The organism is Anaeromicrobium sp., from assembly GCF_025210435.1.
Taxonomy (GTDB): Bacteria; Bacillota; Clostridia; order Peptostreptococcales; family Thermotaleaceae; genus Anaeromicrobium.
In genome coordinates this window covers 1-42680 of sequence record NZ_JAOART010000084.1, presented here as the reverse complement: position 1 = coordinate 42680, position 42680 = coordinate 1, and the positions used below count along the sequence as shown (strand labels likewise).

The 42680-nt window shown below is 31.6% G+C and carries 44 protein-coding genes, 1 other RNA gene and 1 other annotated feature; of the genes, 42 read left to right on the top strand and 3 right to left on the bottom strand.

The genetic code is table 11. From position 1 onward, the window contains the following. The first annotated feature begins 482 nt into the window (after positions 1–482). From dnaJ to rpoD, 30 genes are all read left to right on the top strand, one after another. Positions 483–1610: a molecular chaperone DnaJ gene (dnaJ, locus tag N4A57_RS10105; RefSeq protein ID WP_293657869.1), complete on the top strand. Its 1128-nt coding sequence runs from the start codon at positions 483–485 to the stop codon at positions 1608–1610. Between the two features lie 176 nt (positions 1611–1786). Next, a complete protein-coding gene (prmA, locus tag N4A57_RS10100) occupies positions 1787–2734 on the top strand; it encodes a 50S ribosomal protein L11 methyltransferase (protein ID WP_293657868.1) in 948 nt (315 codons plus the stop codon). Then, a complete protein-coding gene (locus N4A57_RS10095) occupies positions 2721–3491 on the top strand; it encodes a 16S rRNA (uracil(1498)-N(3))-methyltransferase (protein ID WP_330671499.1) in 771 nt (256 codons plus the stop codon). Before prmA ends, N4A57_RS10095 begins: the two co-directional genes overlap by 14 nt. After that, positions 3492–4799 (top strand): tRNA (N(6)-L-threonylcarbamoyladenosine(37)-C(2))-methylthiotransferase MtaB, encoded by a 1308-nt coding sequence (gene mtaB / locus N4A57_RS10090; RefSeq protein WP_293657867.1) that lies wholly within the window; start codon positions 3492–3494, stop codon positions 4797–4799. 72 nt (positions 4800–4871) lie between these two features. Then, a complete protein-coding gene (locus N4A57_RS10085) occupies positions 4872–5216 on the top strand; it encodes a histidine triad nucleotide-binding protein (protein ID WP_293657866.1) in 345 nt (114 codons plus the stop codon). Positions 5217–5337: 121 nt separating this feature from the next. Next, entirely contained in the window at positions 5338–5520 is a 183-nt protein-coding gene (gene rpsU / locus N4A57_RS10080; protein WP_293657865.1) for a 30S ribosomal protein S21, read from the top strand. A gap of 20 nt (positions 5521–5540) precedes the next feature. Next, on the top strand, positions 5541–5981 hold the full coding sequence (locus tag N4A57_RS10075) for a GatB/YqeY domain-containing protein (protein WP_293657864.1): 441 nt from the start codon (positions 5541–5543) through the stop codon (positions 5979–5981). 104 nt (positions 5982–6085) lie between these two features. Beyond that, positions 6086–7393, top strand: a complete 1308-nt coding sequence (locus tag N4A57_RS10070; RefSeq protein ID WP_293657863.1) for an NfeD family protein — start codon at positions 6086–6088, stop codon at positions 7391–7393. A 1-nt stretch (position 7394) separates the two neighbouring features. Further along, on the top strand, positions 7395–8372 hold the full coding sequence (gene floA, locus N4A57_RS10065) for a flotillin-like protein FloA (protein WP_293657862.1): 978 nt from the start codon (positions 7395–7397) through the stop codon (positions 8370–8372). A 27-nt stretch (positions 8373–8399) separates the two neighbouring features. Next, positions 8400–8783 carry a hypothetical protein gene (locus tag N4A57_RS10060; RefSeq protein WP_293657861.1) on the top strand — a complete coding sequence of 128 codons (384 nt, stop codon included), beginning with the start codon at positions 8400–8402 and terminating at the stop codon, positions 8781–8783. A gap of 118 nt (positions 8784–8901) precedes the next feature. Next, the gene (gene yqfC / locus N4A57_RS10055; RefSeq protein WP_293657860.1) at positions 8902–9180 is read left to right on the top strand and encodes a sporulation protein YqfC; all 279 of its coding nucleotides are present in this window, start codon (positions 8902–8904) and stop codon (positions 9178–9180) included. A 13-nt stretch (positions 9181–9193) separates the two neighbouring features. After that, positions 9194–10414, top strand: a complete 1221-nt coding sequence (gene yqfD / locus N4A57_RS10050; protein ID WP_293657859.1) for a sporulation protein YqfD — start codon at positions 9194–9196, stop codon at positions 10412–10414. Between the two features lie 19 nt (positions 10415–10433). Further along, on the top strand, positions 10434–11399 hold the full coding sequence (locus N4A57_RS10045) for a PhoH family protein (RefSeq protein ID WP_293657858.1): 966 nt from the start codon (positions 10434–10436) through the stop codon (positions 11397–11399). Between the two features lie 11 nt (positions 11400–11410). Further along, complete coding sequence (locus N4A57_RS10040) at positions 11411–13495, top strand: HD family phosphohydrolase (protein WP_293657857.1); 2085 nt, start codon at positions 11411–11413, stop codon at positions 13493–13495. A 5-nt stretch (positions 13496–13500) separates the two neighbouring features. Continuing rightward, positions 13501–13956, top strand: coding sequence for an rRNA maturation RNase YbeY (gene ybeY / locus N4A57_RS10035; protein WP_293657856.1), 456 nt, complete (start codon positions 13501–13503; stop codon positions 13954–13956). 12 nt (positions 13957–13968) lie between these two features. Then, on the top strand, positions 13969–14688 hold the full coding sequence (locus tag N4A57_RS10030; RefSeq protein ID WP_293657855.1) for a diacylglycerol kinase: 720 nt from the start codon (positions 13969–13971) through the stop codon (positions 14686–14688). Between the two features lie 147 nt (positions 14689–14835). Next, complete coding sequence (locus tag N4A57_RS10025; RefSeq protein WP_293657854.1) at positions 14836–15465, top strand: DUF502 domain-containing protein; 630 nt, start codon at positions 14836–14838, stop codon at positions 15463–15465. 17 nt (positions 15466–15482) lie between these two features. Further along, positions 15483–16538: a DUF3048 domain-containing protein gene (locus N4A57_RS10020; RefSeq protein WP_293657853.1), complete on the top strand. Its 1056-nt coding sequence runs from the start codon at positions 15483–15485 to the stop codon at positions 16536–16538. A 16-nt stretch (positions 16539–16554) separates the two neighbouring features. Then, positions 16555–16950, top strand: coding sequence for a cytidine deaminase (locus tag N4A57_RS10015; RefSeq protein ID WP_293657852.1), 396 nt, complete (start codon positions 16555–16557; stop codon positions 16948–16950). Between the two features lie 18 nt (positions 16951–16968). Then, positions 16969–17856 (top strand): GTPase Era, encoded by an 888-nt coding sequence (era, locus tag N4A57_RS10010; RefSeq protein WP_293657851.1) that lies wholly within the window; start codon positions 16969–16971, stop codon positions 17854–17856. 326 nt (positions 17857–18182) lie between these two features. Further along, the gene (locus tag N4A57_RS10005) at positions 18183–18311 is read left to right on the top strand and encodes a YqzL family protein (protein ID WP_293657850.1); all 129 of its coding nucleotides are present in this window, start codon (positions 18183–18185) and stop codon (positions 18309–18311) included. A 17-nt stretch (positions 18312–18328) separates the two neighbouring features. After that, complete coding sequence (recO, locus tag N4A57_RS10000) at positions 18329–19084, top strand: DNA repair protein RecO (RefSeq protein ID WP_293657849.1); 756 nt, start codon at positions 18329–18331, stop codon at positions 19082–19084. Between the two features lie 16 nt (positions 19085–19100). Continuing rightward, positions 19101–19625 carry a DUF4342 domain-containing protein gene (locus N4A57_RS09995; RefSeq protein ID WP_293657848.1) on the top strand — a complete coding sequence of 175 codons (525 nt, stop codon included), beginning with the start codon at positions 19101–19103 and terminating at the stop codon, positions 19623–19625. A 44-nt stretch (positions 19626–19669) separates the two neighbouring features. Next, positions 19670–19846 (top strand) — a binding site (T-box leader). A gap of 60 nt (positions 19847–19906) precedes the next feature. After that, positions 19907–21295 carry a glycine--tRNA ligase gene (locus N4A57_RS09990; protein WP_293657847.1) on the top strand — a complete coding sequence of 463 codons (1389 nt, stop codon included), beginning with the start codon at positions 19907–19909 and terminating at the stop codon, positions 21293–21295. A gap of 147 nt (positions 21296–21442) precedes the next feature. After that, positions 21443–22090, top strand: coding sequence for a helix-turn-helix transcriptional regulator (locus N4A57_RS09985; RefSeq protein ID WP_293657846.1), 648 nt, complete (start codon positions 21443–21445; stop codon positions 22088–22090). Positions 22091–22092: 2 nt separating this feature from the next. Next, the gene (locus tag N4A57_RS09980; protein ID WP_293657845.1) at positions 22093–22905 is read left to right on the top strand and encodes a pyruvate, water dikinase regulatory protein; all 813 of its coding nucleotides are present in this window, start codon (positions 22093–22095) and stop codon (positions 22903–22905) included. A 39-nt stretch (positions 22906–22944) separates the two neighbouring features. Continuing rightward, positions 22945–25530 (top strand): pyruvate, phosphate dikinase, encoded by a 2586-nt coding sequence (ppdK, locus tag N4A57_RS09975; RefSeq protein ID WP_293657844.1) that lies wholly within the window; start codon positions 22945–22947, stop codon positions 25528–25530. A gap of 147 nt (positions 25531–25677) precedes the next feature. After that, complete coding sequence (locus N4A57_RS09970; RefSeq protein WP_293657843.1) at positions 25678–26685, top strand: deoxyguanosinetriphosphate triphosphohydrolase; 1008 nt, start codon at positions 25678–25680, stop codon at positions 26683–26685. Positions 26686–27238: 553 nt separating this feature from the next. Beyond that, entirely contained in the window at positions 27239–29062 is a 1824-nt protein-coding gene (dnaG, locus tag N4A57_RS09965) for a DNA primase (protein WP_293657842.1), read from the top strand. 27 nt (positions 29063–29089) lie between these two features. Continuing rightward, on the top strand, positions 29090–30178 hold the full coding sequence (gene rpoD / locus N4A57_RS09960; protein ID WP_293657841.1) for an RNA polymerase sigma factor RpoD: 1089 nt from the start codon (positions 29090–29092) through the stop codon (positions 30176–30178). A gap of 141 nt (positions 30179–30319) precedes the next feature. On the opposite strand, the gene N4A57_RS09955 is transcribed toward rpoD, so the two are convergent. Beyond that, the gene (locus N4A57_RS09955) at positions 30320–30502 is read right to left on the bottom strand and encodes a hypothetical protein (protein ID WP_293657840.1); all 183 of its coding nucleotides are present in this window, start codon (positions 30500–30502) and stop codon (positions 30320–30322) included. A gap of 92 nt (positions 30503–30594) precedes the next feature. Between N4A57_RS09955 and N4A57_RS09950 the strand changes: the two genes are divergently transcribed. The 4 genes from N4A57_RS09950 (at position 30595) to rnpB (ending at position 33554) form a co-directional block, all read left to right on the top strand. Beyond that, positions 30595–31290 carry a tRNA (adenine(22)-N(1))-methyltransferase gene (locus tag N4A57_RS09950; RefSeq protein ID WP_293657839.1) on the top strand — a complete coding sequence of 232 codons (696 nt, stop codon included), beginning with the start codon at positions 30595–30597 and terminating at the stop codon, positions 31288–31290. Beyond that, positions 31275–32381, top strand: a complete 1107-nt coding sequence (locus tag N4A57_RS09945; RefSeq protein WP_293657838.1) for a Nif3-like dinuclear metal center hexameric protein — start codon at positions 31275–31277, stop codon at positions 32379–32381. Before N4A57_RS09950 ends, N4A57_RS09945 begins: the two co-directional genes overlap by 16 nt. A 50-nt stretch (positions 32382–32431) precedes the next feature. After that, the gene (locus N4A57_RS09940; RefSeq protein ID WP_293657837.1) at positions 32432–33136 is read left to right on the top strand and encodes a zinc ribbon domain-containing protein; all 705 of its coding nucleotides are present in this window, start codon (positions 32432–32434) and stop codon (positions 33134–33136) included. 74 nt (positions 33137–33210) lie between these two features. Beyond that, an RNA gene (rnpB, locus tag N4A57_RS09935) (RNase P RNA component class A) lies at positions 33211–33554 on the top strand. Positions 33555–33611: 57 nt separating this feature from the next. Here rnpB and N4A57_RS09930 read toward each other — a convergent pair. After that, positions 33612–33842 (bottom strand): hypothetical protein, encoded by a 231-nt coding sequence (locus N4A57_RS09930; protein WP_293657836.1) that lies wholly within the window; start codon positions 33840–33842, stop codon positions 33612–33614. 341 nt (positions 33843–34183) lie between these two features. Here N4A57_RS09930 and N4A57_RS09925 point away from each other — a divergent pair, with 341 nt between their 5' ends. Next, positions 34184–35200 (top strand): LacI family DNA-binding transcriptional regulator, encoded by a 1017-nt coding sequence (locus tag N4A57_RS09925; RefSeq protein WP_293657835.1) that lies wholly within the window; start codon positions 34184–34186, stop codon positions 35198–35200. A 23-nt stretch (positions 35201–35223) separates the two neighbouring features. Here N4A57_RS09925 and N4A57_RS09920 read toward each other — a convergent pair whose 3' ends face one another. Further along, entirely contained in the window at positions 35224–36165 is a 942-nt protein-coding gene (locus tag N4A57_RS09920) for a hypothetical protein (protein WP_293657834.1), read from the bottom strand. 158 nt (positions 36166–36323) lie between these two features. Here N4A57_RS09920 and N4A57_RS09915 point away from each other — a divergent pair, with 158 nt between their 5' ends. The 7 genes from N4A57_RS09915 to N4A57_RS09885 all read left to right on the top strand — a co-directional run bounded on the left by N4A57_RS09915 (position 36324) and on the right by N4A57_RS09885 (position 42544). Continuing rightward, complete coding sequence (locus N4A57_RS09915; protein WP_293657833.1) at positions 36324–37592, top strand: hypothetical protein; 1269 nt, start codon at positions 36324–36326, stop codon at positions 37590–37592. 139 nt (positions 37593–37731) lie between these two features. After that, a complete protein-coding gene (locus N4A57_RS09910; protein ID WP_293657832.1) occupies positions 37732–38325 on the top strand; it encodes a hypothetical protein in 594 nt (197 codons plus the stop codon). A 143-nt stretch (positions 38326–38468) separates the two neighbouring features. Continuing rightward, the gene (locus N4A57_RS09905) at positions 38469–39086 is read left to right on the top strand and encodes a tetratricopeptide repeat protein (protein ID WP_293657831.1); all 618 of its coding nucleotides are present in this window, start codon (positions 38469–38471) and stop codon (positions 39084–39086) included. Between the two features lie 233 nt (positions 39087–39319). Then, positions 39320–40795 (top strand): SMI1/KNR4 family protein, encoded by a 1476-nt coding sequence (locus N4A57_RS09900; protein ID WP_293657830.1) that lies wholly within the window; start codon positions 39320–39322, stop codon positions 40793–40795. A gap of 93 nt (positions 40796–40888) precedes the next feature. Then, positions 40889–41167, top strand: a complete 279-nt coding sequence (locus N4A57_RS09895; RefSeq protein ID WP_293657829.1) for a hypothetical protein — start codon at positions 40889–40891, stop codon at positions 41165–41167. Positions 41168–41338: 171 nt separating this feature from the next. Then, positions 41339–42046, top strand: a complete 708-nt coding sequence (locus N4A57_RS09890) for a hypothetical protein (RefSeq protein WP_293657828.1) — start codon at positions 41339–41341, stop codon at positions 42044–42046. Between the two features lie 102 nt (positions 42047–42148). Further along, on the top strand, positions 42149–42544 hold the full coding sequence (locus tag N4A57_RS09885) for a phage integrase SAM-like domain-containing protein (RefSeq protein WP_293657827.1): 396 nt from the start codon (positions 42149–42151) through the stop codon (positions 42542–42544). The last annotated feature ends 136 nt before the right edge of the window (positions 42545–42680 follow it).

Here is a 42680-nt window from a genome sequence, read left to right as displayed (position 1 = left end):
TGTCACAAGCGAAAGTGTGAATCTTCGTATATAGGTTCATGTGTCATGTTGGAGTAGCATAGGATGTTGTGACGTTCCAGGGTTCCAAAGATTTTCAATATATTTTCCCTTATAGGCAAGTTACTGTATAAAACAAATTTAAAACCAAGAAATCTATATAGATTTCTTGATTACAAAATTGCTTTATGCGGGCCTATTTCAGGAAAATATATTGAACATTTTTTCCACCCAAGTCCTTGTCACAAGCGAAAGTTTGAATTTTCGTAGATAGGTTCATGACTCATGTTTGAGTAGCATATGCTGTTGTGACGTTCCAGGGTTCCAAAAATTTTCAATATATTTACCTTCGTAGGCAAGTTATTTTATAAAAAAGCTTAGTGATGATAAATTTATAAAATAGTTGCAATGATAATGTATTTTGAATATAATTGATATAGCTTGTGATTTCTCGCAAGACCCAATTAGAAAGGCGGTGAGAATTAGTGGCAAAAAGAGACTATTATGAAGTTTTAGGAACAGATAAAAATGTAGATGAAAAAGAATTAAAAAGAGCATATAGAAAACTTGCTATGAAATATCACCCGGATAAGAACCCAGGGGATAAGGAAGCAGAAGAAAAATTTAAAGAAATCAACGAAGCCTACGAAGTTCTTAGTGATAGTGAAAAAAAGGCTAGATACGATCAATTTGGCCATGCAGGTGTTGATGGTCAAGGTGGATTCGGATCAGGTGGATTCGGAGCAGGTGGATTTGACGATATATTTAGTGATATTTTTGACATGTTTGGAGGCGGGTTTTCTTCATCTAGAAGAAGAAACGGACCTAAAAAGGGTGCTGACTTAAGATACGAACTTAATATTACCTTTGAAGAAGCAGCCTTTGGAGCTAAAAAAGAAGTAAATATAAAGAGGCATGAAAGTTGTAAAAAATGTGGTGGTACAGGAGCAAAGGAAGGAACAGCTAAAAAGACATGTTCTACTTGTAATGGAACTGGAGAAGTTAGATATGCACAAAGGACACCTCTAGGCCAGTTTGTAAATGTAAAACCATGTGACCTATGTGGCGGAGAAGGTCATATAATAGAATCACCTTGTGATACTTGCCATGGAACTGGAAAAGAGCTTAAGAATAAGACTATACAAATAAATATACCAGAAGGTGTTGATAATGGTTCTGTCATATCTCTTAGGGGAGAAGGTGAGCCTGGTGAAAAGGGAGGCCCTTTTGGTGACTTATTTATTATACTTAGGGTTAAACCCCATGAACTATTTAAAAGAGAAGGCAATGATATAATTTGTGACGTACCTATAACATTTACTCAAGCAGCTTTGGGAGATGAATTAATCATTCCAACTTTAGACGGAAAGGTCAAGTATAAAATTCCTGAAGGAACTCAAAGTGGAACCATATTTAGGTTAAGAGGAAAGGGAATCCCTAACATGAGAGGTTATGGTAGGGGAGATCATTATGTTAAGATCATAGTGGAAGTTCCTAAGAAACTTAACTCTAAGCAAAGGGAAATGCTAATGAAGTTCTCAGACGTAATGGATGAGGATGTTCATGAACAAAGAAAAACTTTTTTTGATAAGGTAAAAGAGATATTTAAATAAAAATTAATAATTAAGATTTAAAAAGGAGGCAGTTTGGGTTTGAAACCTATTATCTTCCTCCTTTTTTTTTAACCCATAGGAGGTTAAAGGGAGTAAAAATATAACTTTTTAACGTTGTAAATAACCCTATATAGGGTATAATAACAGGTAAAGTAAAAGGTGCGGAGGTTTTTTATATGAAATGGATCGAAGTAAAAATAAAAACTACTACGGAGGCAGTTGAGGCAGTATCAAACATATTATATGAATCAGGTGTTACTGGAGTTGTAATAGAAGACCCAAATGATGTCTATTTAAAGTCTAAGTGTGAAAATGAATGGGATTATTTTGATGAGTCCATATTACTTACAGATTATGAAGGTGCCATAGTAAAAGGATATTTAGAAGAGGGTGAAGGTTTAATAGACATTGTGGAGCTCATAAAGCAAAATGTTGAAAAGATACCTACATATAATCTAGACAAGGGATTAGGAGAAGTAACTACAAGTGAAGTATATGAGGAAGACTGGGCTAATGGATGGAAAAAATATTATAAACCTAAAAAAATTGGACAAAAGGTGGTTGTAAAACCTACTTGGGAAGATTATGAGAAAAAGGATGAAGAAGTTATTATCGAATTAGACCCTGGAATGGCCTTTGGAACGGGAACCCATGAAACTACAATGATGTGCATACAAAACTTAGAAAGACATGTGGACGAAAATTCATTAGTATATGATATTGGTTGTGGTAGTGGTATTTTATCCATAGGAGCAGCTAAACTAGGAGCTAAGGAAGTTATAGCTGTAGATTTAGATCCAGTGGCAGTTGAGTCATCTAAAAGAAATGTGGAACTTAACCATGTGAAGGATAAAGTTACAGTTTTAGAGGGAAATTTAATGGAACTTATAGATGGAAAAGCACATGTGGTTGTGGCTAATATTATAGCAGATATAATAATTGGACTTTCAGACTATATAGGAAAGTTTATAAAGGATGATGGCGTATTTATTTCCTCGGGAATTATACTAGATAAAGTAGAAGAGGTAAAAGAAGCTCTAATGAGAAATAATTTAGAGATTATTAGGGTGGATAAACAGGGAGAATGGGCAGCCATAGTATCAAAAAAGTTTGGAGAGAAATAAAATGCATAGGTTCTTTGTAGAAAAACACAATATAGATAGGGAAAAGAAAAGTGTCCTCATAAATGAAGGGGAAGATGTGAAACATATTTCTAAAGTCCTTAGGCTAGATATAGGAGAAAAGATAGAAATATGTGATGGACATAATAAAGAATACATATGTGAAATAGAATATATGTCTAAAAAGGATATAAGGGTATCTATAATAGGGGAAAAGGAATCAAATAGGGAAGCAGATGTGATAATAGATCTATATCAGGGTCTTCCAAAGGCTACTAAGATGGATACTATAATACAAAAATGTACAGAATTAGGAATAAATAAAATAATTCCCATTTTGACTAAAAGATGTGTGGCACAAATAAAGGATAAAAAATCAGAAGAGAAAAAATTAGAAAGATGGGAAAAAATAGCTTTATCTGCAGCTAAACAATGTAAAAGAGGTAAAATACCTACAATAGGTAAATTACATAGATTAAATGAAGCAATAGATAAATTAAAGGAATATGATATTGCAGTAGTTGCCTATGAAGATGAAGAAACTCATGGCCTAAAGAATTTATTGAGAAACTCCAAATATGAAAAAATAGCCATAATCATAGGACCAGAAGGTGGATTTGAAAAAGAAGAAATAGACATAATAAAAAATAACCATGGAAAGTCTATTACTTTAGGACCTCGAATTTTAAGAACTGAGACAGCTGGTTTTACAGCTTTAAGTATAATAATGTATGAAATAGGCGATTTAGGAGGCAGATAAATGGGAAAAGTAGCCTTTTATACTCTAGGGTGCAAAGTTAATCAATATGAGACAGAAGCAATGACAGAATTATTTGAAAAAAATGGATATGATCTGGTGGAAAGTGAAGAAGTGGCAGATGTTTATGTAATAAATACGTGTACTGTTACTAATTTAGGGGATAGGAAATCGAGACAGTTTATAAGAAGATGTAAAAGAAAAAATCCAGATTCCATAGTGGCCGTAGTAGGATGTTACTCTCAAACTGCACCTGATGAAGTATCTAAGATAGAAGAAGTAGACGTGATTTTAGGAACTAGTGACAGAAATAAAATAGTAGAGTATGTTAAAAAGAAAGAAAAGCAAAAGGAAAAAATAAATGTAGTAACGGATATTATGGAAATTAAAGATTTTGAAGAAATGACTATTCATAATATAAAGGGAAAAACTAGGGCATTTTTAAAAATCCAAGAAGGTTGTAACCAATATTGTTCCTATTGTATAATTCCTTATGCAAGGGGTCCTATAAGAAGTAGAAAACTTGAAGATATTATTAAAGAAGTAAAAAGACTTGTGGAAAATGGATTTGACGAAGTGGTTCTCACAGGTATTCATGTGGCCTCCTATGGAAAGGATCTAGAGGAGGGAACCCTACTTGATGTAATTAAGGAAGTCAATAAGATTGAAGGATTAAAGAGAATTAGATTAAGTTCTATAGAACCTACCATAATGACTAAAGAATTTGTAAAGACTTTATCTGAACTAGATAAGGTTTGTGAACACTTCCATCTATCTTTACAAAGTGGTTGCGATGAAACTTTAAAGAGGATGAATAGGAAGTATACAACGAAGGAATACAGGGAAGTGGTGGATAGAATAAGAGGATATATGCCTAAAGTATCCATAACTACAGATATAATAGTAGGATTCCCAGGAGAGACGGATGAAGAATTTGAAAAAACTATAAAATTTGTAAAAGACATAAAGTTTAGTCAAATTCACGTTTTTAAATATTCTCCAAGAAAAGGAACTCCAGCTGCAAAGTTTGAAAATCAAGTGGATGGAATTATTAAGAACAAGAGAAGTGAAGAGTTGATTTCTATAGTGGAAAAATTAACTAAAGAATATAATAATAAGTTTATAGGACAAAATAAACATGTACTGTTTGAAACTAAATCAGCTGAAGAAGAAGGCTATTATGAAGGTTTAACAGAAAATTATATAAAGGTATTGTGTAAGTCTAATGAAGATATTTCTGGTAAAGTTTTAAATACAAAACTAGAAAAAATACATAATGAAATAGTATTTGGAAGTATTTTAAATAAATAGAAGGAAATTCCAACAATATGTGGAATACTTTATTTAATGTTTCATTTTGTTAAAGAAAAGGAGGTGAAACTCATGTCTGATTGTATATTTTGTAAAATAATTTCTAAGGAGATTCCTGCTAATTTAGTATATGAAGATGATCATGTAATAGCCTTTCATGATATTTCTCCTACTGCACCTGTTCATGTGCTAGTAGTACCTAAAGAGCATATAGAGTCCTTAAATCATATTAATCATGAAAAAAAGGAACTTATAGGGCATATTCACCTTTGTATAAAGGAAATTGCACAAGAGTTAGGCATAAGTGAAAGTGGATACAGAGTTGTTAACAATTGTGGCAAACTGGGGGGTCAAACAGTAGGTCATATTCACTTCCATTTATTAGGTGGAAGACAACTGGAATGGCCAGCTGGTTAAAATAGCTAAAAACTGTTGCATTAATTATAAATTTAATGTATAATAGCATAGTGTTGTGTAATCGTGGTTTAAAAACGTTGATTAATCAGCACAAGTATCTATCGGAGGGAGGGAGAAGTAGATGGCATCAGAAATCAAAATAGGAGAAAACGAAACTCTTGAGAATGCTCTTCGTAGATTCAAGCGTTCATGTGCTAAATCTGGAGTTCTTTCTGAAGTAAGAAAGAGAGAACATTATGAAAAGCCAAGTGTAAAGCGTAAAAAGAAAGCAGAGGCAGCAAGAAGAAAGAAAAAAAGATTTTAATTAAAAAAGGGGTGAATAATGTGACCCTAAAAGAAAAGTTAATGGCAGATCTAAAAGATGCTATGAAAAGTAAGGACAAGGTAAAAAAATCTGTAATTACTATGATTAGAGCTTCAATAAAACAATTTGAAGTTGATAATAGAGCTGAAATGACTGAACAGCAAATTTTAGAGATAATGTTTAAGCAAGTTAAGCAGAAAAGAGATGCAATTGTGGAATTTACTAAAGGAAATAGAGAAGACTTAGTAGACGAAGCAAAAGCAGAAATAGAAGTCATAATGAACTACTTACCAAAGCAATTAACTGAAGATGAAATTAGGGTATTAGTAAAGGAAGCTGTAGAAGCTGTCGGTGCTACTAGTCCTAAGGACATGGGAAAATTAATGGGGGCATTAATGCCAAAGGTTAAGGGCAAAGCTGATGGAAAAGTGGTAAATAATATCGTTAGAGAGTTCATATAAATCTTTTACGAAAAAACTTTTCATTATAGTAAGAAATGGCCTAATTATTAGGTCATTTTTTTGTTCTATTTTCCTTCCAAAAAATAGAAAAAGTGAGGGATACTATGAAACGTATTGTAAAGTTTCTAATAGTTCTATTAGTATATAGCTTGTTAACAAGTATGTCTTATGGGAATGACACTGGAAAGATTTATGTGATACCTATAAAAGGAGAAATAAATAAAGCTGTAACTACTCATATTAAAGCTAATATTGAAAGAGCTGAGAATGATGAAGATGCAGTTGCAATAATATTTGAAATTGATACACTCGGAGGTTTTATACAAGAGGCTGTTAAAATAAAAGATTACATATTAGAATCTAATTTACAAACTATAGCCTTTGTGAATAAAAAAGCTGAGTCGGCAGGGGTACTTCTCACCATATCCTGTGACAAAATAGTTATGGCAAAGGGTGCAACAATAGGTTCTGCAGAGACTATTCCCCATACGGAGAAAAACTTAAGTTATTGGAAGGGGGAATTAAGAGCCGTAGCCCAAATGAAAAATAGAGATCCAGAGTTGATAGAAGCCATGGCAGATAAGAGAAATGAGATTATAGATGAAAGTTCAGGGGATTATATAGTAAAAAAGGGAGAATTATTGAACTTAACTAGTAAGGAAGCTAAAGATGCAAAACTAATAGATGGAATAGGCTCCACTCACAAAGAGGTTTTAAACATAGCTAGTATAGATTATTCTTCCATAGAAGTGATAGGTGAAAATTTCACATTGAAAGTTGCTCAAGTGGTGAGTAATCCCTATGTGGCCACATTTTTAATATTAATTGGTTTTTTAGGAATAATAATAGAGATTATGACTCCTGGTTTTGGTATTGGAGGTCTTGTGGGGATTGTAGGATTTTTTACTTTTTTCTTTGGGAAAAATCTTTCTGGAGATTCAAGTGTTATAATCGTTAGTGTATTTGTCCTAGGGATTATACTATTTGCAATTGAAGTTGGAATACCTGGATTTGGAATCTTTGGTGTAAGTGGTATTATACTTATTATAACCAGTATAATATTATCTTTTAACTCCATCCTGGTGGGCGTATATGCTCTTTTAGTATCTTTAATATTATGTATAGTAGTAGGGGTATTTTTATTTAAATATGGACCTAAAAATAAATACTTAAATCATATAATATTAGATGAAAAGTTAAGTGTAAAAAATGAAAAAATAAATTTAGGATATGAAATACTTCTTCATGAAGTGGGAATAGCAATTACTAGTTTAAGGCCAGCAGGTAGTGTTAAAATTAATAATAATAGGTATGATGTAATAACAGAAGGAGATTTTGTTAAAGCTGGAGAAAAGATACAAGTGATAAAGGTAATTGGTAAAAAAATAATAGTTAAAAAGGTGGATGATTAGTATGACAGGACCATTAATATCATTTGGGATTATAGCTATCGTAGGTTTTTTAGTGTTGACATTTTTATTTAGTTTTATTCCAGTAGGCCTTTGGATAACAGCCTTTTTCTCAGGCGTTAGAATAGGACTATTTACTTTAATAGGTATGAGATTTAGAAGGGTAGCACCATCAAGAATTGTAAATCCACTTATTAAAGCTACTAAAGCTGGTATTGATTTAAGCACGGATAGTTTAGAAGCCCATTATTTAGCGGGTGGAAATGTAAATAGTGTGGTAGATGCACTTATTGCAGCTCACACGGCAGAGATAGTTTTAGAATTTGAAAGGGCGGCAGCAATTGATTTGGCTGGAAGGGATGTACTTGAAGCAGTTCGAATGTCCGTTAAGCCTAAGGTTATTGAAACGCCTAAAGTGGCAGCCGTAGCTAAGGATGGTATTGAAGTTATGGTAAAAGCTAGGGTCACAGTAAGGGCTAATATAGAAAGATTAGTTGGTGGAGCTGGAGAAGAAACTATCATAGCAAGAGTTGGAGAGGGTATTGTAACTACTGTGGGTAGTTCTTCATCCCATAAGGCAGTACTTGAAAATCCAGATAGTATATCTCAAACTGTATTAACAAAGGGCCTAGATGCAGGTTCTGCCTTTGAAATACTATCTATAGATATAGCTGATATTGACATTGGTAGAAATATAGGAGCACAACTTCAAACGGACCAAGCAGAGGCTGACAAGAGAATAGCACAGGCTAAGGCAGAGGAAAGACGTGCTATGGCCGTTGCTAATGAACAGGAAATGGTAGCTAGGGTACAAGAAATGAGAGCAAAAGTTGTGGAAGCCGAGGCTGAGGTGCCAAAGGCTATGGCTTATGCTTTAAAAGAAGGTAAAATAGGAGTTATGGACTATTACAATATGAAAAATGTAATGGCAGATACTGAAATGAGAAAATCTATTTCGTCAATAAGCAAAGACGAAGAATAGATATACATCTTTTGAGGATGTGATTTTATGAAGTTAATTATAATGATTATCATAGTGGCCATTGTGAATCTTTTCCAGAATTTTTTTAATAGGCCAAAGAAAAATCAAGTTAGTAAAAAAAATAAAAAAGTAAAAAACACTAAACACATAGATGAGAACATTAATGTGGAAGAAATGATAAAACCATATATGGATACTAGTGAAGAAGAGGATATAATTGAAGAAGTAAAGGAAGTAGTAGAAGATAAAACACATATTGAAAAGATAGAAGAACCTAGACTAGTAGAAGTGAAACCCCGTAGCAAGAGAATGGGAAAGAGTAAATCAAAACTAAATATGAACAGGAAAAATATTGCACAAGGTATAGTTTGGAATGAAATATTAAATAAACCAAAATCTTTAAGAAAATAAAAATATCACGAGTAATCTTACTCGTGATATTTTTATTTTCTTAAATTGTCCCATAGAACATTGTGTCATAGACAATAGAACAGATGCATAAAATTACTATATAAAAAGGGGGAGTTTCATGAAAAATAAAAATATGGAAATAAGAGAGAGCTTAGCAGAATTACTAGAGCTTCCCAAAGATATAATACTGGATCTTCCTAGAATAACCATGCTTGGTAATTTGCAGCTATACATAGAAAATCACAAGGGTATAATAGAATATACTAAAGTTAGGATAAGGGTTAAACTTAGGGAAGGTTCCTTAAGGGTTATAGGAAAAGACCTTACTATAAAGAATATAATGGAAGAAGAGATAGTAATATGTGGAGAACTTCATAGCATAGAGTTTATGAAATAGGGGGGGAGAGCTTTTGCTTGTTTTGAGATTATGGAATTACTTTAGAGGATATGTTTTAATAAAAATAGAAGGCTTATCCTTGGAAAAATTTATAAACTATGCTATTGCAAGGGGGATTTTTCTTTGGGATATAAGAAGGATAGACTACACTACCATGGAGGCTAAAGTTGGTCTTAGGGCATATAAAGAACTAAGACATGTTGTGAAAAAGGCAGGTTGCAGGGTAAAAATAAAAGTAAAGATAGGATATCCTTTTTTTATGTACAAAATTAAAAAGAGAAAAATTTTTATGGGAGGATTTATATTTTTTCTAATAAGTATTTTTATAATGACATCTTTCATATGGAGTATTGATGTTAAAGGCTGTGAGACCATAAACCCTTCTGAAATAAAGAACTATGTAAAAAACCATGGAGTGAAAATTGGTGAGTGGAAATATGATGTTAATAGGGAAGAATTAGAGAAAAAAATAATTATTGATTTTAATAAAATAGCATGGGTAGGTATGGAATTTAAGGGAACGAAAGCCTTAATTGAGATTGTGGAAAAGGTAGAGCCACCTCCTAAAATAAATAAACATATGCCATGTGATATAATAGCTAAAAAGGATGGAGTAATAAAAAGGGTAATAGCTAAAGAAGGTGACGCCTTAGTTAAAGAGGGAGATATAGTAAAAAAAGGTCAATGTCTAGTTACAGGAATTATAGCAAGAGAAGGTGTGGAAAATAGATATGTTCATGCCTTTGGTGAAGTAATGGCAAAAACCTATTATGAGGAAAGGGATGAAATTAGCTTAATAAATGTGGAAAAAATAAAAACAGGAGAGAAAAAAACTAAGAGAATAATAAAACTTGGAAATAGTCAAATTATATGGGGAGAAGAAAACATACCCTATAAAAATGTATTAATGGAAAGGAAACATAAAACTTTACCAAAGTGGAGGAATAGTAACTTTCCTGTAGAAGTTATAATAGAAGAGTATTATGAAGTTAATATTAGAAAAAATAAACTTAATAAGTCTAATGTGAAAAAGATGTTATTTGATAAAATGATGGTAAATGTATATGAAATAATACCCAAGGATGGAAAAATAATCAATAAAAACATTGTATTTACAGAGGAAAATAGTATAATTAAAGGCAAGTTGATAGTTGAGGTCTTAGAAAATATATCTATACAAAAACCTATTAGGAAAGAAGAAATAATAGAGGAAAAAAAAGACTTGGAAGAATAAACTTAAGGAGGATATAGACTTGGAAGAAAAGAGAATTGACATTAATGAATTCAATTATACAAATGAATTGTTTGGTAATTTTGATGAGAATATAAAGTTTATTGAGGAAAGGTTTAATGTAAATATAGTTTCAAGACAGGGAGAAGTAGTTATTATAGGAGAAAAGGAATCTACTAAAAAAGTAGAAAAGATAATATTAAAATTTATGAAACTATTAGAGGCCAAGGAAAATTTAGACGAACAAAAGATAAAATATACCATAGAATTATTTGAAAAGGGAGACGAAAATAAAATAGATGAGTTAGTGGATGATGTGGTTTGTATTACATCTAAAGGAAAGAAAATAAAACCAAAGACTGTAGGTCAAAAGAAATATACACAGGCTATTAGGGAACATGATGTGGTATTTGGAATAGGTCCTGCAGGAACGGGAAAAACCTATTTGGCCATGGCCATGGCTGTGAATGCATTTAAAAATAAGGAAGTAAATAAGATAATATTAACTAGGCCTGCTGTGGAAGCTGGAGAGAGTTTAGGTTTTTTACCAGGTGATTTACAAGAAAAGGTAGATCCTTATCTAAGACCCTTATATGATGCCTTATATGATATTTTAGGAGGAGACACTTTCATAAAATATAAGGAAAGGGGAATGATAGAAGTTGCTCCCTTAGCTTATATGAGAGGAAGAACTCTAGATAATTCTTTTATAATATTAGATGAAGCACAAAATACTACAAAGGAACAGATGAAGATGTTCTTAACTAGACTTGGATTTGGTTCTAAGGCCATTGTGACAGGAGATATAACTCAAATTGATCTACCAAGGGGAAAGGCATCTGGATTAAATCAAGTGGTAAAAATTTTAAAGGACGTAAAGGGCGTATCATTTCAATTCTTAGGAGAAGCTGATGTGGTTAGACACGCTTTAGTCCAAAGGATAATAAAAGCCTATGAAAAATATGAAAATACTAAAGAGGAAATTTAGGAGGCAAAGGTATGACCTTCATAAAACATATGAAAAAAGCTATGGAAAATAGTTTTTTTATAAGGATACTAAAGAATAAAAATATGGCCTACTTTTTTATAACTTTTATTTTTATAGGAAGTATGTTTTTTAGCATAATATCTGAATTTACTCCCAATGAGTATGATTTAAAAGCAGGAAATAAGGCTCCAGCAGATATAAAAGCTCCTAGGGACGTGGAAGATAAGAGTGCCACACAAAGGCTAATACAAAGGGAAATAGCTTCTGTTGAAAATATTGAGAAGTTTTATCCTACCATTCAAATTGACGTTAAGAAAAATATAGAAAAGTTTTTTAATAACCTATATCAAATAAGGGCAGAAGAAATACTTGATTATGAAAAAATAGGATTATTAAAGAGTAAAAATAAATTTTTATTAGATGATGAAGATTTAGAGATTTTAGTTAATGGAGATGTAACTGAATTAAAAAATGTGGAGAGCTATGTATATGAAATTGTATCTCAGATAATGTCAAGTGGTATTAGGCCCCATGAACTTGAAAATAAGAAACAGGAAATAGAAGAATATTTTAAGGGATTAGAGGATTTTTCTAATGATACGAAAAGTATTGGAACTAAGATTGTAAATAATTCTATTAAGGCAAATAGATTTGTAGATGTGGAAACTACAAAGGAGAAAATTGAAGAGGCAAGAAATAGTGTAGAAAAGGTAATGATAAAAAGGGGAAGTATTATTGTGGGGGAAGGTGAAATAATAACACCAGACCATATAAGTGTATTGAAAGACTTAGGGGTACTAAAAGAAGATAACAAAAGGGATATGTTCCTATATTTAGGAGCTTTAGGAGTTATCTTAATGACATTCCTAACTATAATATTATACATATATTTTTTCAATAGACCCTTACTTCAATCTCCAAGAAAGCTATATTTATTAATAATACTTTATGTATTTGTATTTTATATAAGTAAGAGTTTATTTTACCTATCACCATATATTGGTCCTGTGGCGGCCTTTACATGTTTAGTAGGTATACTCATAGAACCAAAACTAGCTTTAGTTATAAGTATATCTATGACTATCATGCTATCCATATCTAAAGGTTATAATGTGGAGTTTATATATACTAATATAATGGCATCTATAGTGGCCACATGTGGTATAAAAAAAGCTAGTCAAAGAAGTACTATTTTCCTAACTGGATTGATGATAAGCTTTAGTAATATAATAATACTAACTTCAATTGGCCTTATAAACCATTATGATTTTTCATTAGTTTTTTCCAATGTGTTCAATGGCCTTTTAAACGGTATATTTTGTGCTGTAATTACTATAGGATCATTACCCCTTTGGGAATGGGCTTTTAAGATATTAACCCCTTTTAAATTATTAGAACTTTCTAATCCTAATAATAAATTATTAAAGAGGTTACTACTAGAAGCTCCAGGGACCTATCATCACAGTATAATTGTGGGAAATTTAAGTGAAAATGCTGCCCAGTCCATAGGTGCTAATAGTTTGCTGGCTAGAGTTGGAGCCTATTATCATGATATAGGGAAATTAAGAAGACCCTATTTATTTAAGGAAAATCAACTGACTTCTGAAAATCCCCATGATAAATTAAAACCTATACGAAGTGTGAATGTTATAACTAGTCACATAAAGGATGGGGTTGATTTTGCTAAGGAAGAAGAATTACCTCAGGAGATAGTAGATATAATATTTCAACATCATGGAACTACTTTAGTAAAATTCTTTTACTTTAAAGCAACTCAAAATTCTAAAAAAACTATAAATGAATCAGACTATAGATATAAGGGTGAAAAACCTAAGAGTAAGGAAGCGGCAGTAGTAATGCTTGCCGATTCTGTTGAAGCTGCCGTAAGAAGTATAAAAGAACCTACAGAAGAAAAAATAAGAGATTTGATTGACAAGATTGTAAAAGATAAATTAAATGATAGTCAATTTGATGAATGTAATATGACCCTAAAGGATTTAAAGATGATTTCAGAATCCTTTATGACCATACTTATGGGCATATTTCATGAGAGAATAGAATACCCAGATATGGACAAGGATAAGAAGGAGGACTAACTTTAATGAATGTAATAATTGATGATAGACAAGAGAAAATAAAATATGATGAAAACATGGAAAATTTAATAGTACAAGCTGTAAAAGAATCTTTAAAAGAAGAAAGTGTAAGTGAAGAAGTAGAAGTGAGCATTACCTTTGTGGACAATGAATCCATAAGAGAATTGAATAGGGAATATAGAAATAAGGATAGTGAAACGGATGTATTATCATTTCCACAGTATGATAGTATGGATGAAATAAATATGGGCATGTGCCTAGGAGATATAGTAATATCCTTAGAAAAGGCAGAAGAACAAAGAATCTTATATAATCATTCCTTTGAAAGGGAAGTATTGTTTTTAACAGTACATAGTATGTTTCATTTAATGGGATATGACCATGATACAGAGGAAAATACAAAGGAAATGAGAATGAAAGAAGAAAAAGTATTGTCCCATATGGGTATATTAAGAAATTAATGGAGATGGATAATGAAGGTAAGAAAACTAATAGATAGTTTTAATTATGCAATAGATGGCATATTTTATAGTATTAAAACTCAGCGAAATATGAAGATACATATGATAATGGCCATATTAGTCATAGTGGGAAGTATGTTTTTTGATTTGACAAAATGGGATTTGGCATTGGTTTTATTCTCCATATTTTTGGTCATAATAACAGAAATGATAAACACTTCCATAGAAGTGACTATTGACTTAATAACAAGGGAATATCATCCACTAGCTAAAATAGCTAAAAATGTTGCAGCAGGTGGTGTATTACTGGCTGCACTTAATAGTGTATTGGTAGCATATATTGTATTTTATGACAAGTTCATACCCATAGCAGAAATTCTATTTAATAAAATTAGAAAGACTAGCCTACATATTAGTTTTTTGAGCTTTCTTATAGTTATAATATCTGTTATAATAATAAAGCTACAAAAGGGCATAGGAACCCCTCTAAAGGGTGGTATGCCTAGTGGACATACGGCAGTGGCTTTTTCCATTTTAACCTCAATAATATTCATATCCAGTAATATATATGTTATAATCCTTGGATTAATATTAGCCCTATTAGTAGGGCAAAGTAGAATAGAGGGGAAAATTCATACTTGGTTTCAAGTTTTCATAGGGGGAATATTAGGTGTGGGAATCACATTATTATTCTTTTACTTTCTAGGAAATGGTAGTTTCCCTCCTTTGTAGATAGGGGATTCTATAGAAAATAAATAGTAAAGAGTATGTTTATATTATATAATATATTAAGGGGGGAAGTAATAAAATCATTACTTCCCCTTTGTGACCACATTAAAGTACAGATTTAAGAAGTTTTTACTGGAGGTAACTTTAATAATGAAGAATAATAAAATGCAGATAAAAGATGCTAGAAATATTTTCTTTACAGGATTAATAGTGTTAATACCTATAGCAGCTACTTTTTTTACTATTGTGTGGCTATTTAATGTGGTAGATTCCTTTTTTAGGGATCCCATTGAGAAGATACTAGGATTTAAAATTGTGGGAATAGGAGTAATACTAACTTTAGTCATAGTATTTTGGACAGGTCTATTTGCTACTAATTATTTGGGAAGGAAAATAATCCATTGTTTAGAAAAAACCATATGCAAGGTACCCTTAGTGAGCATGATATATTCTTCTATTAAGCAGATTATAAATACTGTTTTAACAGAAAAGAATAATAATTTTAAAAGTGCAGTGGCCATAGAATACCCATCTAAAGGTATTTATACTATAGGCTTTTTAACAGCTGATGCACCTAGAGTTATAACGGATATAACAAATGAAAAAATGAAAAGTATATTTGTACCTACTACACCCAATCCCACTTCTGGAATGTTTGTAATGATTGGAGAAAAGGATATAGTATATTTAGGTTTAAGTGTAGACGCAGCAATTAAGTTAATCGTATCAGGAGGAATAATAACTCCAGATATTATTCAGGATGAAAAGAGAGATACATAAGAAAGGATGAGGGGGACATGAAAAAATTTGTAATTTTAACTATTATTATGAGCACTCTTGCTTTTAGTGGGTGTTCTAAAGAAGAAAAGGTTGTAGAAACCCTAAAGGAAAAGGACCCTATAGTAGAAGTTAAAAAAGAGGAGATAAAGAAGGAAGAGCCAGTGATAGAAGTAATAGAAGAAAAAAATCTATCTCCAATTAGTCATATGGAATGTGAAGAGAATCAAGTTAATAATAGACCCTTTGCTGTAATGCTAGATAATCAGGTTCAAGCTAGACCTCAGGCAGGCCTTGATGGAGCTGAAATAGTATATGAAATTCTAGCAGAGGGGAATATTACTAGATATATGGCCATATTTGCAACCAAATCGCCAAAATTAATAGGACCTGTAAGAAGTGCAAGGCCATATTTTATAGATAAGGCTCTAGAATATGATGCCCTATATGTCCATGATGGAGGAAGTCCTCAAGCTTTAGATGATATAATAAGATTAAAAATGGCAGATATAAGTGCTCAATCAAGGGGAAAAAATACATTTTGGAGAAAATCTCATAAGAAGAGACCTCATAATGAATATACTAGTGCAGATGCCATCAGAAAGGCAGCTAATGTAAGTAATTATAAAAAAACTGTGAATATAGATATGTGGAAGTATTATGATAAGGATACATCTATTGAAGGTAATGAATTAAAGAATATAGATATACCATACTCAAAGAACTACAAGGTTACATTTAAATATGATGAAAATACTAAGTTATATGATAGACATATAAATAACAAACCCCATTTAGATGAAATATCTAAGGTAGAGCTAAGTGCTAAAAATATAATAGTTCAAAGGGCTTCTAAGAAAGTTTTAGACAGTGCAGGAAGATTAAAAATAGGTTTAGTAGGAACGGGTGACGGTATATATATAACAAATGGTGAAATGAAGGAAGTAACATGGAAAAAGGATTCAAGAAGATCTATTACAAGATTTTTCTATAAAAATGGAGAAGAAGTTAAACTAAATCCAGGTGTGACTTGGGTTGAGGTTATACCAAAATCTTTGAATTACACACAATATTAAACTAGGAGGACATACTATGACAAATGAAGAATTAATGGAAAAAGCAATTGGAGCAAAGGAATTCTCCCATTCACCTTATTCAAACTTTAGAGTAGGGGCAGCCCTTTTAACTAAGAGTGGTAAGGCATATACTGGTTGTAATGTGGAATGTGCATCTTATGGAGGCACAAATTGTGCTGAAAGAACGGCCATATTCAAAGCAGTATCAGAAGGGCACAAGGATATTGAAAAGATAGCCATAACGAGTGATTTAGATGACTATACCTTCCCGTGTGGAATTTGTAGACAGGTAATAGTTGAATTTGGGTTAGACATTGAGATAATATTAAGTAATAAGGATGGAAAAATAAAAACCTTTTCAATGGGGGAGTTACTACCTCATAGCTTCACAGAGAAGGACTTGAAAAAATAAATACGAAGGATGGATAAGATGAAGTTTAAATCAGGATTTGTAACAATAATAGGTAGACCTAATGTGGGAAAATCCACATTGATGAATAATATGATCGGTGAAAAGATTGCCATCATGTCAGATAAACCTCAGACTACTAGAAATAGGATACAAACCATACACACGGAGAGGGATTTTCAAATCATATTTTTAGATACACCTGGTATGCATAAGCCTAAAAATAAATTAGGTGAATACATGCAAAAGACAGCAGTCACTACACTAAACGAAGTGGATGTGGTCCTATTAGTGGTAGATGATACTACAGATATGGGGCCAGGAGACCAATATATAATAGATACTATTAAAAATATTAAAACTAATGTAATATTGGTAATAAACAAGGTTGATAAAATTCCGCCAGAAAAATTTGAAAAGATATACAATATGTATAAAAAATTAGGAATTTTTAAGGAGATAATAGGTATTTCTGCATTAAATGATAAAAATGTTAGAATGTTATTAAATACTATAGTTGAAAATCTTCCAGAAGGACCGCAATATTTTCCGGAAGATATGATAACAGACCAGCCAGAAAAAATAATAGTAAGTGAGATCATAAGAGAAAAATTATTACACTATTTACATGAAGAAGTTCCCCATGGTGTGGCTGTGGAAGTATTAAAAATGAGAAAGAGAAAAGAAAAGGATATAGTGGATATTAGTGCTACTATTTATTGTGAGAAAAAATCACACAAGGGAATAATAATAGGGAAAAACGGAAGGAAATTAAAGGGTGTAGGAAAAAGTGCCCGTGAAGATATAGAGAGACTTTTAGGTTCTAAAGTGTTTTTAGAACTGTGGGTTAAGATAAAGGAAGACTGGAGAGATCAACAAAATATGCTAAACTATCTAGGATATAAGTAATAGGCATATTATTTAATTAAAAGAAAAAAATTCAATGAATATTCGTCCCTAAATATAAAAAAAATAATAAATGAAGTAAAGTATTTTAAATTTACTTTTCATAGTAAGGGAAAATCTTTAGATTTTTCTTTACTATAGATTTCGTATTTATAAACAAGCTTTATGTGTGCCTATTTCAGAAAAATATATTGAAAAAAATTTCCCTTATAGGCAAGTTACTGTATAAAGAAATCTTGGTGTTACGAAATCTATAATAGTTTTTTGCTTTTCATATAAGTCTGTGGAAATGTAATTTCCTAAAAACAAATTGAAAGGGGCATAAGGTAATGTTAGATAGTGTATTTTGGCATGTATTTCTAAACACGGGAGATTTAAATAGTTATCTGGCCTATAAAGACTTAGAAGAAAGTATAATAATTAGGGATGAAGAAAAAATAACAGAAGAAGAGTACTAAAAATTTGAGGTGGGGGAATGCTTTTTAAAACCGAAGCAATTGTCTTAAGAAAAAAAGTGTTTGGAGAAAATGAAGCTTTACTAACTATTTTTTCTAAGAAAATTGGGAAAGTACAATCTGTTGCAAGAGGATTTAAAAAAACTAAAGGAAAGGGATCTTCAAATATTCAGGCATTTACATATGGAGAATTCCTACTTTATAAGGGCAAAAATCTATATCAAATTTCTCAAGTAGATTTTAAAAAATCATTTCATAAAATCCATGAGGATGTAATTAAATTAAGTTATGGCTCATATATTTTAGAATTAACAGAGAGTAGTATAAGTGAAGGTGAAAATAATCCTAAACTTTTTAATTTATTAATTGATTTTTTGGATATACTAGGAAATAAGAAGGTGGATGTGGAAACTCTAGTAAAGGCCTATGAAGCTAAACTCATGCTTTATGCAGGCTATATGCCTGTTTTAACTGAGTGTGTATCCTGTGGGAATCCTAATGATTCCTCATATAAGTTTAGTTCTAGAGAAGGTGGCATTTTATGTAGGAAGTGTCTCAAAAAGGATTCTTATTCAATGAACATATCAAGTTTATCCATCAATGTGATGAGATATTTGATACAAAGTCCTTTAGAAAAGATTATAAAATTAAAAATTCAAGATGATGCTAAAAAAGAGTTAGATAAGATTATTAAGAATTACATACTAACCCATTTGGGGAAAAGTACTTTTAATAGTCTAGAATTTCTTGAATCTATAAAATCTTTAAAAATTTAAATAAGGTGGTGTTAGAATGGAGATAAACTTAGAAAAGGTGGATGCAGTAAGGGACAGAACAGGAGTTAGTTACAAGGAAGCTAAAGAGGCACTAGAAATGTGTAATGGTGATGTGATAGATACTATAATTCACATTGAAGAGAAAAATGGTGGTACTTGGGGAAATAACCTATCTGATAAGGGAAATGAAGTTATGGATAAGGTTAAAGAACTACTTAAAAAGGGAAATGTAACTAGGATTCAATTAAAAAGAAATCATGAGATAGTTATGAATATTCCCATAACAGCTGGAGCCATAGGAGCAATCATTTCTCCTCCTATAGCAGTATTAGGTCTAGCTACAGCTCTAGTTTCTAAATGTAGAGTTGAGATAGTTAAAGATGATGGGGAAGTAATAGATGTTAATGAGATGACCAAGGAATCCATTGACAATGTGGTAGATAAGGTAAATGAATATAAGGACAAATTTGAGCCTAATGGATCTTCTCAACCTGAAAAAAAAGAAGAAAGTGAATTTAATAAAGAAGATGAAAATAAGTAACTTTACATTTTGTGGGGTATATGTTAAAATCTATTAAAGTAATAGGTAAAGCCGTGATGAAGAAGAGTAGTCAAGTACTGTTATAAAAGAGAGTTGGTGATGGTGGAAAGCCGACATGACACCTTGATGAAGGGAGCTTCTGAGCTACTAATGAAAAGAGGATGCATAGAATTATGTATCAATAAGGGTGGAACCGCGGAAGTAACTCTTTCGTCCCTTCTTTAGGGATGAGAGAGTTTTTTTATTTGTAAAATTATGAATAATTTAAAGGAGGAATTCATATGGCTATGGAAAAGACTATGGAAAAAATAGTTGCTTTAAGTAAAAATAGAGGTTTTGTATTCCCAGGGTCAGAAATATATGGCGGATTGGCAAATACTTGGGATTATGGTCCATTAGGTGTGGAATTAAAGAATAATGTAAAAAAAGCATGGTGGAAGAAATTTATTCAAGAATCTCCTTATAATGTAGGTTTAGATGCGGCGATTTTAATGAATCCACAAGCTTGGGTTGCATCAGGCCATGTGGGTGGATTTAGTGATCCACTACTTGACTGTAAAGATTGTAATTCAAGATTTAGAGCAGATAAACTAATTGAAGATTTTATGGCACAAAAGGGAGACGAAGCTGTAGTTGATGGCTGGTCTAATGAGGCTATGGAAAAATATATTCATGAAAATGAAATTAAGTGCCCTGAGTGTGGAAAGTTAGACTATACTTCTATTAGACAATTTAACCTAATGTTTAAAACTCATCAAGGGGTTACAGATGATTCTAAGTCAGAAATATACTTAAGACCTGAAACGGCTCAAGGTATATTTGTAAACTTTAAAAATGTGGCTAGAACTAGTAGAAAGAAGATGCCATTTGGAATAGGACAAATAGGTAAATCCTTTAGAAATGAAATTACACCAGGTAACTTTACTTTCAGAACTAGAGAGTTTGAACAAATGGAGCTTGAATTCTTCTGCAAACCAGGGGAAGATTTAAAGTGGTTTAACTACTGGAGAAATTATTGTAAAGATTGGTTATTAAATTTAAATATAAGTGAAGATAGTATCAGATTAAGAGATCATGATGAGGATGAATTATCTCATTATAGTAATGCTACTACTGATATAGAATTTAAATTCCCATTTGGATGGGGTGAACTTTGGGGAATAGCAGATAGAACTGATTTTGACTTAAAACAACATATTGATCATTCTGGTGTGGATTTAGTCTATCATGATCCTACAACTAACGAAAAATATGTTCCTTATTGTATAGAACCATCCTTAGGTGCAGACCGTGTTACACTTGCATTTTTAACACAAGCCTATGAAGAGGAGGAATTAGAAGATGGAAAGACAAGAACTGTTCTTAAATTCCATCCAGCATTAGCTCCATTTAAGGCAGCCGTATTACCACTTGCTAAGAAGTTAGGTGAAGAGGCTGAGAAGGTATATACCATGTTAGCTTCTAAGTATATGGTAGATTATGATGTGACAGGAAGTATTGGTAAGAGATACAGAAGACAAGATGAAATAGGAACACCCCTTTGCATAACCTTTGATTTTGATTCCTTAGAAGATAAGTCAGTAACAATTAGAGATAGGGATACTATGGAACAAGTAAGAATAAAGATAGATGAGTTAGATAAATACATTGAAGATAAAATTAAATTTTAATTAATTAGTATGGCAGAAATAATATTTCTGTCATATTTTTTGTATTTTTTAAAAAAATATGAAAAAAGGGTGGAAATAGCATGAAAAATTTGCTAGAATTCTATATGTAGGGTAACATAAATAATAAAAAGTATAACACATTAAGGGGTGGTAAAAATCGGACTATCAAGTAGACAAGAAAAGATAATAAATATAGTTAAAGAAAACCAGCCTATAACTAGTGAAAATATAGGAAAGATTTTAAATGTAACAAGGGCCACATTAAGGCCGGATTTGGCTATTTTAACTATGACTGGTATTTTAGATGCAAGACCAAAGGTTGGATATTTTTACTCTGGCCAAAATAGTGCTAGTATGAAGTTAGATTATATAAAAAATATTAGGGTGAAGGACATAATGTCTATTCCCATATTGGTAGATGAAAAGGACAGTGTATATGAAGGTGTAACAAAATTATTCTTAGAAGATGTGGGAACCATATTTGTAATATCAAAGGGCCATTTAGTTGGAGTGGCTTCTAGAAAAGACTTTTTAAGGGCAATAATAGGTGGAATAGATATGCATAAGGTGCCTATAAACTTCATCATGACTAGAATGCCTAATATAATAACCGTATCCCAAGAAGAAAGTGCCATAATGGTTGCTATGAAATTAATAGAACATGAAGTAGATAGCATGCCTGTGGTGGACACAATAAAAGACGGAGACAAAGAATATTTAAAAGTAGTAGGACGAATATCTAAAACTAACATAACTAGGTTATTTGCAGAATTAAAAAGTAACAAGGAGGACTAAAGATGGAAGAAAATTTATCAGTATACATACTATCTGATTCTATTGGGGAAACGGGGGAACAGGTACTTAGAGCAGCCATAAGCCAATTTGAGTGCAAAAACTTTCAAATAAAAAGATTTCCATACATTTCTGATGAAGAACACATAATGGACATTATAAATGAAGCAAAGGAAGAAAGAAGTATAATCGTATTTACCATGGTAGTACCAGAACTTAGGAATTTAATAATTAGTGAGGCTAAAAAAAATAATATAGAAACTGTAGATATAATGACACCCCTTATGGATCCATTAAAGAAAGTTCTGAATCAAAAACCTAAATATGAATCTGGACTTATAAGAAAGTTAGACGAAAAATATTTCAAAAAAGTAGAGGCCATTGAATTTGCAGTTAAATATGATGATGGAAAGGATCCTCGTGGATTAAAAAAGGCTGACATTGTATTAGTGGGAATATCAAGGACTTCAAAGACTCCCCTTAGCATGTACTTAGCTCATAAGAACATAAAGGTTGCTAATGTGCCATTAGTACCAGAAGTTCCTGTTACAGAAGAGATTTTTAAGGTTGATCCTAAAAAGATAATAGGCCTAACTACAAACCCAATAAAATTAAATGAAATAAGACAAGAGCGTTTAAAGGCACTAGGATTAGGCAGTGAAGCAAATTACGCTAGTATGGATAGGATACTAAAAGAATTAGATTATGCCGAGTCCCTAATGAAAAGATTAGGATGCCCAATTATAGATGTATCTAACAAGGCAGTAGAAGAAAGTGCAAACATAATTTTGAATATAATAAGAACAGTTAATAAATAATAAAATGAGAATATAAAAATTACTAGGGGGATTAGTTAAATGAACAAATTTGTATACTCTTTCACAGAAGGAAATAAATCTATGAAAAACTTATTAGGTGGAAAAGGGGCCAATTTGGCTGAAATGAGAAAAATTGGCTTACCTGTGCCCCATGGATTTACTGTAACTACAGAAACTTGTAATAAGTATTATGAAGACGGAAAGAAGATAGAGGATAATATAGTTGCTGAAATATTAGAACATGTGGTTAAAATCGAAGAAGAAACTGGAAAAATCCTTGGATCAAAGGAAAATCCACTGTTAGTATCGGTAAGATCAGGGGCAGCCATATCCATGCCAGGAATGATGGATACCATATTAAATTTAGGACTAAATGACGAAACTGTGAAAGTTTTATTTGAAAAAACTAATAATAAGTCTTTTGCCTATGATTGTTATAAAAGATTTATCCAAATGTTTTCTGATGTAGTATTGGGAATTGAAAAATATAAATTTGATTCTATAAGTGGCAGTGGGGATGAAATAGAGCTTATTATTGAAAAATATAAAAAATTAGTAAAAAAGGAAACTAAAAAGGAGTTTCCTCAAGATCCTAAGGAACAATTAATGATGGCTATAAGGGCAGTTTTTGATTCATGGAACAATCAAAGGGCTATAATTTATAGAAGGATTAATAATATACCTGATAAAATAGGAACAGCAGTAAATGTACAAGCTATGGTATTTGGAAATATGGGAGAAACTTCAGGAACTGGTGTGGCATTTACAAGAAATCCTTCCACAGGGGAAAAGGTATTATTTGGAGAATTCTTAACTAATGCTCAAGGTGAAGATGTGGTGGCAGGAATAAGAACTCCTAAGGACATATCACAACTTAAGGATCTTATGCCTAAATTATATGAAGAGTTTGTTGGTGTTACAAAATTATTAGAGGATCACTACAAAGATATGCAAGACATTGAATTTACCTTTGAGGATAGAAAATTGTATTTATTACAAACTAGAACGGGAAAAAGAACTGCAAAGGCTGCCATAAAAATAGCTGCAGATTTAGTTGAAGAAAATGTAATAAATAAAGAAGAAGCACTTTTAAGAATAGAGATAGACAAATTAGATCAACTTCTTCATCCTACTTTTAAGGAAGAATCCTTAAACAATGGTACTAAAATGGCTAAAGGAATTGGAGCATCTCCAGGAGCTGCAAGTGGAAGAGTATATTTTAGTGCAGAAGATGTGGTTAGAGAAGCTGAAAAGGGAGAAAAGACTATTTTAGTTAGACAAGAAACTTCTCCAGAGGATATTGAAGGAATGATAAAAGCACAAGGAGTATTAACAGTTCATGGAGGAATGACATCCCATGCGGCTGTTGTAGCCAGAGGTATGGGAAAATGTTGTGTAGTAGGATGTGGAGAATTAACTATTAATGAAAAGGCTAAAACTTTAACAGCTAATCATATAGAGGTAAAAGAAGGGGAATATATATCAATAGATGGAACTAGTGGTGTTGTGTATAAGGGTCTTGTAGAAACAGAAGCTACAAAATTATCTGATGATTTTGAGACAATCATGAATTGGGCAGATGAGATTAAGAGATTAGGAATCAGGGCTAATGCCGATAATGAACGTGATGCAAAAGTAGCAATAGAATTAGGAGCTAAGGGAATTGGCCTTTGTAGAACAGAGCATATGTTCTTTGATGAGGAAAGAATAAATACGGTAAGACATATGATCATAGCAGAAAATCTTGAGGAAAGAAAAGAAGCTCTAGATAAGTTATTGCCATTCCAAAGAAAAGATTTTGTAGAAATATTTAATGTGATGAAACAGTTCCCTGTAACTGTAAGGTTATTAGATCCACCACTTCACGAATTCTTACCCCATGGACATGAGGAGATTAAAAATCTTGCACATATATTAGGATATGATTATGAAATGTTAAAAGAGAGAGTAGACAGTTTAAAGGAATTTAACCCTATGTTAGGACATAGAGGTTGTAGGCTTGCAATCACTTATCCTGAAATATACGTAATGCAAGTAAGGGCCATTATGGAAGCTGCTATAGAAGTTAGTAAATGCAGTGGATTTACAGTAAATCCAGAAATCATGGTACCTTTAGTTGGAGATGTGACTGAACTTAAGATTATAAAAGATTTAGCAATAAAAGAAATTGAAAAAGTCTTTGAAGAAGAGGCCATGAATATAGAATATAAAATTGGTACTATGATTGAGGTGCCAAGGGCTGCCCTTACTTCAGATGAAATTGCAGAGGAAGCAGACTTTTTCTCCTATGGAACTAATGATTTAACTCAAACTACTCTGGCTTTTTCTAGGGACGATTCAGGTAAGTTTATAAGCGAATATAGAAATAAAAATATATTTGAGAAGGATCCGTTTGAAGTATTAGATACAAAGGGTGTAGGCAAATTAATAGAAATGTCTTCAAACTTAGCCAGGAATACAAAGAAACATATTAAACTAGGGGTTTGTGGAGAACATGGAGGAGATCCACAATCTATAGAGTTTATAAATAAACTAGATATAGATTATGTATCTTGCTCACCATATAGAATACCAAAGGCAAGACTTGCAGCAGCAGTAGCTGTAATAAAAGAAAAAAATAGATAATATACCTAATATTATAAAGGACATGGCTAAAGAGGATTTTTAGTCATGTCCCTTTTATTTTGTTAGAATTTGAAATTTATGGGTATTTTAAAAGGAATAAAAGAAAAATAATTGTATAACATTATATTACGAGGGTATGAAAGGGGTATGCTTGTGAATAGTAGAATCTTAATAGAAGAAAGAGAAGAAAAACTATCTAAATATGCAGCTAAATCATACTTGTCAAAGGGAAGACGAAAACCAGAAGAAAAATGTCACATAAGAACCGTATATCAAAGGGACCGGGATAGGATAATACATTCAAAATCCTTTAGAAGGCTAAAGGATAAAACTCAAGTGTTTATAGCACCAGAGAAGGCTTACTATAGGACTAGATTAACCCATACCCTAGAGGTGGCACAAATATCAAGAACTATTGCAAGAGCCTTAAATTTAAATGAAGATTTAACAGAAGCTATAGCCCTTGGTCATGATTTGGGTCATACTCCCTTTGGCCATTGTGGAGAGGTGATTTTAAATGAAATCCATGAAAATGGATTTAAACACAATGAGCAAAGTTTGAGAATAGTAGACTTCCTAGAAAAGGAAGATACATTTGGCTTAAATTTGACCTATGAAGTGAGGGATGGCATATTAAATCATACAGGAGATAAAGAACCTGTTACTTTAGAGGGGCAGATTGTAAAAATCAGTGATAGGATAGCCTATATAAACCATGATATAGATGATGCCATAAGGGGAGGTTTATTAAAAAAATCTCAGCTACCTGGAGATTGTCTTGAAAAATTAGGAAATACCCATAGTTTGAGAATAAATAATATGATACTAGATATAATTAATAATAGTGGAAATAAAGATAGAATACATATAAGCAAGGAAATGAAAATATATATGGATAAACTAAGGGGGTTCATGTTTAAAGAAGTATATTTAAATCATAAAGCTAAGAAGGAAGAGAAAAAGGCTCAAAATATTATAAAAGAACTATATTATTTCTTTGTCAAAAGGCCAGAAAAATTGCCAATAGAAATAGTTCATAGGGGAAAAGACCAGGGGATAGAAGAGGTTGTGAAGGATTATGTGGCAGGTATGACAGATAAATATGCATTAAAAAAATATATGGATATATTTGTTCCTAAAGTGTGGAGAAAATAGTTCTGAAAATTTTGGATTTTATATTTTATATAAATTAAAGAAGGATTAATAAGTTGGGTGTCGAATATTGAAAGATATGGATTAAAGATAATGTAGAAAAAAGGAAATAAATGTAAGATAACAGTTTTTCAAATATATGTAGATTTAGTAAAAATAATATACACAATTATCCTATTAATATAAGTCATGTCACCGAGTGCTTCACAAAAGGAATATGTATAAATATGTTTCTTGGGCCTTTGATATGACTATTATTAGTGAAGGCTAGTATTGGATTTTTAATATTTTCCTAAGGAAAACTTTTTTCAATCCATAAATACAAAAGAAGTTAGAAAGAAAATGGAAATTACTTCTTCGAAGAATTTAAGAAAGAAGTTTCTTAAAAGGAGGGAATATTAACAAATAAGGTGTAGAATAAACAATTTGAGCCCATGTGTTTAGAATATATTTTAAACATAGTCCTAGAGGTGATGAATAAGTAATTCCTAAATGAAGAAGGAAATTTAATCTATTTGGAGAAAATGTACATAAAGGGACTATGTAGGTGATAAAAATGAGTGTAAACGAACATTTAATAGATGAAATTAAAAGTAAAAATAATATTATAGATATAATATCAGCCTATACGCAACTAAAGCAAAATGGAAAGAACTATAAGGGCTTATGTCCATTTCATAATGAAAAGACACCATCTTTTATAGTTTCTGAGGATAAGCAATTGTACCATTGCTTTGGATGTGGCCAAGCTGGAGATGTGATTGAATTCATATCAAAGAAAGAAAATTTGGATTTTATAGATTCATTAAAATTCCTTGGCAATAGGGTTGGTATAAACATAGAAGAAAAGACTTTAAACAAGGAAGAAAAAAAAGCTGTAGAAGAAAAAACAAAAATATATGAAATTAATAGGGAAGCAGCTATTTTTTATTATAAGAATTTACATAAAAGGGGACCAGAGGCTTTAGCATATCTTTCAAAAAAAAGAGGTCTAAGTATGGAGACAATAAAAAAATTTGGATTAGGATATGCCTTAAATAATTGGGATGCTCTTAATAAATATTTATTAAGAAAAGGGTATGATCAATCATTAATATATAAATCTGGTCTAGTTTTACAAAAAAAAGAAAAAAAAGGATTTTATGATAGATTTAGAAACAGAACCATATTTCCAATAATTAATACTACAGGCAAAGTTATTGGCTTTGGAGCTAGGTCCATAGGAAATGAAATGCCTAAATATTTAAATTCACCACAAACGCCTGTATTTAATAAGAGTAACAATTTATTTGGATTAAATGTGGCAAAGAACCAAATAAGCAATGATAAAAGGATAATAGTGGTAGAAGGTTATATGGACGTAATATCCCTATATGAAAAGGGAATTAAAAATGCTGTTGCATCTTTAGGTACGGCACTAACTAAGGGGCAAGGACAGTTATTAAAAAGATATGCAGACAAAACCTATATATGCTATGACTCGGATGTGGCGGGACAAACGGCTACCCTAAGGGGTCTTGACACACTAACTGAAGTGGGATGTGAAGTTAAGGTCATAAGCCTTAAAGGAGCCAAAGATCCAGATGAATTAGTTAAAGAGCATGGCAAAGGGGCTTTTTTAAAGTATGTAGATGATGCTTTAACTTTAGTAGAATATAAAATCAGTTTAGCTAAAGAAAAATATAATATTAAAACTACAGATGGGTCTATTAAGTTTGTTAAAGAGATTACTCCCATACTTAAAAATCTTAAAAGTCCAGTGGAGGTAGATGCATACATTGGCAAAATTTCTTCGGAAACGGGAATTTCTAGAAAGGCTATAAATAAAGAATTTTATGGCAATAATAAAGAGAAAAATCCTGAAAGTTTTAAAAAGTATAGAAGCAAAAAAGATAGGAATAATAATAAATATAATATTATACCTGAAAAACCAATAAAAAAGCAAGGGTATTTTGAAGCTGAAAAAATATTCTTAAAGTTAATCATAGAGAACGAAAACATGTATAGGGAAATAAAAAATAATTTCACTTATGACAAGTTTATAAGTTCTAATATAAAAAATATAGCAAAATCCATATATAGGGCTTATGAAACTAATTCTTTAGATAAGGATGAAATCCTAAAGGAATTGGAAATTGAGGAAATAAGATTATTTCACCAAATAAACAAAATTATTGTTCCAGAGGATAATGCCCATAAGATGTTAATAGATTGTGTAAATACTATAAAAAAACACAGACTCATACTAGAAAAAAATGGCATAGAAAAGGAACTTAAAATCATAGAAAAAAGAGAAAATAAATCTAAGGAAGAGATTGTGAGGATAAGAGAATTATGCATAAATTACGAAAAAATATTGAAGGAACTAAAAAAGATCTAGCGGCCTTTGAAGGGAGGGAATCTTAAAATGAGCAAGAGAATAGATAGTAAAAAATTACTACTAGTTAAAAAATTAGTAGATAAGGGTAAGAAAACTGGAATGCTTACTTATAAGGAAGTTATGAATACTTTAGAAGAAGTTGACATAGATAAGGAACAAATTGAAGAGGTATATGATAACCTATCTTCTATGGGAATCGAAATCGTAGGAGAGAAGGAAACTGTAAAGGAAAAAAAAGAAGAGGAAGAAGAAACTGTTAGTATAGATATCTCTGTCCCTAAGGGGATTAACATAGATGATCCAGTAAGAATGTATTTAAAAGAGATTGGAAAGGTGCCCCTTTTATCTGCCACAGAGGAAATTGAACTTGCAAAGAAAATGGAACTTGGAGATGAATACTCTAAAAAAAGGCTCTGTGAGGCCAACCTTAGATTAGTTGTAAGTATAGCTAAACGTTATGTGGGAAGAGGTATGTTATTCTTAGATTTAATACAAGAAGGTAATCTTGGTCTTATTAAGGCCGTTGAGAAGTTTGACTGGAGAAAGGGATATAAGTTTAGTACATATGCCACTTGGTGGATAAGACAGGCAATAACTAGAGCCATTGCGGACCAAGCTAGAACCATAAGAATTCCTGTACATATGGTTGAAACTATAAATAAATTAATAAGAGTATCTAGGCAATTACTTCAAGAATTAGGAAGAGAGCCTAAGCCAGATGAAATTGCTAAGGAGATGGACCTTCCAGAAGAAAAGGTAAGAGAAATCTTAAAAATAGCTCAAGAACCTGTATCCTTAGAAACTCCAATAGGAGAAGAGGAAGATAGTCATTTAGGAGACTTTATTCCAGATGATGATGCACCAGCACCAGCAGAAGCTGCAGCCTTCTCCATGCTAAAGGAACAATTAATAGAAGTATTAGATACCTTAACTCCAAGGGAGCAAAAGGTACTAAGGTTAAGATTCGGATTAGATGATGGAAGAGCTAGAACCCTAGAGGAAGTAGGGAAAAAGTTTGATGTAACAAGGGAGAGAATACGTCAGATAGAAGCAAAGGCTTTAAGAAAGCTTAGACATCCAAGTAGAAGTAAAAAACTAAAGGATTATTTAGAATAAGGCATATGTAAGCGACTCCATAACGAAGAAAATAATTCAAATAACCAGTGAAATGCCTAATTTATTTTTTGAATATGCCTAAAATAGGGTGTGACAAAAGGTTTTAGACCTTAGTCACACTTTTTTTGTCACATAGAACATCTAAAGAGGAGACCAACGTTGCTTTGAGGAACCATATTCTATATCATGTTTCTTTTCCCTAGGGCTTTCTTTGGGTTTGGTCTCTTCATAAAGTTCCTCAGCTTCTGCTTGCCAATCAGAGGTAGTTCCACCCCATTTAAAATGAACAGAGGATTTAGGGTTGTTACTCTTAGTTTTATCCATATTAAAACCTCCCTATAATTATTTTTAATTAAAATGAGTTAAAATATATTTAAAAATAGAAAATACTATAAAGTACTAAAAAGGAGATATACATGAAATTAACTAAACGATTAGATAAGATAGCAAAATTTGTAAAAGAAGGAGCAAAAATTGCTGATATAGGAACGGATCATGCTTATATACCCGTATATTTGGCAGAGAAAAATATAGTTAGTAGGGCCATCGCTTGTGATGTGAATGAAGGACCACTTAATATAGCTAAAAAAAATATTATGGAAAATGGATTAGAACACAAGATAGAAACAAGAATTGGTAGTGGCTTAAAACCCTTAAAAATGGGGGAAGTAGATACGGCCATAATAGCTGGCATGGGAGGCCTATTAATAAGTACCATATTAGAGGAAAGTATGGAAATTGCCAAGTCTTTAGATAGATTAATCCTACAACCTATGGTAGCCCAAGAAGAATTAAGAATCTGGCTTAATAAAAATGGATTTATCATAGAAAAGGAAGGATTAGTTATAGATGATGGAAAAATGTATGAAGTAATAGTGACAAAGAAGGGTTTTGAGGAGATAGAAGATTCCATATATTATGATGTGGGAAAAAGGTTAATAGAAGATAAGGACCCTTTACTTAAGGAATTTATTACAAATAAAATAGCCAAATATGAAAAATTATTATATAATCTAAGTAAGCAAAAATCCTTTGAAGAAGATGAGAAGTATATAATTCATAAAGAAAAATTAAAAAAGCTTAAAGGGGTGCTAAAATGCCTAGGAAGTTAAAGAAACTAATAAGAAATATAGAAAAGATAGCCCCTAAAAAGTTAGCGGAAAAATGGGACAATGTGGGCCTTTTAGTGGGAGATATTGAGAGTGATATAAATACTGTACTAGTGGCTTTAGAAGCGACTAGTGAAGTTATAGATGAAGCTATAGATAATAATGTGGATATGATAATAACTCATCATCCTCTTATTTTTAATAAATTAAAAGCTGTAGTTAACGACAATCCCATAGGAAGTATGATACATAAACTAATAAAAAATAATATTAGTGTATATGCTATCCATACAAATTTAGATGTGGCCTATGGGGGAACTAATGATTTGTTAGGAGAACTAGTAGGGTTAGAAAATAAAAATGTATTAGTACCTACTATGAAAGAAGATTATTATAAAATAATAGTATATGTACCCACAAGTCATAAAGAAAAGGTTATGGACAGTATGTGTAGCCAAGGAGCAGGCCATATAGGAGAGTATAGCCATTGTACATTCCAAAGTATAGGTAAGGGGACTTTTAAGCCTTCAGAGGAAGCTAACCCCTTTATAGGAGAGAGTAATAAACTAGAGTATGTGGAAGAAACTAAATTAGAGACCATAGTCTCTAAAAATCATTTAAATAAAGTTATAAACAAAATGATTGAGTCTCATCCCTATGAAGAAGTGGCCTATGACATATTTAAATTAGAAAATAATATATTAAAATATGGATTAGGTAGAGTTGGGACTATAAAAGAGTCAACTTTAGAAGAAGTTTGCAAAAATATAAAGGACAAACTTGCCATCGAGTCATTAAAAGTAGTGGGAAATATGGACAGAAAAATAGAGAAGGTTGCCCTATGCACAGGAAGTGGAGCTAGCTTTATTGAAAATGCCCATAGATTAGGTTGTGATCTTTATATAACAGGAGATGTTAAATATCATGATGCACAAAATGCCAAAGAATTAGGTATTTGTGTAATTGATGCTGGTCATTTTGAAACTGAAAATATAGTATGCGATTTAGTTGCCGAGTATTTAACTAAAGAGCTTAATAATAATGTGAAAGTTTTAGTATCTAAATTAAATATTAATCCATTTAAGACTATATAAGAATAGGCATATGCCTATTCTTTTTGTATATATAAAAGGAGGAAATTTCAATGGTGAAATACTTATTTGAGCTTCAAGAAATAGAGATGAATATATTAAAAAAGGAAAGGGAACTAGAAGGAATAGATAAAGCAGAGGAGATAAAAAAATATATAATGGAAGATAAAAAGGTAAGAAAACATATAGAAAAAATTAAATGCCTTAAGAAAAAATATAAAACTGAGTCCAAATTATTAGAGGATCATATAAAAGATATAGAAAAGACAAAAGAGGAAATGAAGAAAAAATTATACGGAGGAGAAATTAAGGACTCCAAGGGATTAGAATTATTAATGGAAAAGGAAAAAAGATTAGAAACAAGTATAGATACTTATACGGAGAGAATGGTAGAAAAAATTGAGAGTCAAGAAAAGGTGGAAATGGAATTAGAAAAGTATGTGAAAAAGGCAAAAGATATGGGGGCTAGGATAAATGAACTATTAAAAGAAAGAAAAAGTAAAAAGGAAATAGTAGAAGAGAATTTACATAACTTAGAAAGGGAAAGGGAAGATATAAAAAGAATCATACCAAAAGGTAATTTAGAATTATATTATACTATAAAGAAGAAAAAAGTTAAGCCAATGGCTTATGCTCATAATCAAATATGTAGTGGATGCCATATGGACTTACCAATAGAAATAATGGAAAAAATCAATAAGGGGAACATGAAATTATGTCCTAATTGTAGAAGGATAGTGGTAATATTAGGACAATAATTAAAAAAAAGGATTTTGACAAAGGCCATATATTATGATAAGATATATCTTGTTCTCAAGAAAAGTGAATAAAGTGAGTAAGTCAGATGATCGCGTGCAGGCATGCCTTGTACGAGGAAAGTCCGAGCTCCATAGGGCAAGGGTGCTGGGTAATACCCAGTCAGGGTGACCTGAAGGATAGTGCAACAGAAATAGACCGCCAGTTTTACTGGTAAGGATGGAAAGGTGAGGTAAGAGCTCACCAGGGGCTAGGTGACTAGTCTGCTATGTAAACCCCACCTGGAGCAAGACCAAGTAGGGACATTTGGTAACGACGGCCCGTCGTGTCCCGTGGTAGGTCGCTTGAGCCTATTGGCAACAATAGGCCTAGATAGATGATTGTCAAATACAGAACTCGGCTTATAGATTTGGTCACTTTAAGATATGAAAACTCAAGGATTAATTTCCTTGAGTTTTTTTTAATATATAGGTAAAATTACATACAAAAGACCAAGATAAAACTTGGTCCTTTAAAGAAATGCTTCATATGGCTGATTTTTTCATTGGAAATTTTATAGTTTTTAGATGGACATTTATGTATATGGAATTGGGTAAAATACCCAATTCTTTTTTTAGCAACCGCCACCATAGCCTCCAAAAAGTCCACAGTTGCAGAATAAGATAACAAGAAGTAAGAAGAAGAATAGTAAGCTGCTATCACATCCATCAAATACGCCACCAACAGGTCCACCAATACACATTATGAAACACCTCCTTTTCTTATTATGTATATGTTACATATTATTAAAGGGCTTTTATCTCTTTCCCTAATACAAGGTATGCAACATGGGGCACATATGTTACATATTAATCTCTTTGTTATAATAAAAGAATTTGTACAAGATTGTAAAATAAGTAAATTTATACATGAGAATGGAAAAGAGCAAGACTTTAGATATCATGAGAGGTTTTACATTTATTTAAAACCCTAAAGATATGTTAAAATTTCAAATATTATGGTAACATATAGTAAAGGGAATAATTAGAAATGAAGGGATATGGATATGGATGATGACGATAAAAGACGTGGCTAAAAGGGCTGGCGTATCCATAGCCACCGTATCAAGGGTAATGAATGGTAATTATCCTGTAAGTGATAAGACTAAGAAAAGGGTTATGGATGCTGTAAGAGAATTAGGTTATAGACCAAATGCTATAGCTAGAAGCCTGAAAGTGAATAGGACTTATATGATAGGTATGGTTGTGCCAGATATATCAAATCCCTACTATATGGAAATAGCTAAAGGGGTAGAGAGTGTAGTTAGTAAACTAGGATATAATTTAATATTTTGTAGTAGTAATGAAAATACTGAACGAGAAATGGATTTATTAAATGCATTAAATGAAAAAAGGGTTGAATATATATTGTTGATCCCAACTATTAATGATTCATACAGAATTAATGGATTAATCAAAAAGGGAATGAAGATTGTTTTAATAGATAGATATTTACCGTATTTAGAGATTAATTCCATAGTTATAGATAATTTTAAAGCAAGTTATAAGCTCATTGAATATGCCATAAAAAGGGGTCATGAAAAAATTGGAATTATAAATGGTCTTATGAGGGTAAGTACTGCAAGGGAAAGATATGAAGCTTTTAGAAAGGCCTTAGAAGACTATCATATTCCCTTTAACCCTAAATATTCTGTATGTGGTGATTTCATAATGGAAAAATCATATAAGGAAGTTAAAAATATGATAATAAAAAATAGAAAGAACTTACCCACAATGATTTTTGCAACTAGTAACAAAATGGCAGAAGGGGCCATAATAGCCATTAAAGAAATGAATCTAAATATACCAAGGGATATATCCTTAGGATCCTTTGGAGAACTTAGTGTACCACAGTTAATACACCCTCAGATAACTACCATAACTCAGGATGCATTTGAAATGGGTAGAGTAGCAGGACAAGTGGTTTCAGATAAAATAGATAATCCTGTTAGTGGATATAAAAATATAGTAATGAATTCTGTAATTAAATTTAAAGGGTCCATAAGATCGTTAAAAAACCTTCTTTAGTTTTTCTAAAGAAGGTTTTTTTGTTAGATAGGTTCTTCCTCAAGGGATTGATCTGAAGCACAAGGTTTACATGGTTTACAATGTCTATTTATATTGTCTGGGAAAAGTTGTGGGAATGAAGAACAAATTGGGTCTCTGTTAGGTTTTAAGCATGGGAAACCAGTTGATAATACACAAAGTTGAACTGGTACAATTATTTTCTTTTCACATGTAACACAGATTGCGATTATTAGGTTAACTTTAATGCATCCTGTACATGGGTCTATTACTATGTCTCTAGTAATGCTGTTAGTAGCTAATCTAGCTTCACACCCTACATTACAAAACTCTGTAAATCTTGGTAAAAATGCTGAGTTAAATACTGATGGCATACATAATTCGAAGAAATTAGTTAGAACAAGAGGATCGCATTCAGTTCCTATTGGAACTTCTCCCCTTAGTGTGGCAGTACATTCACAGTCACAATCATCAGAATATACCACGTCTATTTCTACTAATACCTTACCAGTAATATTTATAACTTGAGTACCGAAAATTGGAGTGCCTTTATATTCGTCGTCACATTCACTAGTGTCTGTATAAAGAATAAACTCAGATCTTCTGCCATCAGGACCTACTACCCTAATAGGACCATGTTCATTTTCAACAAAGGAAGCGCCTGAGACTGTAGTGTTAAGATCTACATTTAAGTTATCAGGATCATTTATGTCATGAGGATTAAATACCTTTTTACATCTTATGTCTAATACTCTAATGATTCTAACATCATCACCTAAATAAGGTTTAAAGTGGTGACCAGCTGCATTTTTAAGTCCTTGTAGATTAAATAGAGTTGCATCATATACTTTTTGAAGATATACAGACTCAGCACAAACTCTCTTTAATGTTCCATCAAACTCGCATCCAGTATGCCCCTCACAACATTTATCTGAAAGTGCAAGAGTTAATGGTGCTGATTTAGTCATATATTGTTACCCCCTTTCTTAATATTCATAAATCTTGTTGTCAATATTATTATATTCTGAATAGAAATTTGTGTTACACATAGGGCGATTTAATGTCATATATTTTAAAAAATTTTAATATTATAATAAAAGGAATATATATTAAGGATGGTGAAGTTATGTCCTTTGTAAATGAGAGAAACATACTCTTAACAGACAAAAAAGGTAATGTTCACAATATTTATTGGGATAAGGCAAACATGTGCTACAGTAAATTTTCAAAGGATAAGGAGCATGAAAATATAATATTAGATGAAAATGTATTATTGGAGTTTGATGGAAACATAGATGAAGAGGATAGATTATATGCCATATACCAAAAAAGAAATAAGGAAATAATATTAGGGAAATGTATTAAGGGTACTTGGTCAAAGGATAGTTTGGGAAATGTAGATGGACTTGACCTATTTAATTTGAATTTATTAATTCATGAAAATCACCTAAATATAATCTATTGTACCTTTGAAAACAAGAAGGATCATAAGTATGGTATATACCACCATTATTATGATGAAGATTGGAAAAGTGTTAAAATAGGTGAGATAACTAGACAAAATATACTTAATCCTTTTAATATTATAAAAAGGGATGAAAAACTAATGTTATTTTTCTATGATATAGATGGAGAATACGAAGAAGTATTTGTACAAGAGTTTGATTTTGAAGAAGAAAAATGGAGTGATAGAAGGAAAATCACAAATGATAAAAGTGCTAAATTATGTTTAGATACTTTAGTAGATGAGGAGAGTCTATATGTTACTTATTCAAAATATGTGGATGATAATTTGATAATTAAATTTGAAAAATACAAACTAGATACTTTTAAAAAAGAAGCAGAAGAATTAGTATCTAATATAGGAACGGCTATGCATCCTACTTTAATATTAGAAGAAGGAAAGCTTTGGAATGTATGGACAGAGTTTGATAAGGTAGTTAGCTCCTACTCTAAGGATAAGGGACTAACTTGGGAAGGTCCCTATGAGTGGAAAGAAACCCATGAGGATAGGTTTTACAGATATGAATATAAGACTAACAGGGGAGATAAGTATACTCTTAATCATGCCTTTGGTAAGGATTATCCATACTTTTCTTTTTTAGGATTTTCTAAGGTAGAGGATGCCTTTAAGGTAAATGTAAAAAAAAAAGATGCAATTATAGATGATAAAGAGGATAGGGAAGAGGATGACGGTACTAAATCCTTTTTAATAGTAAATGATAATAATGTAAAGATTATAGAAGATGAACATGAAGGATATGAAAAGGAGATTTTATTATTAAAGCAGGAAGTAGAGGGACTAAGAAGAAAATTAAAAGAAATGGAATCCCAAGCTTCTAATCCAAGAAATCAAAGAAATCCAAGGAAGAGAAAGGGTATATTTTTTAGATAGGTAAAGTAGTTTCATAGAAATATTAAAAGCTAGGGTGCTAAATCCTAGCTTTTTGGGTCTATTAAAGGTAGGAAAGCATGTAGAATTTTACATATTATGGTATAATTAGCATTAGTTCATTTGAAATAGGGGGGATAAAATGGCATTATTTAAAGAGTCTGATTTACGAGGAATTTATAAAAATAGATATGAACGTGCCATTGTGGAGAAAAAAGCACAGGGAAGATTGAGGAAATTAGAGATGAATTTTTCTGCTGAAACTAAATATGATATTTTCCTTTCTCATAATTCTTCAGATGCAGTGCAAATATTGAACTTGAAAGAAACAATTGAAAAGATGGGATTTTCAGTATATGTCCACTGGACTGATAGTACAAAATTAGATAGAACTGGAATAAATGAGGAAAGGGCACATATATTGAGAGAAAGAATGAAGTCGTGTAAATCCTTAATTTATGCTACTTTTAGTGATAGGGAAAATTCTAAATGGATGCCCTGGGAGTTAGGGTACTTTGATGGCTTAAAAGGAAAAGTTGCTATTTTACCAGTTAGACAAAGTAATGTTAGTAGAAATTTCTATGGGGGGCAAGAATATTTAGGCCTATATAATTATGTTACTAAAGCTGAACCAGCTAGTTCTCAAGAGGAGACCTTATGGGTTCATAGGGGGGCAAATGAATATGTAATATTTAGTGCATGGTTGCATGGAGCAGAACCAGTCGTAAGGTGTTAGTGGGTTGTCTTTAGTATTTAAGATAACAAAGTCTTTGGATAAAAATCCAAGGATTGCTACATCTTGAAATATATCTATTATTCATATAGACTGTTAATATAAGGAAAATTAAAAAACAATGGGTTAGAAAGTGGGGAATAAATTTGAAAAAAATTTTATCAGTAGTATTAGTTTTTATGAGTATGGTTATGTCACCAATAATAAGTAATGCAATGGACTATGAAAATAGTGTAGAGGTAAAATTACATAAGAAGTTAGCAGAGCAAGGTGATGCGGCAGCACAATGTAATATAGGGTATATGTATGCAACGGGCAACGGAGTACAACAAAGTTACGAAGAAGCAGTAAAATGGTATAAGAAATCAGCAGAACAGGGAAATGAAACAGCACAGTATAATCTTGGTTATATGTATGCAAAAGGCCATGGAGTAGAACAAAATTATGAAGAGGCATTAGGGTGGTATGTGAAATTAGCAGACAAAGGGGATCCATGTGCTCAAAATAATCTTGGAGATATGTATTATGAGGGTAATGGAGTAGAGCAAAGTTATGAAAAGGCATTAAAATGGTATAAAAGGGCAGCAGACCAAGGAGATATACTTGCTCAAAACAATCTTGGGGATATGTACTACGAGGGTAATGGAGTAGAGCAAAATTATCAAAAGGCATTAGAATGGTATGAAAAGTCAGCAGACCAAAGTCTTGTAGATGCTAAGGATAAACTGAATATATTGTATGAAAAGGGCTACGGGGAAGAATAATATGGATTACAAAAAGCCCAGGTTATTTACATAATTTCCATATGAGTTTTATAAATAAGAAATAGGAAATGGCCATAAGGCTATCTCCTATTTTTATTTTCCTATAAGTTATAACCATATAATGGGAATAAATCTAATGAAAAAAATTTCAAGCTGAAAAATGGAAGATAAAGAGATATATACTCATTTAATAGAATTTGAAAATATATTATAGAAAATGAAGGAGAAAATATATGGAAATATTAAATAAAAATATAAAAGAAATAAGAGCATACATTCCTAACATTGAAGAGTTACTCAATGAACCTACTGATGATATAAAAATAAGTGAATTAGAAAGTCTTAGTGGTAAAAAGATACCTAAAGATTTTAGAAACCTTTATTTAAAATATAACGGTGAAGGAAATTTGATTTTTGGACTAATGGCAGGCTTTAGGTGGATGAACATAGAGACAGTTATAAGCGAATGGAGATCACTTCAAGAATCGGCCTATGATATTATATCCGATAAAGATGGATTGATTAAGGATGGAAATTTTAAAAAAGGGTGGATACCTTTTGCAGAAGATGGTGGAGGCTCGTTTTTGGTAATGGATTTAGATCCAGGAATAAAAGGGAAATATGGACAAATTATAACGATAGATCATAATTCATCAATTTCTTATGTTATTTCAGAGAATATTCAAATGTTATTTGAATTTATTGTGAAAAGTTTTGAAAGTGGAGATTTGAATATTTGGCAAGATGACAATGAGAAGGTAATAGATTGGAAGCAGCGGCATCTTTTGGATGATGTGATGACTTTAACAGGTACAGCAATAGAGAAAGATTCCTTTTTGGTCAATGGATTTTGGGCAGAATATTTTAAAGATGAAATTGTTAATGGAAGTATTACTACTGAAGCATTAGCAAAAAACAGAATCATATTCATAAAGGGGGATATGGCTAAAAAATTTGGGGCAATATCATTAGATATTTTAAAGCATATGATTAATCTGAAGGAATTGATTATTCATGCTGATTATATAAGTAGCTTTGAACCCATTAAAGAAATATCCTCTCTGACAAAGCTTGTAATTGGTAGTAAATCTTTTAAAGATTCTGATTTAAAATATATAGTTAATCAAGGGAAGTTAAAAGAATTAACCTTTGTAAAACTTAGATTAAGTGATATAAGTATCTTAAAAAATATAAAAACTTTAAAGTATCTAAGGCTATATAAAATAACTAAACTTAATAGGGATTCTATAGGAAATTTGAAAAATTTAACAAAATTGAGTTTGGAAGATATGGAAGTTGGTGATTTATCCTACATTTCAACTCTTAAGAAATTAACAAATTTGGAACTAAGAAAAGTAAGTATACCTAATTTAGAATTTTTACAAGGCTTAGAAAAACTAACAGTATTTGAGACAGATAGAAAGGCAGAGGATGAATCTAGTATAGGAGTTGTTGAAAATATGCAGAGATTAAAAGAACTGATTTATCCAATTGGAGATATGAAAATTTTAAAACATTGTATAAATCTAAAAAGCATTGGAATTGATGCAACAAACCTTAAAAATTTACACTGCATTAGTGGTTCAAACATAACTAGTATAACTATCTTTAATGCAAAATCAGAAGAAAGTGCAGAATCTATAGTATCAGAAGTTGAAAAGAATTGTAAACTTCAATCATATGGTTGGCAACAAACATGGAAATGTTAAATTGCTATTGGAAATATAGGCAGAGAATCAATTAAGAAGGAGGATGTTCTTCAAAAGCTGGTAATTACAATTAACAAGTCGAAATCAGAAATATTGGATTTTTCATTAATTCGACAAACAAGAGATGTTGTTGGAGCTGAAGTTAAGCAAGTTAATGAATTTAGTACATCCTATACACTAGAATTCAATATATTTGAGGAAAATGATGGTGCTGAATTTCAAATATTATATTTAGGTGATCCTCATATTCAATATGAGATAAGTGGTGTTATCGAGGGGGCAAAAAAGATAAAGGTAGTGCACTCAGGATATGAGTATTCTGGTTCTACGGTCACAAAATATATAGGTTTGCGGATTGGTAAATATTACTAAATGAGTACGCAAACACCACCATATATGGATAAAAGTGAAACTGGTTCGTGAAATGAGTTTATGAGCAATGTCAATATGGGAGATGAGTTTCGAAGTTATAAGATTAAGGTATTGAAACTTAAGCAAAAAACAATATCTATATAACTATTATTGGTTTAAAAGGAGAGGAATATGAAATTAAAAAATAATACAATTATAAAAAGAGTGTTAGCCTTTGTATCAGTTTCTATATTAATTATAAAAAGAGTTCTAACCTTTGTAGCAGTTTGTATGTTAGTATTTGGAGGTGTTGGATTTTGTAGTAAGATGGGGAGTGTTTCTAGTTGTCATAAATATTACAAGCAGTATCCTCTCAATGATAAGAATGGAATTGCTGTAGACTCTGAAGGAAATATATATATTGGGGAAGGCGAAACAGAAAGTATCCAAGTGTACGATAGTCTTGGTAATTTTCAATATGGATTTAGTTTCCCTACAGGTGGGGGAGGTTGGTTTGCTTTTGGCATTAAAGAAGATAAAATTAATATAGTCACTGCGCGTACTGATAGCTATTTTATATTTGACAAGGGTGAATTAATTTATTCTGAAAAAGAGATTGGTTATAATCGTTGTGGAGAATTAGAGACAGAGTATCATATGACGGCAGAAAACACATTTTCTACTGGTAGTAAAACCTATGATATTTCATCCCTAAATATTGTAAGTGTCGAGGATAAATCAAATGGAAAAGTTGAAAAAATCCACTTGGATGTTCCTGTTTGGCCTTTTTCAGCTTGGGTGTTTTGGAGGATAGCGGCTATTGGAATGATAATGTTTTTTGTCTTAAATCCTGAGTTCTGTCCTTCGAGGGTTAATAAACATAAAAAGGGAATGATGTGATAGTTAAAATGGAACGTATATAATAGACAATGGAAAAAGAGAGTTTACTTATAAAATGGTACCTTTGTCAAGGACAATCTAAAAAAAGAGACTCTTAAATATATGAGAGAATTAGAATACAAATATGATAATAACATATTAAAAATAGATAGTTCAGATATAACAGTTGAGCAATATTTAAATAATTGGTTTGAAACATATTGTCTAAATAACCTTAAATTAACCACATATACAGGCTATAGACAACACATAGACAATTATATATGCCCTAGGATTGGACATATGAAAATAGTGGACTTAAGGCCTATAGAAGTGCAAACTATGTATTGTGAGTTACTTAAAAATGGTCGTATGAATGGTAAAAAACCACTGAATCCTAAAACAGTGATACAAACTTATAGGATACTTAGGAAGGCATTGAAAAATGCAGTTATGTTGCAGATTATAGAAAAAAATCCGTGTGACTATGTGGAAACTCCTAAGAAAAAGATTTTATGAGTTTTCATAAAGTTTGAGACTGAGTATATCTATACCCTACATTTCTTAGTATAATTTTTCATTAAGTTTGAGACTGATTTCTATAAAGTTTGAGACTAAGTTGTTATTTTGCAAAAAGTTTGAGACTGAGTTTTTT

Excerpts from the sequence above, each read along its gene's own strand:
- N4A57_RS10085 (WP_293657866.1), top strand. The coding sequence starts at position 4,872 with ATGTCTGATTGTATATTTTGTAAAATAATTTCTAAGGAGATTCCTGCT.
- N4A57_RS10030 (WP_293657855.1), top strand. The coding sequence starts at position 13,969 with ATGAAGGTAAGAAAACTAATAGATAGTTTTAATTATGCAATAGATGGC.
- rpsU (WP_293657865.1), top strand. The coding sequence starts at position 5,338 with ATGGCATCAGAAATCAAAATAGGAGAAAACGAAACTCTTGAGAATGCT.
- N4A57_RS09915 (WP_293657833.1), top strand. The coding sequence starts at position 36,324 with ATGTCCTTTGTAAATGAGAGAAACATACTCTTAACAGACAAAAAAGGT.
- dnaG (WP_293657842.1), top strand. The coding sequence starts at position 27,239 with ATGAGTGTAAACGAACATTTAATAGATGAAATTAAAAGTAAAAATAAT.
- N4A57_RS09930 (WP_293657836.1), bottom strand. The coding sequence starts at position 33,842 with ATGGATGTGATAGCAGCTTACTATTCTTCTTCTTACTTCTTGTTATCT.
- N4A57_RS09995 (WP_293657848.1), top strand. The coding sequence starts at position 19,101 with ATGGAGATAAACTTAGAAAAGGTGGATGCAGTAAGGGACAGAACAGGA.
- N4A57_RS09885 (WP_293657827.1), top strand. The coding sequence starts at position 42,149 with ATGAGAGAATTAGAATACAAATATGATAATAACATATTAAAAATAGAT.
- N4A57_RS09910 (WP_293657832.1), top strand. The coding sequence starts at position 37,732 with ATGGCATTATTTAAAGAGTCTGATTTACGAGGAATTTATAAAAATAGA.
- N4A57_RS10020 (WP_293657853.1), top strand. The coding sequence starts at position 15,483 with ATGAAAAAATTTGTAATTTTAACTATTATTATGAGCACTCTTGCTTTT.
- N4A57_RS09890 (WP_293657828.1), top strand. The coding sequence starts at position 41,339 with ATGAAATTAAAAAATAATACAATTATAAAAAGAGTGTTAGCCTTTGTA.
- N4A57_RS10070 (WP_293657863.1), top strand. The coding sequence starts at position 6,086 with ATGAAACGTATTGTAAAGTTTCTAATAGTTCTATTAGTATATAGCTTG.
- N4A57_RS09900 (WP_293657830.1), top strand. The coding sequence starts at position 39,320 with ATGGAAATATTAAATAAAAATATAAAAGAAATAAGAGCATACATTCCT.
- N4A57_RS09945 (WP_293657838.1), top strand. The coding sequence starts at position 31,275 with ATGCCTAGGAAGTTAAAGAAACTAATAAGAAATATAGAAAAGATAGCC.
- era (WP_293657851.1), top strand. The coding sequence starts at position 16,969 with ATGAAGTTTAAATCAGGATTTGTAACAATAATAGGTAGACCTAATGTG.
- N4A57_RS10005 (WP_293657850.1), top strand. The coding sequence starts at position 18,183 with ATGTTAGATAGTGTATTTTGGCATGTATTTCTAAACACGGGAGATTTA.
- ybeY (WP_293657856.1), top strand. The coding sequence starts at position 13,501 with ATGAATGTAATAATTGATGATAGACAAGAGAAAATAAAATATGATGAA.
- rpoD (WP_293657841.1), top strand. The coding sequence starts at position 29,090 with ATGAGCAAGAGAATAGATAGTAAAAAATTACTACTAGTTAAAAAATTA.
- N4A57_RS10025 (WP_293657854.1), top strand. The coding sequence starts at position 14,836 with ATGAAGAATAATAAAATGCAGATAAAAGATGCTAGAAATATTTTCTTT.
- prmA (WP_293657868.1), top strand. The coding sequence starts at position 1,787 with ATGAAATGGATCGAAGTAAAAATAAAAACTACTACGGAGGCAGTTGAG.
- N4A57_RS09940 (WP_293657837.1), top strand. The coding sequence starts at position 32,432 with ATGGTGAAATACTTATTTGAGCTTCAAGAAATAGAGATGAATATATTA.
- N4A57_RS09920 (WP_293657834.1), bottom strand. The coding sequence starts at position 36,165 with ATGACTAAATCAGCACCATTAACTCTTGCACTTTCAGATAAATGTTGT.
- N4A57_RS10060 (WP_293657861.1), top strand. The coding sequence starts at position 8,400 with ATGAAGTTAATTATAATGATTATCATAGTGGCCATTGTGAATCTTTTC.
- N4A57_RS09990 (WP_293657847.1), top strand. The coding sequence starts at position 19,907 with ATGGCTATGGAAAAGACTATGGAAAAAATAGTTGCTTTAAGTAAAAAT.
- N4A57_RS09955 (WP_293657840.1), bottom strand. The coding sequence starts at position 30,502 with ATGGATAAAACTAAGAGTAACAACCCTAAATCCTCTGTTCATTTTAAA.
- floA (WP_293657862.1), top strand. The coding sequence starts at position 7,395 with ATGACAGGACCATTAATATCATTTGGGATTATAGCTATCGTAGGTTTT.
- mtaB (WP_293657867.1), top strand. The coding sequence starts at position 3,492 with ATGGGAAAAGTAGCCTTTTATACTCTAGGGTGCAAAGTTAATCAATAT.
- ppdK (WP_293657844.1), top strand. The coding sequence starts at position 22,945 with ATGAACAAATTTGTATACTCTTTCACAGAAGGAAATAAATCTATGAAA.
- N4A57_RS10015 (WP_293657852.1), top strand. The coding sequence starts at position 16,555 with ATGACAAATGAAGAATTAATGGAAAAAGCAATTGGAGCAAAGGAATTC.
- recO (WP_293657849.1), top strand. The coding sequence starts at position 18,329 with ATGCTTTTTAAAACCGAAGCAATTGTCTTAAGAAAAAAAGTGTTTGGA.
- N4A57_RS10040 (WP_293657857.1), top strand. The coding sequence starts at position 11,411 with ATGACCTTCATAAAACATATGAAAAAAGCTATGGAAAATAGTTTTTTT.
- N4A57_RS09970 (WP_293657843.1), top strand. The coding sequence starts at position 25,678 with ATGCTTGTGAATAGTAGAATCTTAATAGAAGAAAGAGAAGAAAAACTA.
- N4A57_RS09980 (WP_293657845.1), top strand. The coding sequence starts at position 22,093 with ATGGAAGAAAATTTATCAGTATACATACTATCTGATTCTATTGGGGAA.
- yqfC (WP_293657860.1), top strand. The coding sequence starts at position 8,902 with ATGAAAAATAAAAATATGGAAATAAGAGAGAGCTTAGCAGAATTACTA.
- N4A57_RS09925 (WP_293657835.1), top strand. The coding sequence starts at position 34,184 with ATGATGACGATAAAAGACGTGGCTAAAAGGGCTGGCGTATCCATAGCC.
- N4A57_RS09950 (WP_293657839.1), top strand. The coding sequence starts at position 30,595 with ATGAAATTAACTAAACGATTAGATAAGATAGCAAAATTTGTAAAAGAA.